The following is a 57,671-nucleotide window of genomic DNA, read 5'->3' as shown; positions in this document are numbered from 1 at the left end:
CAGGATGCCGGCATTGGAGTGGAAGCATTGGCCGAGGATACGGCGATGTGGGACCGCGTCAAGGGCCAGGAGAAAATGCAGACGTTCCTCGCCTCCCATGGCGACAAAATCGAAGCGGTTCTTGCGAACAACGACGATATGGCGCTAGGAGCGATCGAAGCTTTGAAGGCCGCCGGCTATTTCAAGGACGGCAAGTTTGTTCCGGTCGTAGGCGTAGACGCGACGGCTCCGGCGATTCAAGCGCTGCAGGACGGCACGCTGCTCGGCACGGTGCTTAACGATGCCAAGAGCCAAGGCGCCGCTTCCGTAGCGATAGCGACCGCGCTCTCGAAGGGCGAAACGCCGACGAAGGACAATACCGGCTTCGATATTACCGACGGCAAATATGTATGGATCGCGTACAAGAAAATCACCAAGGACAACATTGCCGACGCGCAATAAAGAAAGCTTGAACGTAAGGGGCAGCGGCTTATCGGCAGCGTTGTCCCTTTATTTTGAAAAAATTCTTTCGTTTGAGCTTATCAAGGACTGATATTTCACCGCGAAACGAGCTGTTGCCGCCAGAGGACAGTGACAGCCGTTTACGCTTGGCCAAAGTGGAGGGATTCGAAAATGGCGGAGCAAAACGTGCTGGAAATGAGGGGAATTTCGAAGGCTTTCCCCGGCGTACAGGCGCTTAGCGGCGTTACTCTTAAAGTAAGGCCGGGAACGGTTCATGCCCTCATGGGAGAAAACGGGGCGGGCAAATCGACGTTAATGAAATGTTTGTTCGGCATTTACAAGCCCGACGAGGGCGAGATTTATTTGAACGGCGCCAAGGCGTCCATCAACAGCTCGAAGGATGCGTTAAACAGCGGGATCTCCATGATTCATCAGGAGCTGCATCCGGTCCCGCACCGGAATGTTATGGAGAATATTTGGCTCGGGCGGTTCCCGGTGTCCGGCTACGGACCGTTCAAGCTGGTCGACGAAAAACGAATGTACCGGGATACGCTGGATTTGTTCCGCGATCTGGATCTCGACATCGACCCGCGGGCCCGTACGGGTTCGCTGTCCGTGTCGAAGGTCCAGTCGCTGGAAATCGCCAAGGCCGTCTCGTTCAACTCGAAGGTCATCGTCATGGACGAACCGACGTCCTCGCTGACCGGCAACGAGGTAGAGCAGCTGTTCAGCATCATCAACCGGCTGCGCAAGCGCGGCGTATCCATTATTTATATATCGCACAAAATGGAAGAAATTTTGCGCATATCCGACGATGTGACGATTATGCGCGACGGCAAATACGTCGGCACGTGGCCGGCGGCCGAGCTGACGACCGATCTGATCATTACCCGCATGGTGGGCCGCGACCTGACCGAGCGGTTTCCGGAGCGGACTAACGTGCCCGGAGACACGCTGATGAAAGTCGAGGGCTTAAGCTCGCCTAATCCGAAGTCGTTCCAGAACGTCTCGTTCGAGCTTCGCAAAGGAGAAATTCTCGGCGTCGGCGGACTGGTCGGCGCCCAGCGCACGGAGCTGGTCGAAGCGCTGTTCGGGCTGCGCGCCGTGACCTCCGGTCAAATTTCCATTCACGGCAAGCCGGTTAGAATCAAATCGCCGGCCGACGCGAAGAAGCATAAGATCGCGCTGCTGACGGAGGAGAGGCGGGTCACCGGCATTTTTCCGGTGCTGTCGGTTTACGAGAACACGATTATCGCGAATCTGGGGCGGTACGAGAACCGTGCCGGACTGCTGAACGAGCGGAAGGGCAAGGAGGAAGCGCAGCGGAACGTCGAGAAGCTGAGGACGAAGACGCCGTCGGTGAATACGCAGATCCGCAATCTGTCGGGCGGCAACCAGCAGAAGGTGCTGCTGGCGCGCTGGCTGCTGACGGAGCCTGATATTTTGCTGCTGGATGAGCCTACGCGCGGTATTGACGTCGGCGCCAAATACGAAATTTATACGATTATTACAGAGCTCGCCAAGCAGGGGAAAAGCATTATCATGATTTCCTCCGAAATGCCGGAGCTGCTGGGCATGTCCGACCGGATCATGGTGATGAGCGAGGGCCGCATGACGGGAATCGTAGAGGGCAGCGGGGCAACGGAGCAGGAGATTATGCGGCTGGCCGCGCAGCAAAGGCCGGCACATACAGGAGGGGTAACGAATGAATACGCAAGCCATCGTTAGAGTAAAAGATTATTTGGCGCAGCGGGCCATCTTTGTCGTACTGATTCTGCTGGTCATCGGGATCGCGGTTGCGGATCCGCACTTTCTGGCCTTTTCGACGCTGCGCGACATTATGCAGCAATCTTCCACGAGACTGATCATCGCCCTCGGCGCGGCGTTCATCCTTATCACCGGCGGCGTCGACTTGTCCGCCGGACGCGTCGTCGGGCTGACGGCCGTCATCTCGGCTTCCATGCTTCAGATCGATACGTATGCGAGCCGGTTTTTCCCGGATCTTCCGCATCTGTGGGTAGGCATCCCGATTCTGATCGGCATTGCCGCCGGTCTGCTCGTCGGGCTTGTGAACGGCTTCATTATCGCCAAGTTCCATGTGCCTCCTTTTATCGCGACACTGGGCACGATGGTCGGCATCTACGGCGTCAACTCCATTTATTTCGACATGGAGCCGAACCAGTCGCAGCCGATCGGCGGCCTGCGGGCGGATTTCACCAAATGGGGCTCCGGCTTCATCGATCTGGGCGGCGGGTATTCCATCCCATATATCGTCATTGTCGCGATCGCCGTCGCTTTGATCTGCTGGGTCGTGTTCAATAAAACCCGTCTCGGCAAAAACATGTACGCCATCGGCGGAAACGTTCAGGCGGCGCATGTCTCGGGCATTAACGTAGCACGCAATCTGATCGCCATCTATGCGATTTCCGGCGCGCTGTACGGCCTTGCGGGCGTTCTCGAAGCGGCCAGGACCGGCGGAGCGACGAATAACTACGGCAATATGTACGAGCTTGACGCCATTGCGGCCTGCGTTGTCGGCGGCGTGTCCACGGCGGGCGGCATCGGCACGGTGCCCGGCGTCATGGCGGGCGTCCTGATCTTTGGAGTCATCAACTACGGCTTGACGTTTATCGGCGTGAGCCCTTACTGGCAGCTTATCATTAAAGGCCTCATTATCGTAGCGGCGGTTGCCTTCGATATCCGCAAGTACATGGCGAAAAAATAATCCGCCGCTTACAAAAAAGCCTGGATTTTATTCCGTTTACGCATGTCGAATTCATAAACTTCCAGTTGATTCTTGTCATAATGATGTTAAACTGATAGCAACAATTTAACAAAAAAGATGCCTGTTTGGGCATCTTTTTCGCCGTTTCTTATAAAGGAGACTCTTGCATGAGCATGTTCGTTAAGGCAGCCAGGAATCGGAATAAGGTCTTCTTATATTTGATTGTTGTCGTTTTGCCGCTTTGCTTATTCAGCTATACATACCTGCAGTACCGGATGAATGTCGTTCAGGATGTGCTCGAGGAAGTGTCCAGCCGGAATACGATGATTCATGCATTGAACATTGAAAGCTTTATGAGCTCGACGATCGGCAGGCTGGAAAGTCTGGCCATGATGCTCAGCTATCAGTCGGAAGCGGACCCGGCCGTCGAAGAGCTGCTGCTCGCTACGCACGAGAAGGATCCACGGTTTTCCGGTTTCTATTGGACCGATGTGAGCGGCGAAATTCTCCAAAGCTCCAATCCCCTTCCCCAAAAAATCAACCTAGCGGACCGCGATTATTTTCAGAGGGCGCTGCTAACCGGGAAAACCCAGGTATCGGATGCCCATCGCGGCAGGGTAACGGGCAGGTACGTTTTTTCGATTGCAACCCCCACCATGGATAAGTCCGGAGCCGTCAAAGGCGTGCTCGTCGGCAGTATTCAACTTCATATCATGAAGCAGTCGGTCAACCAGCTGGTCGGCGAGGAAGTGGTGCAGTTGATCGACGACAAGGGGGAAATCATATTCCAGACGCCGGAAAACGCTCCGAACCACCGCTGGGTGGCAACGGACATTCAGCTGGATGCGGTTCCTTGGCGGGTCAATTCGATGATCCGATTGGATACCAGTCAGCAAGTCGTAAAGCCGTTTATTAAAATGCTGATCCTGTTTCTATTGCTGACGCATGCGGTGTTTATGCTGATTCAGTCACGGATGTCCAAACGGAAAATCGCACGGGAGCTGAACCAGATCGAGGCGGACAAGCTGAAGCTGGTCGGCATTATTGCGGCGGGCACCGCACATGAAATCCGCAATCCGCTTACGGGCATCAAGGGCTTCATCACCCTGCTCAGCAAAAAATATAAGGACGAGAAGGATCAGTATTATTTTGAGCTTATCCAGTCCGAGGTCAATCGCATCAATGCGATCGTTAGCGAGCTCCTTATTATAGGAAAGCCCGGCGGAGCGGCGGAGGAAGCGATCTCCGTGGGCGAGGTGTTGTCCGAGATGATCCCGCTCATCGAGTCGGAAGCCAATCTTTATAACGTTGAATTATCCGTTCAGCTGACAAGCGAGCCTGTCCACGCCGTCATCGCCCGCGACCATCTGAAGCAAATCGTTCTGAATTTGGCCAAAAACGCCCTGGAAGCAATGGAGACGCAAGGCAGCCTTTCCATCAGTCTGGGGCGTACCCCGGAGCATGTAAGAATCAGGATCAAGGATACCGGACCGGGAATGTCGCCTGAGGTATTGAGGGGGATCTTTATTCCTTTTTTCACAAGGAAGGAGAACGGAACGGGTCTCGGGCTATCCGTCTGCAAACGGATATTGGACAACTGCGGCGGCGAGCTGCTGGTCGACAGCCGGGAAGGCGCCGGGACCGAGGTGACGATCCAGCTTCCGGCGGCCGGCAGCGATCCGAAACGGCTGGAGCATGCGGAGTTCGGAAAGGGCGAGTAATATCCCCATTTTTGAGGTTGGATACAATAATGGAGATGTGTGTTTGGAGTAACTGGATTTTGTGCTGTTATTTAGGCCAAGCGTCGGATGGGATGCGAACTAACGGGATTATCTACAGTAATATTCCGGTTTTTCGGCGAAATGATGATTAAAGGCAGATTTATATACAAGAAATCCAGTTAAAACGCAGGATTGACCCAAAATGATGAAAACAACTGTAGAAAATCCATCTATGCGAACAATGCTGCAAGGATGGAGCATCAGGTTGAAGCGGAGTACGGTACTGCAAAGGATAGAGTGTCAATTTGAAACGGTGTACGATGCTGCAGTGCTGGAGAATCAGTAAAAGCCGCTTTTCGCACACATTGAACGATAAAAGAGACCCCGGGAGGTCTCTTTTATCGTTTTCGGCAGGGTTCCCGTAGCCCAATCGGCAAGTCACGAAAGCGCGAACTGGCCTCAATCAAGCCTTCAGGTCCGCAATTTTAAGACAGAACAACAAAATCGTTCCGGTACTTCTCGAAATCGGCCGTTTTGCATTCCAGCTTCAGACGGGTGCCCTCCGGCTCGTAGCTCGTTTCCTGTACATGCGCATGCTCGTTAAAGTAGGACACCAGACGCCCCTGCTCGAACGGGATCAAAATTTCGCATTCGATGTAGTCGTTGAAAATATGGCCGCGAATCAGCTCGATCAGCTCATCCAGCCCCTTATTTTCCCTTACGGACAAGTAGACGCGGTCCCCTTCCGTCTGCGGGTAAGGGTGGTCGGTCAAGTCGCATTTGTTGAAGGCGAACACTGTCGGGATGTCCAGCGCCCCCAGCTCCTTCAGCGTATCGTTCGTAACGGAGATCAGCTTTTCGTAATCTTCATGCGAATAGTCGACGACATGCACCAGCAAATCCGCCTCGGTTACTTCCTCCAGCGTGGAGCGGAACGCTTTGACGAGATGGTGGGGAAGCTGGCTGACGAAGCCGACGGTATCGGTAAGCAAAAAAGACTTGTTGTTCGGCATATCGATGCTCCGGACCGACGTTTCCAGCGTTGCGAAAAGCATGTTTTTCACAAACACCTGCTTGTCGGTTTGCGGATTAAATTTCTCGAGCAGCGCGTTCATCATGCTGGATTTGCCTGTGTTCGTATACCCGACGAGACAGACGACGGGCATCTCGTTTTTTTGCCGCTGCTTCCGCTGCACTTGGCGGCGGGCGACGAGCTTCTCCAGCTCGGCCTGAAGCGCCGTAATCCGCTCCTCGATCCGCCTGCGGTCCAGCTCCAGCTTCGTTTCGCCGGCGCCTCTGTTCTTCAGCCCGGTTCCGCCTCCGCCGCCTTGGCGGCCTAGCGACGCTCGCAGCCCGACGAGCCGCGGCAGCGTGTACTGAAGCCGGGCGACCTCCACCTGCAGCTGCGCTTCGCGCGTCTTGGCGCGTTCCGCGAATATATCCAGAATCAGAATCGTCCGGTCAATGACCGTCCGCTCCAGGGAAGCTTCCAGGTTGCGGATTTGGGAGGGCGACAGCTCGTCGTTGAAAATAACCATGTCCGCGTCGTGCCCCTCGGCGAGCGCGCGCAGCTCCTCCAGCTTGCCCGTGCCGATATAATGGGTCGGATTGACCCGGGGAGCCTTCTGGCTCAGCTCGTCAATCACTTCAATCGAGCAGGCGTCGGCCAAATTGCGCAGCTCCTGCATCGAATAAGGGAAGTCAGTCTGATTTTGCAGTTCAACCCCAACTATAATTGCAGTTTGTTTCGTTTGTTCCATACCATCATCATCCTCTACGGGTTATTTGAAATGATAAGAATTTATAAGTTTTACATCTGTAAATTGCCTTATCATTCATCGCGAAACGTATATGCTTAGCCTCCAAAGGACGGCTTCCGCCGTTTACGCTTGTAAAACAAAAAACACGGGCATGTCTGCCCGTGTTGACGGTTGCTCGCGAGAGGATATCAGAAAGCTCCGGAAGGAAGATGCTTCCTCCCGGCAGGCTCCATGCTAAAGGCAAATACGACCGGGGGTAAATTCCGAGCGTCCCGTCGTATGTTCAACAATTTGGGTTACCTTTAAAATGGACAGACCTATCCTGAGTCCTCTGCGCGCAGGCAGAGCTTTGGCGCTATTCAATTAGCCGCGCAAAGACCTAACTCGGATAAAGTCTATCACACGTAACCCTCCGTTCCTGTAAAGTAGCTACAGTGTAGCATAACCGTTTGTCCCAATTCAAGGGCAGTTAGCGCCCCATTGCTGCAGCTCCGTATGTGATCAAATGGATTTTCTCCAGTTATTATCACCTTTTTCGGAGAAACCGGAAATTTAGCTGGATTTCTTGTATTTAAATTTCCCTTAAGTCGTGGTTTCACCGAAAAATCGAAGTATAACTGTGGCAAATCCCGTTATTTTGTCCACACCCCGTCGTTTGGCCTAAATAACAAAATAAAATCCAGTTACTCGAACACGCTGCTCAACATACACTTCTATACGCATCCAAGATATACATCTAATTCTTTGGCGTATAAGCGGACTGAAAGTTAAAACTGCTGTCGCAGCGCGAACAGCTCGTGAAGCGCTTCGGTGGACAGCTCGGTAATCCAGCCCTCGGAGCCGGCAATGACGTTGTCGCTCAGCTGCTGTTTGTTGTCCAGCATTTCATCGATCCGCTCTTCAAGCGTGCCGAGGGCGATGAATTTATGCACTTGAACGTCGCGGGTTTGGCCCATGCGGTAAGCGCGGTCCGTCGCCTGGTTCTCCACGGCAGGGTTCCACCAGCGGTCAAAATGGAAGACGTGGCTCGCCGCCGTCAGATTCAGGCCGACGCCGCCCGCCTTAATCGACAGGATGAACACGCCAGGCTGCTCGCTTGGCGGCAGCGAGGCCGATTGGAACCGCTCGATCATGCGGTCGCGCGCGGACTTCGAAGTGCTGCCGTTCAAATAAAGGACAGGCTCCTGAAGCTCCTGGCCCAGCACCTTCTGCAGCATTTGCCCCATGCCGACGTATTGGGTGAAGATCAGGCACCGGTCGCCCTCTTCCCGCAGCTCCTTCACCATGGCCAGCAGCCTCTCGAGCTTGGAGGAGCGGCTGACGAGCGTCTCCACATCCAGCGCGCCCTCCGGCGCCGCCGCAATTTCCGCGGCCGCTTCCTTCGAGAGCAGCACGGGATGGTCGCATAGCTGCTTGAGCGTGGTGAGGGCGGAGAGGATCGCGCCTTTGCGCTCAATTCCCTCCAGCTTAGACATCCGCTCCATCAGCTCGTTGACCGTCTGGTTATAGAGCGCTCCCTGCTCGGCCGTCAGGTGGATATAGGTTTTCATTTCGTTTTTCTCCGGCAAATCGAGCTGGATCGACGGGTCCTTCTTTTTGCGCCGAAGCATGAACGGCTTGACCAGCCGCTTCAGGTCGGCCGTTCGTTCGGGATCCTGTTCTTTCTCGATCGCGTTTGCGAACCGGTTCGCAAATCCGTTGGCGGTTCCCAAATAACCCGGATTAATAAAATCGTAGATCGACCAAAGCTCGGACAGCCGGTTCTCGATCGGGGTGCCGGTAAGGGCTACGCGGTGCTTGGCTGTCAGGCTCCGGACGGCGGCGGACTGCTTCGTCTGCGCATTCTTGATATTTTGCGCTTCATCCAGGCAGATGGCGGCCCAGACGGTTTCCTGCAGGAGCTCCTGATCCAGCGCCGCCGTCGCGTACGAGGTGAGGACGACGTCCGCCGCTCCGAGCGACTCCAGAAACGCTTGCCCTCCAAGGCGCCGGCTGCCATAGTGCAATGTGACGTTCAGCGATGGCGCAAACCGTCCCAGCTCCTTCTGCCAGTTGCCCAGCACCGATGTCGGGCATACGATCAGGCTCGGAGAAGACGTCCCGCCGGCCGTCTCCTTTATATTCAGGAGGTAGGCGATCAGCTGCACGGTTTTGCCGAGCCCCATATCGTCGGCAAGGCAAGCCCCGAGACCGAACCGCCGCAAAAAAGACAACCAGGCATAGCCGTCCTGCTGATAGGAGCGCAGCTCGGCATCCAGGCCGGCCGGAGCCGCCAGCTTCGGCCATTCGGACTGTCCGCCGAGCTGGCTGACCAGCTTCTTCAAATGCCGGTTTAGCTCCACCTCCATCCGGAAGCGGGCCTCGTCATCCTCCTCGTCCTCCGTTTCCGCCCCGCCGCTGCCGGAATCGCCGCTGCGGTCCAGCAGATGCAGCTGAAGCACGTCCTGAAAGGACAGACCCTGCGAGCTGTCCATCGCGGCCATCGCTTTGCGGATTTGCTGCAGCAAAGCGGGGTCAAGCGTAATCCACTGTCCGCGGAACCGGATCAGCCGCTCGTTACGGGCTGCGAGCTCGGCGAATTCCTCCTCCGTCAGCTCCAGGTCGCCGATGGCGACGCGCCAATCGAAGTCGACGATCGAGTCGAGCCCGAACAGAGAGCCCGATTTGCCGCTGCCCGCATCGGGACTGAGCTTGGCGCGCAACCGGGGTTTCTTCCGGCGGGCCGCCTCCCACCAGGCCGGGAGCAGCACCTGCCAGCCGGCCTCCAGCAGCCGCTGGCTGTCCGTCTTCAAAAAGCGCCATGCCGCCTCGTTATTTAGCAGGCCGTGCAGCGCATCGTCGTTTGGTCCGCCATAATAAACGGCGGGCAGAAGCGCGCGCAGACTATCGAGCCAGCCGCTCGAACGGCTGGCGACAAAGGCCGTCCATCCGGCCGGCCACGAGCCGAATGCCTCGCCGCGCGAAGAAATCCGGACGGGAGCAAGCATGGATTCGTCGTGCTTATCCTGCAGCACGAGCTTAAGCTCCCAGCTGCCGTCCGCATCTTCGGGCTCAATCAGCTGCAGAACAGGGCGGAACGGGGCGGCGTCGGCCGTCCAGCCGACCGCGACCAGCCAGGCCTGCTCATCGATGCCGGCAGGTGGGGTGTGCCGGGCGAACAGCCGCGGATATTCCCTCCGCAGATCGGCATCCGCCGCTTCCGAGCCGTAATGCCGCTCGAATACGGCGGCCGAGAAAGCGGCGCGCAGCGCTTCCGCAAAGCCGGCCTCCTCCTGCTCCAGCGCCTTGCCAAGCGCCGACGCGGCATTCCAGCTCCACTGCAGCTTGCCGGCCCGGAACGCGTCGAAGCTGGGGACGTATTGCCGTTCCTCAATGGCGGCGGCCAGCTGCGGCGCAAGCCGGAGAAGCGGCTCCGCCTGTCCTTCCCAATTCCAGGCCACGTGCTCAAGCAGCTTTAGTTCGGCGAAGAACGGAAGGACCTGCTCGGCGGGCAGCAGAACGAGATCGATTTCGTCCGTCTGCCGGATTTCCAGCTCCGTTCCATAGAAAGATGCTTCATGCCAGGCAAACAAGCGCTGCTTCAACACAAGGCCGCTTAACGTTTCACCGTCCCCCGTGTGCCCGTAAAGGAGCGCATCGCCGTAGGAAGTTAAATTCAGCCGAATGTGACAGGCTCTCATAGATATGGTCATTCGATCAGTTTTCCTTTTCTCATTTCTTCATGAAGCGCGCGAAGCCGGCTGTGACGGTTCAGGAAGGAATCGAGAAACCGTTCCCAGTCCGCGTCCCTTTTCATTTTTTTGTACAGCTTCGCCAGACGCTTGAGCAGCTTGACCGCCAATTTATAGCCGTCGCGGCTTTTGGCGGCCACATGGCGCTCGACAGCCTGATGATAGTAGGGGAGCAGCAGCTCCGGTTCGTATTTCTCAATCGGCTTATACGTATCGGCGCGGAAATCGAGCGGCTCGCTGCCGGTGCTAAGCTGAATATCCATCCACTTCCGCCATTTTCCAAGCTCGTACAGCTTGTTCATATATAGAGTTTTGGAGGCGGGGTACAGGCTTTCCAGCGTGCGCCACATCGCTTCCTCCGTGTCGGGCAGCTGGCGGATCACTTCATCCCAGTAAGCAAAAAAAGGAGTCAACGCCCGCAGGCTCCGCCCGGCAAAGAGATGAGCCGTGTCCGTCAGCCATTGCGCAAGCCTTCGCCACTGCTGCGTCCGGGACAGCTCGTTTAAGTATTGAAACAGGCGGGCCTCGTCGACGGGGTGCTTCTCCGCCAGCCGTTCCAGCAGGGAAATCGCTTCGCTGTCACGAGACAGGCCGAACAGCATACTGCTCTGGGCCGACAGCAGGTTGTATTGGTTTATGCCGGACGGCTTATTCCCGGCGGCTTTCAGCAGCCGGTCGAGCTCCTCGGCGCAGGAGCCGGCGTCTCCCGTCAGCGGGGCGATCCAGCCCTCCCACAGCCGGATATAGGTCTGGAAGAAAAAATGGTCCGGATCGGGCGCATCCGCCAGCATCTCCGTACGCATGACGGCCAGCGTATCCATGAGGAGCGGCAGGCATCCTTTGAGCTCAGCGGAGTTATGCCCTTCCTTTAGAATTTCTCCCATATCCCGGACAAGGCCGCTTGCCGCCTCGCGGGTATGATAGCCCACGAATTGACGGCCGCCGGCAATCTCCCCTTGCGTATCGGGCAGCGGCTCGCGGAGCAGCTTTTTCAGCAGATAATGGTAAGCGTTCAGCTTGACTGCAGCGAGTACGGCGGCAGGGAGCTCCGGCACGGCGGGCGCAAGCGTGTTAAGCACATCGCTCACATAACCCGAATTGCGGGTCTGTCCGTCAAACGGCTTCGAGCAGAGGGCGAAAAATGCCCGCCAATCGGATACGCTCATCCGATTCAGAAGGCCCGCGCGCTCCCGCAGCCGCAAATCGTGATCGTCATACTTGGATTCTATAGTAGACATGGCAAGCCATTCTCCCATGATGGTATAGTCGTGCAAATTGCAGCCTAATTATATCATGATTCATGCCGCATTTTTTAGGATCGGAATTCGGCTCAGGTTTAGTCAGTTTTACCGCCAGCCGTTTATGCTTGGCCGATTATGGGGGTTTTTGTCGAATTTGACGACCTTCCCGCACTCGGTCTAATATAAAAGATATTATAGGCGGATAGGGAAATTAATAGAATGCTGCAAGCGTAAACGGCTGACGCTACGCACGAACCGTTAGCTGCATCTTTGCGCAGCTCGGTTCTGTGCCGTCCTTTGGCAGCAAAGCTCGTTTCGCGATGAAGTATAAGTCAAGTATAAATTGAAATTTATACTTTCTTATAGCAGCCTAACAGGTACGCCGCAGGAGGATTAGCTCATGTCTGAACGAGATCAGAGGATGCCATTGTGTACGGTAGGGGTAGACCTATCTGCAGGCGGCTCGGAAGCCTTGCAACAATTTTTTAATCACATGCCTTCCGATTCCGGAATTGCATTTATAATCGTTCACCAGGGAGTGTATGACAATCATAGCCTTATGGCGCAGCTTCCCGGCGAAGAGGGGAGAATGGCCGCTTCGGTGGCGGAGCACGGAACCGAGGCGGAGCCCAACCGGATTTATTTCATTCCGTCCCGGAAAAATATTACGGTCAGCGGAGGACGTCTCCTGCTATCCGACTCCAATCCGGCGCCGGGTCATCCTTCGCCGGCCGATCTGCTGTTCCGCTCGCTCGCGGCGGATTGCGGAGCCAGAGCGGCCGGCATCGCCCTGCCGGGAGCGTCCGTCTGCTGCAAACGCGGCTTGCAGGCGATCGAAGAGGCCGGAGGGCTGGCGATCGGGCCGGAAATGGCCGACGGCTTGCCGGTAAGCCTGGCTTTGACCGAAGGCGGCCATTTTGCGGCGGCTTCGCGTCAGTTCGCCGAGCGGCTGCTCGAGCATGCCGGCAAGTTTTTGTGTACCCGGACGACGGACCAGCTCATCCAGATCGTTCTGGACAAAATCAAGCAGGACAGCGGAATCGATTTCACCTATTACAAACGCAACAGCATGATCAGACGGATTGAGCGCCGCATGGGGATCAACAAGCAAGCGGGGCTTTCGGAATATATCGGGTATCTGGACGAGCATCCGGAGGAGCTTCAATCGCTGCGCAAAGATTTGCTGATCGGCGTCACCAATTTTTTTCGCGATGCGGAAGCTTTTGAAACCTTGTATGATAAAGCGCTGCCAATTTTGTTCGCCCAAAAGCCGCCCGAAAGCGAGATCCGGGTATGGGTGGCGGGCTGCTCCACCGGCGAAGAGGCTTACTCTATCGCTATTTTGCTGCGCAAGTACGCCGAGGAGTCCGGCTCCGCCCATTCCTTCAAAATATTCGCAACCGACCTCGATAAAGAATCGGTTGAATATGCGAGCCAGGGCATCTACTCGGACAGCATGGCTAACCATTTGACCGAGGAGGACATCGCCCGGTTTTTCGTGAAGGAAGACGGCATTTACCGGGTCAGCAAGGAAATCCGCAAAATGGTTGTGTTCGCGTCCCACAATATTATTAAAGATCCGCCGTTCAGCTGCCTTGATTTGATCACTTGCCGGAATATGCTGATTTATTTGCAAGCCGAGACACAGCAAAAGGTGCTGTCGATGTTCCGCTTCGCGCTGAACCCGGACGGATTCCTGTTCCTCGGGCCGAGCGAAACGCTGGGGCGTTCGACGGATCTGTTCGAGCCGTTCGACCGGCGCTGGAACATCTTTTGCCGCAAGGACGCCCGGCAGCTGCCGAAGACGCTGAGCTACGAGCGGAACGGACGCGCGGTGCGGCTCCCGGCCAGGCGCAAGGCGGATATGGCGGAGCCGTCGACTCCTGCGGGCCACGGCTTTAAGCGGCTGGAGGATTTGCATGCGACGATTGCCGAAGAGCATTTGCCGCCCGGCATGATCGTCGACACCAATAATGATGTTATCCACCTGAACGGCGACATCAACCCGTTTCTCATGCTGGCCAAGGGCAGGCCGAGCCTCAATTTATACAAGATGCTCGATTGCAGCCTGGCCGTCGCCGTCGCAGCCGCCATTCAGAAGGTCCGCAAGGAGAAGCGGGAGGTTGTCTACCGTTCCTTGAAGGTAAAAACGAATAGTGGCGAACAAATTATCGATCTGAAGATCAGACCGTTCTCCGCTAAAAACGCTGCCTTCGACAAATATGTGTTCGTCCTGTTCGAAGAGCCGGTGAAGCTGGCCGACGAGGCGGATGCGTCCCTGCAGTCCTTCGCGATCGAAAGCGATCTCCAGCATCGGATTTTCGAGCTGGAGCAGGAGCTTCGGCGCCTGGAGGAGACGCTGCAGGCGACGGTCGAAGAGCTGGAAACGTCGAATGAGGAGCTGCAGGCCGCGAACGAGGAGCTGGTCGTCTCGAACGAGGAGCTGCAAAGCACAAACGAAGAGCTGCAATCCGTCAACGAAGAGCTTGTTACGGTCAATGCGGAGTTTCAATATAAAATTCAAGAGCTGACCGACGTGAACAACGATATGTCGAACTTTCTGGTCAGCACGCGGATCGGCACGATCTTCCTGGACAAGCGGCTCTGCATCCGCAGGTTCACGCCGGCGGTCACCAGGGAATTTAATTTGCTTGAAGTAGATTACGGCCGGCCGATCGGCCATATTTCGCATAATTTTAAATATTACGATTTGATTAAGGATGCTCAGCAGGTGCTTTCCACGCTCGAGCCGCTCGAGAAGGAAATCCAGAACCTGGAGGGCAGCTGGTACCGGATGCGAATCCTTCCTTACCGGACGGAGGATCAGTTCATTAACGGAATCGTGCTGACCTTCGTCGATATTAACGATCTGAAGACCGGGAACGAAGAGCTGGTGAAGCTGTCTTATGCGATCGAGCAGAGCCCGAGCATGGTGGTCATGACGAATCTGGACGGCGACATCGAATATGTGAATCCGAGATTTACGGAAGTGACGGGCTGCAGCCTGGAGGATGTAAGCGGAATCAGGCTGAAAAGGCTCATTCTGTGGGATTCGATCGACGAGCCTTTCGAGTCCGTATCCAGGCGTATCCATGCCGGCGAGGTGTGGAAGGGCGAGCTGCAGTGCGTGAAGAAAAACGGCGACCTGTACTGGGAGTCGGTGAAATTCGTGCCGATCAAGAACAAGAAGGACGAGATCATCCATTTCCTGAAGCTGTCCGAGGATATCAGCAAGCGTAAGCATGCTGAGGAGCTGCTGCGCAAAACGGAGATGCTGTCCGCGGTCGGCCAGCTGGCGGCCGGTATCGCCCATGAGATCCGCAATCCGTTAACCTCGCTGAAGGGCTTTACGAAGCTGATCTCCGCGGGCGCGGGAAGTAAGGATTCCTATATTGAAATCATGCTCGACGAGCTTAACCGGATCGAGGAGATCGTAAGCGAGCTCCTCGTACTCGCGAAGCCGCAGGCGATCGATCTGGTCGCCAAACCGATCGAGCCGATTTTGCAGGACGTCATCCTGCTGCTCGATACGCAAGCCATTCTGAACAACGTGGAAATCGCTTCCGAGATCGAGGCCGGGCTGCCTCAGGTGATGTGCGTTGAAAATCAGCTGAAGCAGGTGTTCATTAACCTGCTTAAGAACGCGATTGAAGCGATGCCGGGCGGCGGTCAAATCGAGGTACAGGCGTTCCTCGACGACGAACGGAATCTCGTTATCCGGTTTTTGGACAACGGACCGGGCATTCCCGCGCATAAGCTGGCAAAGCTTGGCGAACCTTTCTATTCCACGAAGGAGAAGGGAACGGGACTCGGCCTTACGGTCAGCTACAAAATCATTGAAAACCACGACGGAACGATTCAGTTCGAAAGCGAGGAGGGGGCGGGCACAAGCGTCACCATTACGCTTCCTCCCGCGGGATAAAGACAAATCGCCTTTGGGCCCAGTAGCTGAACAGGAACAGCGAAGCTTCGGTGAGCAGCTTGGACAGAAGCAAAGGAAGATGGGCCAGCACATGGAACATGAGCATCAGCCCGTAATTCAGCGATAGGACGAGGGCGACCAGCGCGAAATATTTGGGCATCGACCTCTCGTGCCGGGATTGGCTTCCGCTGCCGAACACGTATTGCCGGTTCATGGCGTAGTTGAAGACGGAGCTCGCCGCCCGGGCGCCCCAGACCGCAAGCAGCAGGCTGGCGCTGAAGGAATGGATGAGCAGGACGAGCAGAAAATCGACCGCCGCAGACAGAACGGAGGAAGCGCTGAATTTCAGGAAGGGCAAATAGACTCTTGCCGAATCCGCGATCGGCCGGAAGTGAGACGATTCGTTGCGGTCCAGATAGACCGTATCGATCGGCACCTCATGAAAGCCATAACCGGCCTCCAGCGCCTCCAGCAGCAGATTCATCTCGTACTCGAATCGCTCCCCGGGTACCTGCAGCAGCCAGCCAAGCATTTCCGGCGAGTAGCCGCGCAGACCTGTCTGCGTGTCGTAAATCCGGTTGCCGGTGGCGGCCGCAAAGATGATCCGGGTGACGGCATTGCCGAAGCGGCTGCGCAGCGGGATGGAGCCCGTAAATCGGCGGCCGCCCAAAACGATATGCTGCGGATGCTCGCTGAGAGAGCGCGCAATGCGGATAATATCCTTCGGCAGATGCTGCCCGTCGCTGTCGGCGCAGACGATGCCTTCCGCCGTTTCTTTCTCCAGGAAGTAGCGGAAGCCCGTCTTGAGCGCGCAGCCCTTTCCCTTGTTCGCCGAATGTGTAATAAGGGTGCAGCCGAGCTCGCGGGCCTCCCGGAACAGATCGCGATAAGCGGCGCCGCTGCCGTCGTCGACGACAACGATGCTGAAGCTGCCGCTTGCCTGCAGCTGCTTGATCAGCCCGATCAGCCGTTCGTCTGGCTCGTAGGAGGGAATAAGTACGTTCATGGCTGTCAGCCTCCTTTGTTATGTTGGTTCCGCCAGGTAGAGAATATCGCTGACGCCGCGTTCCTTTTGCTTGCCTAGAGGATTGTTCACGACCCGGCCCATGAAATACATGGTGGACGAGCCGCCTCCGTCGAGGTTGTAGGCTTCCGTGGCGCCAAGTTCGGCAAACAGCTGAGCGAATTCGGTCAACGTCATTCCTTTGCTGTAATTTTCCATCCGGCCGTCGACGACGACGAAGACGAAGTGATTCGGGGCGATCATGCCGATACCCGTTCTGGGATTCGAGCTCTGGATCGACCGGTTGCCGAAATTGGTATCGATGCTGACCTGATCCAGATCGTCCGAGACCGCTCCGTCATCGACGAGGACGGGACCGAACGAATACGTATGCGAGACCTGCTGCGCGAGCAGCTCCGCCGAGGATACCTCCTCTTCGTTATAGGCCTGCATCGTGCCGTCCTGGAAGATCGCCAGGGCGTCGCGCGCCGGCTCGTCCCGGTACAATATGCCGTCCCGGATAATGACGCCGTTGCTGCGGAAGCCGTAGTAATCGCCGTTTATGGCGAAGATGGCATTGTTAGCGGCCGCGATGACGGACGTATTCTCGATAATATTGCGTCCGAAGGAATTTTTGGCGAATGCGGCTTTCAGGCTGGAGCTGTCCTTCAGCTGAACGTCAGCGACAAAATAAGTGATTTTATCCGAGCCGGAGCCGGTTTCGGCCTTTTCGACCGCTATGATGATGTCGCCGCTGTTGTAATTCCAATCATCTTGACTGACAGGAGCGCTTTCCGAAGCGCTCTTTTCTTTGTCATCGGCGTCGGCAGCGGTGCCGGCGGATTGCGTTGCGGGAACGGTAGCTTCGACATGCTCGATCAGGTAGCGGTCGGCCAGCTTATAGAGAATCAAGCCGACCGCCAGAAGCGTCGATGCGAGGATGAGCAGTGTTTTTTTCTTTCTGTTTAGCGGGGCGATTGTGATCAACTCCTTATGCAGTACGTGGTCCGACTTGCGTAAGGATATTGTCATACCGGAAGGTTAAGCTCATATGAAGGCGGTCTGAAGGTTTGCTGAATGCTATTCGGACGGCAGGCCGACCGTCACCTTCACCGTGTCCGATTCGGACGGCTGCAGCAGCGGCGACGGCTGATACTTTAAAGCCTGGTTAAAAAAAGCTAACGTATAATCGTTGATGATGCGATGGGCGAGCTTCGTCTTGATTTTGTCTTTGAGCATGAACGGAACCAGCGGGGAATACAGCGGGACATCGGTAAACGTATAGTGGGAAGCGCCCTTTAGCCATACGTAATAGCCCCCGCCGGCGAAAGCATGGCTTTGATTGAGGCCGAATATAGATAAGAAATCCGCATGCCGGTCGATTTCCGCTTGCGATACGCCGAGCTGCGCTCCGAATCCGGAGTCAGGCTCGAGCGGCTTCAGCTGCGAGTCCTCAAAAGGCTGAGCGGCCAGCTGCATAAACGGCTTGGAGAAGCCGGCAGCGGGAATTTCGGCGGTTCCCGTCAGTGTCCCGTCCAAATTGAGCGCCGCCATCATTCTCGGCTCGAGCAGCAGGGCCTGCGCGGCTGCCGCGCCTCCGATCGAATGCCCGAGCATGCCGACGCGCGACAGATCGGCCCGGCCGGCAAAGCTGTCGTCCCCTTCCGACAAGCGGATCCGCTCCAAGTAATCGAGTGCGGAGCCCCCGTCCTTCACCATCACCTCGGTTACAATCTTGTTCATGAAATGGAACTGGCCGAAGCTGGCGAGCTCGAACGGATAAGCGGCAATTTCGCGGCCGTCGGGAAAGACGGTTAGCAGAGACTGGTAAGGGTGCTGAATGGACACGACGATGTAGCCGTGCGAAGCAAGTTCTTCCATTTGGAACGTATTTTGAAAGCCGTACAGGCCAAGCCCGTGGGAGAAGAGCAGGACCGGATAGGACGCCTCCTTCCCGGCCGGCTCCGCGTTGTAGGAAGAATACGTTTTGACGGAGGTCAAATGCCGGAGCAGCAAGGAGGGAAGGTCCATGCTTTCCGCCATTTGCCGGATCAACTGAGGCATGTACGTGCCGTAGTTAGCGCGCGGCAAGTCATTGTCCGCCGCCGGATACCAGATTTGCAGGAACAGCTCTCTGCGGTCGCCGGGATCTGCGGTGAACGTCTCTCTTCGCGTTGAATCCTCGAGGTAGCGCGTAACGGTGCCGACTTCATACGGGCCGGTCGGCTTCTCGAACAATTTTGTCGGCAGGAAGTAATACAGCGCAGAGACGGCTAGCAGAAGGAGGAGGAGAAGAACGGAAATGGCAAGCCGGATAACACGTTTTCCGAGTTTCATGATACACACCCTTTGGACTATAATAGAGGTTGATTGGCAGGAAAAGTGTACAATAATTTCCAGAACAGGAATATGGCTAAAAGTCCAAATCGGGGCTGGACTTAAGTCGGGATGCAACTAAGTAAGCGCTTCATGCGTTTAGTAGTCAAGAAGATTGGAGAGGGGGCTTATGGGATGCGTTGGATTCCAGCCGCTAGAAGCGGCAGATGGTGGGTCTATGCGGGAGTCTCGTCGCTTGTTGTCACGGTTCTCATTTGGATCATCCGGTTTATGGTACTAGGTCAGCCGTTTACCGGCACGCTTGCGTTTCGTTTTTTGCTGCTCGCGGTTATTTTATCTTTTTTGTTCAGCTTTATGGGGTGGCTCGGGGCTTGCAGGCTATGGCTGCTTTCGAATATCGGCCTGGCGGCGGGCCTGATTCTGATGGCGGTTTATTCCCGCGATATGACCGGCTGGGAGGACTTGATCAGCTTCCTCGTTTTCCTTCAAGCGACAGCGGCGGGCTTTGTGCTGGGGCTGGTGGTCGAGGTGATTATGCTTATCGTTCGTGCTTCCAAAAAATAAGGGGGAATAGGGAAGAGCGCCGGGTTGGCGCTCTTTTTTTGAAAGGAGAGCATGATATGCACACGATCTATGAAAACGAACCGCTTGCGGCAGCCATGGTGCAAGCGATCCGCTGCGGGGATATCCCGTTATTGAAGCGGCTTTTATCCGAAAATCGGGAATTGGCTGCGGGCAGAGTGCTCAGCCGGACTAAGGGCCATGAATGCGGCGGAGCGTCCCGGTCTTGGCTGCACGTCGCAACCGACTGGCCCGGCCACTTTCCGAATGTCGCGGAGGCCGTGGCCGTATTGGTCGAAGCCGGTGCGGAAGTGAATGCCCGGTTCGAAGGCCCGCATGCCGAGACTCCGCTTCACTGGGCTGCCAGCTGCGATGACCTCGAGGCGCTGGACGCGCTTCTGGATGCCGGAGCCGGCATCGAAGCGCCGGGCGCCGTCATTGCCGGCGGTACGCCTCTGGACGACGCCGTCGCGTTCGGTCAGTGGAGGGCGGCGCACAGGCTCGTTGAACGCGGGGCCCGGTTTGCGCTTTGGCATGCAGCTGCGCTGGGGAAAATGGATGCCATAGAGGCTTATTTCGCCGGCGTTCCCCTTTCAGAGCGGTATCCGTGGGGGGCGAGCAGCACGCAGCCTCCGGACAAGGTCACTGCAGCCTTGTGGTGCGCCTGCCACGGCGGCCAGCGGAGCTCTGCCGAATATTTGCTCGCACGCGGCGCCGAATTGAACTGGATTTCCGTTTGGGACGGCTTAACTCCATTGGATGCGGCGAAGCGAAGCTCCGCCCTTGAGCTTGTGCAATGGCTGCGCGGTCAGGGCGCTAAATTTGCCGGCGAAATAAGATAAAGGCGGCGGATCAGGGCTCAGAAAATCGTGTTTTTCATCCGCAGCGAAATGAGCGGCGGCTCCTTCAGGGGCATCAGCCGTTTTTGCTCGCATTCCGAAGTTGACGTTGACGTTAACTGTAATGAGGATTATGTAATATAACGACGGAGGTGCGGTTATTTTGAATTTGTTGAAGATAGAAGAAGTAGCGAGACGTACGGGCTTGACGAAAAGGACGATCCGGTATTACGAGGAAATCGGTCTGATTGCCGCCCCGGAGCGCACGCAGGGAAACATCCGCCTGTACACGGAGGAGGATGTGGAGCGGATTCAGAGCATTTTGCTTATTAAGGAGGTGCTCGGCTTCTCGCTGCAAGAGCTGCAGCAGTATTTGTCTTATCAGGAGCTGCTCGATCAGCAGAAGCTGGAGTACCGGTCCTTGGAGGACCGCGAGGAGCGGAAGCACAAGCTGAACGAAATTTTGGCGGTTATCCGCAAGGAACAGGCGATGATCGAAGCCAAGCTTGCCCGTATGGAGCAGTTCAGACGAGAATTAAACGGTTATGAGACCCGAGTATTAAACGGGTTAAAACAACTGGAAGAATAGGAGCATACTTGTGGAAACCATGCATCAACAACGAGACGGCTCAGCTTTCCGGCTGATTATGCTTGCCGTGTTCTTCGGCAATTTTATGGCTTCGCTCAGCACGACCTCCATTAATGTGGCTTTGCCTGTTTTTATGGACGATTTTCAGGCGGACTTGAGTACGGTGCAGTGGATGCTGTCCGGGTTCATGATGGCCACCGGCGTTATCGCGCCGATCATCGGCTTTATGGGCGACAGATGGAGCTATAAGCGCGTTTATGTCATGGCTTTGACAGGCTTTACGCTTACGTCGCTGCTGTGCGTATTTGCCTGGAGCATAGAATCGCTCATTTCCTTTCGTATTTTGCAAGGGCTGTGCAGCGGTATTATTATGCCTACAACGATGACGATTATATATCAGACGATTGCAAAAGAAAAACAAGCCGCAGCGGTCAGCTTCTGGAGCATGTCCGCGATGCTCGCGCCTGCTCTCGGCCCGACGATCGGCGGATGGCTGACGGAGCTGTACGGCTGGAAAGCCCTTTTCCTCATGAATATTCCCGTAGGCGTAACGGCGGTGGCCGTCGCTGCGCGCTGCATCCCGAGCTACCGGCTAAGCCGCGGCATTTCGCTGGACTGGATCGGCTTCGGAGCGGTGCTGGCCGGAACAAGCTCGCTGCTGGTTGCGTTCAGCGAAGCGCATGAGTGGGGCTGGGCCGGATGGCAGACGCTTGCGTTAATTGCTGCGGGCGTCCTTATCTTGGCATACTTCGTGATCAGGACGCTGAAGGTCAGCAATCCGCTTTTGAATTTGAGGGTGCTGCAAATACCGGGATTCACGTACGGCCTTATCCTGAACTGCGCGATCACCGTTTCGCTTTATGCCGGGGCGCTGCTCGTCCCGATCTATATGCAAAACATTAAAGGGGCTACCAGCTTTGCAACCGGCATGGTTATGCTGCCCGGAACGCTTGCGATGGCGCTCGTCTCGATTCTTGCAGGGCGTTTATACGGCAAGCTGGGCCCGTCGAAGCTGATCCTGATCGGCCTTCTGCTAATGGCGGTTGCGACGTGGGAGCTCAGCTATGCGGGAACGGCAACCGGCGTCCTGTTCGTGACGATGTGGGTCGCCATCCGCTATATCGGCATCGGGTTCAGCAACATGCCCGTCACCAACGCCGCCATGTCGGCCGTGCCGAGCGTCAATTCCGGACATGCTTCAGCGGTTATGAACTGGATCAGGCAGGGGACCTCCGCCTTGTCGATCAGCTTGTTCAGCTCGATCCTGTCCGCGCGGACGATCGTTCACTTGAATGATTCCGGCGTCACGGAAACAATGGCGCTGACGCTGAGCGTGCAGGATGTTTTTCACTTGGGCACCGCGATCATTGTCGTCTCCGTGCCGCTTATCCTGCTGCTCAGAAAACCTAAGGCACAAGCGGTTGGCTCATCGTAAGTTTAGCAGGGGCTTGTGTTCTGCTCCGCTGCAATTTTGTACAGTAGAATGGGGCAATGATGAAGGCGTGTGTTATTCTGCTGCAGTTATTGCAGCGGATTAGTACAAAAACGGCTGTATGGAGCAGCGTGAGAGGGCTTCTGCTGCAGAAGTGCATTCCAGAGCGGAAAGATCGTCGTCATGTAAGGTATCTGCTGCACTTTTTACATCAGACGGCGATAGGAGTAGAGGTTCAACTAAAAAAACTGCCTGTCCGCACCGGATTACGGATCGCCCGCATCACGCGGGTTGATCGTCGAATCAGGTTGAAGGAAGGCAGTTTTTTTGCGAAACGGCTGACGTTCACAGGAAGGCGTCAGCCTATATTTTGTATCATTAACATTTTGTCATTAAAAAACTGGCGCGCTTTCCAGAGCGACTTTGATTTTGCCGTCCACCTCGAGCACCCTGACCCGAACCTTGCGTCCCGGCTGGTACTGGGGATAATTAACCATATAAATCAAAGTTCGGATGATGGTACGGTGCGGCTCGTCCTGGCCGCGTGGAATCGTCAAGCCGATAAATACTTCGGGGTGGCCGTTAATCTCGTTATTGGTTTGCGTGATGGAGCTGACGATCGCTTCGGCAGGCGTACCTTTCTTCCGGATGCGCTTGACTTCACGGTTTGTTTCGAACGACTGCCTGATCACAAAAAACGCAAGGAGCAACAGCGGCAGCGAAATAAGCATGCTGACGACCAAAATAACCATATCCAAGTTGTGCAAGAGCCTACCAACTTTCTTGTCGGGAAATACCTGGGAGCAGGTTTGATGTGATGTGTAAAACGCGTAAACTTGTACGCTTGTACATAAAGCGTAACACATGCCCTATTTGATGAAAATATTTCCAAAGTCTTAATATAAACTAGGACCATTCGTCTTTTTCCTGTACGGGCACGGATCGGCAAGCACGCGAAAAAGACGGACAGAGGCGCTTTCGCCCCCGTCCGTCTTCTCATCTGAACCAGGAAAAACTTCTTACAAGTAGGTAGTTTTCTTTACAAAACTTCTGGCCAGGCTGTCCCCCGCAAAATCCTTCGATGCAGGTTTATAGTCCTCCAGCACATCGATCAGGTAATCGTCGCCTGGCGTGCCGGAGCGGAAAATAAATCGGCGTTCGTCTTCGACCTGCACATCGTGCCCGCATTGCTTCAGGCATTCCGCGAAGTCCCGGAGCGTAGGCTCCGTATTCTCCTCCAAATAGATCAGTCCGGTCAACAGTTTGGCTTCGCTGCCGCGGATCACTTTGAAATACACGGTATGTTCTTTTTTCACCGTGGCACCTCCCTTGGATAGCTGGTCAAGATCCTTCTTTCTTCATAGGATCTTCAATCGCCGCAGAAGCATGCATTTAGCCGCGGAGCTAGACCTGTGCTACTTTAATCAGGTTCGTCGCGCCGGCTTGGCCGATCGGCACGCCCGCCGACAGGACGATCGTATCGCCGGAGCCGATCAGGCCGGTGGCAGCGGCATTGCGGGTGGCCGATTCGAACATTTCGTCCGTCGACGCAACGGCATCGCCCTTAACCGGAAATACGCCGGAAAGAAGGCAAATTTTCGGGATGACGTGGTCATGCTGGGTTACGGCGATAATCGGTGCCTCGGGACGGTACTTGGACACCATACGCGCGGTGAAGCCGCTCTCCGTTGAAGTAAGGATCGCCTTCGCATTCAGCTCCAGCGAGGAGCTGACGACGCCCTGGCTGATTACTTCCGTTGTATTCGTGCTGTGCTGCGATCTTTTCTTGGCGAACTGCTCCTTGTAGTCGATCATCGATTCCGCTTTTTGCGCGATGGAGGCCATCGTCCTCACGGATTGCACCGGATATTTGCCGGCAGCCGTTTCCCCGGACAGCATGACGACGTCAGCACCCTGCAGCACGGCGTTCGCTACGTCGCTGACCTCGGCTCTCGTCGGGCGAGGGTTAACCTGCATCGACTCAAGCATGTGGGTGGCGACGATGACCGGCTTGCCGACCAGGTTGCATTTGGTAATCATTTCGCGCTGCATCATCGGCACCTCTTCGATCGGCACCTCTACGCCCAAATCGCCGCGCGCGACCATAATGCCGTCCGACGCTTCGATAATCGCATCAAGATTGGACATGCCTTCTTCATTCTCGATTTTGGAGATGATCTGCACATGACCGGCTCCGGCTTCCTCGAGAATATGGCGGATTTCCAAAATATCCTCCGCTTTCCGCACGAATGATGCGGCGATAATCTCGACTCCGTGCTCCAGGCCGAAGTGAATATGCATGACGTCGCGCTCCGTTACGCCGGGCAGCGTCGTTTTGATGCCCGGCAGGTTGACGCCTTTTCTCGGTTTTAAGGTGCCGCCGCTGATGATTTCACAGACAATGTCGCTGTCATTTACCGCTTTAACCGTCAGATCCACGAGACCGTCGTCGATCAGAATCCGGTCGCCCGGCTTTACGACGAGCGGCAGCTCGGCATAGTTGACGGGCAGGCGAGTCGCATCGCCCAGCACGTCGTCGGTCGTCAGCACGAGCTCCTCGCCGATGACCAGCTCGCAAGAAGCTTCCTTCAGCTTGCCGATCCGCACCTCGGGACCTTTAATGTCCATCATAATCGGCACGTAAGCGTTCAGCTCACGCGCGGCTTGCCGTATATTTTGCATCCGTTTGATGTGATCTTCCAATTCGCCGTGAGCCATATTCAGTCTACCGACGGTCATGCCGGCCCGGATCATTTCCTTGAGGGTAGGAACGGAGTCGCAGGCGGGCCCCATCGTGCAAATGATTTTTGTTTTGAGCATGTGGTTGGCCTCCTCGTTTTTTTTATTGTAGCCCGGATGCTCCAAAGAGAATGAGAACTATAGTACAATGGATGAACTATAGTACAAAGATTAGGGGGGGTTACTATGCTGACCATTGCGGATGCGCATCAGGACAACGGTGCCGATTGGTACGAGGAGGGAACGGGGGCGGAAAGCAGCTTTCATCTTGCTCTCGTCACCTACGGAAAATGCGTCTATTGGGTGAAGCAGGAGAAGGTCATACTCGAGAAGGGCGATCTCCTGCTCATTCCCGGCGGCGTCCCGTATTACGGCAAAAGCATTCCGACCGTTCTCCATACCAAATATGTCGTCAACTTTCGCCGCACGGATGCGGAGGTCGCTCTTCCGGTGCTGCGGCTGACGGAGCCGGTCAATCGGCGCCTCGGCTGCTACGAGGTGGTTCTCGAGCGGCTGCGTTCGGTATTGCGCGGGTGGAACGAGAAGCCGCCTTACTACGAGCTGATGTCGCAGGCTTTGCTGACGGAAGCTTTGATCATGCTTAATCAGGAGCTGGACCGGGGAGCGATTCCTTCCGAGAAGCACCGCCGGGTGGAGAGCATGAAGCAGTATATTTCGACGCATTACCGGGGCAGGGTGACGAAGGAAGAGCTTGGCGACGTGATCAAGACGACTCCCAATTATGCGGCAACCTTGTTCAAAACCGTCACCAATCAGACGATCAGCGAATATGTGCACAACCAGCGCATCAAAACGGCGGTCTACATGCTGACGGAATCCCAGCTGACGATCGGGGAGATCGCCGATTATTTGGGCTATAACGACGTCTCTTATTTTCACCGGATCTTCAAGCGCAGCACGGGAAAATCGCCCTCCGACTACCAATAGAAACGCGGTTTTTCCAGAACTCTTTTTGCTGTCCATCATATGCTGTAGAAATACTAGCATAATTCCATATCCATAGTAGGATTTATTCCTTTGAAAGGATGGACGAGGGCGATGGGAAGAGAGTTTATCGAGCTGTTCGACCATTGGGCGGATCATTACGATGTTACGGTTCTGGGGCATGACGAGGAATATAGGGAAGTATTTGAAAATTACGATGCGATTCTCGAGGAGGTAGCGGAGCTGGCGAGCGGCACCGTCCTGGAGTTTGGTCCGGGAACGGGCAATTTGACGGAGAAGCTGCTTCGCCGGGGCGGCAGCGTGTATGCGGTGGAGCCGTCGCCGGGGATGCGGGCGCAGTTCGCGAGAAGGAGCCTGCAAGCGCAGCTGCTTGAGGGGGATTTTCTGCAGTTTCCGGACATTCCGGAGCAGGTGGACTCGATCGTGAGCACCTATGCCTTCCATCATCTGACCGATGAGGAGAAGGAGCAGGCCGTTGCTCATTACGCCGCAATGCTTGGGGTGGGCGGACAGATTGTATTCGCGGACGGGACGTTCCGGGACGAGGAGGCGAAGCGTCAGCTCGAGGAGGCGGCGCGGCATGCCGGCCATTTGAATCTGGTGAACGATATGCGCAGCGAGTATTTTACGACGACCGGTGTATTGGAGCGTATTTGCACGAACCATGGCTTTCATGTCACGTTTAAGCAGCTTAACCGCTATGTCTGGCTGATGCACGCCGTCAAAAAAACGGACTGAGGGGGAACGGGGATGGCGCTTTTCGGAAAGGTTCATGACAGAATTGGGGAGACGCCGCTCGTCGAGCTTACGGCGTTTCCGCTTCCGGCGGGAGTCCGGCTGTTCGCGAAGCTGGAGTTGGCGAATCCGGGAGGAAGCGTGAAGGACCGGCTGGGCATGGAGCTGCTTCGCGTGGCGCTCGAAAGCGGCGAGCTGAAGCCTGGAGGCACTTTGATCGAAGCGACGGCCGGCAACACCGGCATCGGCCTTGCTTTGGCTGCGGTCGGAAGCGGGATCAAAGCGATCTTTGTTGTGCCGGACAAATTCAGCATCGAGAAGCAGCAGCTGATGCGGGCGCTGGGAGCCACAATCGTGAATACGCCGGCGGCCGACGGCATTACGGGAGCAATCCGCAAGGCGGAGGAGCTGGTACTCTCGATACCGGGCGCTTACTCGCCCCGCCAATTTTCCAACCCGGCTAACCCGCAGACCTACTACAAAACGCTGGGACCTGAGCTGTGGCGGGATCTCGGCGGCAAAGTCGACGTGTTCGTTGCCGGAGCCGGATCGGGCGGCACATTTATGGGAACGGCGCTCTACTTGAAGGAGAAAAATCCGGCGGTCAAAACGGTCATCGTCGAGCCCGAGGGCTCGATCCTGAACGGAGGCGCCTCGGGGCCGCACCGGACGGAAGGCATCGGGGTCGAAAAGCTGGCGCCTTTCATGGATCCGAGCTACTTTGACGCCATTCATACCGTCACGGACGACGACGCGTTCCGGCGCGTCGCGGAGCTGGCCCGGCTCGAAGGGCTGCTGGCGGGCAGCTCGTCGGGAGCGGCGCTTCATGCAGCATTGTTTGAAGCCGGGCAGGCTGCACCCGGCAGCCATATCGTGACGATTCTTCCGGACGGAAGCGAGCGTTATTTGAGCAAGCAGATTTACGGAGGCGGGGGAGGTGCCCCGGCATGAAGCGGAAGACGAAGCTGATACACGGCGGACGGCCGTTCGACCCGCATACGGGAGCGGTCAGCGTGCCGATCTACCAGGTCAGCACTTATAAGCAGGATGATGTCGGCGTGCATAAGGGCTACGAATATTCGCGGACCGGCAATCCGACGCGCGACGCTCTGGAGGCGTATATCGCCGATTTGGAGGAAGGAGAGCGCGGCTTCGCCTTCAGCTCCGGAATGGCCGCGACGCATGCCGTGCTGTCCTTGCTGAATGCGGGCGACCACCTTATCGTAACCGACGACGTATACGGCGGCACTTACCGGATCGTCACGAAGGTGCTCTCCCGTCTCGGGTTGGAGGCCGACTTCGTGGATACGACGGATACCGATGAAATCGAAAATGCGCTGCGTCCGAATACGAAGGCTATTTTTGTGGAAACGCCTACAAATCCGCTGCTGAAAGTAACCGACTTGGCGGCGGTATCGCAGCTTGCGAAAGCGAAAGGGCTGCTGCTGATCGTGGACAACACGTTCGGCACCCCGTATTGGCAGACGCCGCTCACTCTCGGGGCGGACATCGTGCTTCATTCGGCGACGAAGTATCTCGGCGGCCACAGCGATGTCGTGGCGGGGCTGGCGGTCGTGGCTGACGGGCAGGTCGGGGAAAAGCTGCATTTCGTGCAAAATGCCGTCGGCGCCGTGCTCGGGCCGCAGGATTCCTGGCTGGTCATGCGCGGCTTAAAAACGCTCGGCCTCCGCATGGAGGCCCACGAGGAAAACGCGCGGGCCATCGTCGCAAGCTTGGCCGTGAATCCCGCGGTAGGCCGCATTTATTATCCCGGGCTGGCGGACCATCCCCAGCATGAGCTGGCAAAGCGCCAGGCGCGCGGGTTCGGCGGCATGATTTCCTTCGATGTCGGCAGTGCGGAGAAGGCGGCTGAGGTCATACGCAGGCTGAACTATTTTACGCTGGCTGAAAGTCTGGGGGCGGTGGAGAGCCTGATTTCCGTGCCTGCGCGCATGACGCATGCCTCCATTCCGAAGGAGCGGCGCGAGCAGCTTGGCATTACGGACGGCTTATTGCGCATCTCCGTCGGCATCGAAGACGCCGAGGACCTTGTGGCGGATTTGGAGCAGGCTTTGCGGTAAGATGGCGGCGCGGCGGCCGGTGCGGACATACGATCCGTTATTTCGATAAAGTGACGGGATTCCGCTACAAAATTGGACCACAGCTCCGCTATTCCGCACAAATGCCGCCCAACAGAGCTCAAAAGTGCGCATTAGCGAAACTGCAGTCCGTTACCCCGTCAAAACATGCTTTTTTCACGAAATAACGGAACCACGGTCCGTTTGAGTATGGCTGGGGATTACTGCGAGCGGAGAAAAATTTCTGCTATCGAATAACGGAACGACGGTCCGTTGGAGGAAGGCTAGGCAATCGGAGTGATTGCCTAGCCTTTTCTTGCGCGTGTAGAGCAGCCCGGCACTAGGCCGGCCGCGAGGCAGATTGCTGCGCGCTTTAGGATTCCCGTTCCAGAAGCATAGCGAGCGCGGTTTGCATTTTATCGATATAGGCAGGCTCGCCGCCCGTACACATGAAACGGACTTGGCCGCTGCCGCCGCGGCCCGTAATGCCGAAGCGGCTCACGAGCGCGGACAGCCGTTTGACGGTGCCGACGTTGCCGTCGACGATTTCGATATGGGCCGGCAAAATCGAGCGCAGGATGTCTTTATAAAAAGGATAATGCGTACACCCGAGCACGATAATGCCGTATTCGTTCAGGTCGTAGCCGGACAGCTTCCGCAGAAAATAGTCGGCCATCACGTCCCGGTCGAACTGAAGCGCTTCGCAATAATGGACGAGCTCCGGCAGCGGAAGCGAATCGACAATCCCCTTCTCGTCCACCCTCGATACGAGCGCATAATATTTAGGCAGCTGAAGTGTTAACGGCGTAGCGAATACAAGCACCCTCTTGCCGGTTGCTAGATTCATTTCCACCGCAGGCTTGACGGCCGGCTCCATTCCGACGATCGGCAGGGAATAACGATCCCTCAGGTCTGCGATCGCGATGCTTGTCGCAGTGTTGCAGGCGACGACGAGCGCATCAATGCCTTGCTCCATCATTTTGCCGACGCTTTTAAAAATATATTGCTTGACGTCCTCCTTCGGCTTCGTGCCGTAAGGGACATGCAGCGTATCCGCCATATATAGAAAATCCTTGTCGGGAAGTCTCCGAATCGCTTCCGCGAGCACCGTAAGCCCCCCGATCCCCGAATCAAAAAAACCGATTTGCATGTCGTATCTCCCGTAGTGTTCTGTAATCGATGCTCTATTAACGATAAAGCAGATTGCCCAGGCGAGCAATACTACTATCATACCTGTTTTTGAGCCGACTGGCACCCTTAAACTTATTCGATAGGAGCGGACAAGCCGGCAAATGACGGCGCAACTTAATCCGCGGCTTCCACGTCTTACTATTGCTGGGTGATATCATCCAATTAATTGGAGGGAAACGATGGCACGATTTTTTCAACTATTTAATAAAAAGAAAACAGCTCCCGCCGCCAAAAGCTCTCTTGCCTTCCTGCTCGCCGCTGTTCTCTTCCTGGTGGCGCCATCCGCCGCTCTGGCTGCGGAGACGGCCGTAAGCGCATCGTCTCAAGCCGAAATCCGGACCAAAGAGCAAGCTGCCGCGCTGGCCCGGGAGTTCAGCCTCATGCCGGAGGGAGCCGTCATCGAGGAGGTCAAAAGGCAGGCCGTGCCGTACGATTGCTGGCGCGTAGCGTTCGTAGGGCCGGATCGGGACCGGGAAGGACGGGTTATTAACTTCGGAGAAATTCTCCTGCAGGCGAAGGACGGCGCTTTAGCCGGCTTTTCCGCCCACTATTGGACGAAAGACCGTGACATAACCTGGATTTACGGGCCCGAATTCGACCTGTCCAAACAAAAGGTAGACAAAGTCCAGGCGGCAGCTATTGCCGAAGCCTTTATTAAAGGCCTTCCATGGGAGCTCGACGCAGAGTGGATGCCGAACCCCTATCCGGAATCGGAATACCGTACACGCGCTGACGACAAATCTCTGCACAAAATCAATTTCGACCGCAGCGTGAACGGAATCAGGGTTCACTCGCAAAGGTTCAGCGTATTTGTCGACCGGATTACCGGCGAAGTCGCTTCCTATGAAGTCTATTGGGGCAAAATGGACTTCCCGGCGCCTAATCATCTGTTAAGCAGGGAAGAAGCCGCGCTGACGTTAGTCCGGCAAGTCAATCCTTACTTGCAAATGACCGAATTCGGCGATCAGCACGAGCCTGCGTACGCGCTGCAGCCATTGTATTCGCTTGATGCCGTAACGGGCGAGCTGCCGGCAGACCGCAATCCGCCTGCGCCGGAATCCGGTTATAAGGGGAAACCGGCTTTGCGGATTTCAAAGGAATATGCAAAGCTTCTGCTCCTGTCGCAGTACGATCTGGAGCTTCAATATCAGTATTTGAGCGCCACGAAGGCGGGATTGTACTACCGGCTGGTCGTTAAGCCGGATGTACCGCTGTTTTACACGGGAGCCCCGCCAGCGCTCAATGCCGTCACCGGGAAATGGACGTTCATTTATCAGGATTCGGCACCCGAATCCCTTCCGGGGCCGGGCGATTGGCTGGCGGATGCCGTCTCATCGCCAGAAAGCATCGATTACCCGGCGGCCGTCGTGCTGAACGACCGGCTGCTTCCGCTTCAATCCGATCCGGTCATCTTGAAGGGAACGGTACTCGTGCCGTTCCGGGAGCTTCTGCAGAAGGAGCTGAATGCTTCAATTACGTGGGACGCCGCGGCCAAAAAAGTGACCGCAAAGTCGAAGGATACGCGGCTGGAGCTTACGGCAGGCAGCAGAACGGCCTATGTAAACGGCAAGCCGTATGCGCTCGGCGTTCCTGTGCAGCTTATCAACGGCAGGGTCTATATTCCGGTTCGATTCGCCGCTCAGGCTTTGGGAGCCAAGGTGGAATGGATCTCTTCCTCCAGACTCGTCCTCATCCGCACCGGACCGGAAACGGCAGAGCAGCCGTCCGAAGCACGGCTGAAGCAGCTCCGCTGGGAAGCACAGCTGAATTGGACGGCCAGACGTTATGGCGTCCAGAAATAAAGGCTGTCTGCATCAGGGGATTGTGAAATGGCGCTGCGCCGTTTTGCAGTCTCCTTTTTTTCAATTTGCTTGGAAAATTTTATTAAAATGCACTAATAAATAATTTTTAATAAAATTGGGAAGGATTGTGAACGCTTATGGTAGAATTAAGGGAATGCACCCGGATGACAGCTTTGCGGAAAGGTTTGTTGGTAAACATTCATGAAGGATAACCAAATCATAAACGAATCGAACGAACGCTGCAGAAGCATGGGGCTCGATCCCGACTCGCTTCCCGTATACCATAAGCGATATACAGCCGAGGAGCTCCAAATCCGGCTTAATCAATATAAGGAAATATTGGAGGTTACCCATTACTTTATCGAGAAGTTCCTGGCATCGGTAGCGGGCTTTCCGTTCTGTATCCTTATATCGGATAACGAGGGCTACCTGCTGGAATTCAAGGGCGACCCGTCGATTATCGACACGATCCGGAAATTGGGCATCGTGGAGGGCGCTCATTTCGGCGAAGAGCTCGGGACAAGCTCCGTCCATTTATCCCTCAGACACAAGAAGCCGGTACAGCTCGTCGGAGAGGACCATTACCATACCGTCCTGCACGGTGCGGCATGCGCAACGGCGCCTTTCTATGACCGCGACACGGGACAAATCGCCGGCACGATTTCGTTCATGACGGATACGGCGCACTCCTCCCCCTATTTGCTCGCCTTGTTATGCACGATTGCGGATTCCATCGAACGGGAGCTGCTGCTCCGCAGGCAAAATACACAGCTGCAAATTTTGAATCAGGTTTTGCTGGATACGAATTATCTTGGCGTCGTCATTACGGATGGCGAAGGCATCGTGATGGAGATGAACGAGAGAAGCCTCTCCTTGCTGGAGCATGGAAGAGGCGGCCGGACCGGCATCATCGGCACCAGCGTCTATGGGCTGGAGGGCGTCGGCGCTTATTTCGAGAAGGTCATCCGTCATCAAGAATCGTGTATCGGAGCGGAGCTGTCCGTGCCGTACGGCCATTCGGAGCGCTCTTATTTGCTTGACGTCGTGCCGGTATACGACCGGAAGCGCCGCCTCATTCGCGCGGTCGGCAGCCTGCGGGACATCACGAAGATGAAGACGACCGAGGAGATGCTCCGCAACACCGAGAAGCTTGTGTTCGCCGGCCAGCTGGCCGTCAATATCGCCCACGAAATCCGCAACCCCATGACGACCGTAAAGGGAATGCTTCAGCTTTCGAGCAAAGCGCTTAATCCCGACTTTTACAGCCTGATGATGACTGAAATTGAAAGGATCGACTCCATTCTGAGCGAATTTTTGATTTTGGGGAAACCGCAGCCCGAGAAATTCCGCGAAGAATCGGTCCGCGTTATTTTGCAGGAGGTTATCGGCGTTATCGAGCTTCAATTCGCGACAAACGGCATTGCGATCAACGTCATGCACGGGCAGGAAAAGCCGATCCTTTGCGACCGGGCCCAGATCAGACAGGCGTTTATGAATATTTTGAAAAATGCACTGGAAGCCCTGCCGTTCGGAGGGAAAATCGACATTGAGACGGATGCCCGGGAGGGCTATCAGCGAATCCGCTTCACCGACAACGGCGCAGGCATGACGGAGAAGGTGCTGAAGCGGATCGGCGAGCCGTTCCATACGACCAGGCGCGATGCGAACGGCCTCGGACTGATGATGGTGAACCGGATTATGAAAGCTCATAACGGACGAATGCTGATTGAGAGCGAAGTGGACGCCGGCACGATGGTAGAGCTGCTTATTCCGTCCATATAATGTGGTGAACGATGACCGGCACCGGCTGAGAAGCCAGTGACCGGCCGCCGTTTTTTTGTTGATAAATATAAGAAAGTATAAATTTTAACCTTATACGATCCTTATATTTCACCGCGAAACGAGCTTATGCCGCAATGATTGCGTCAGCCGTTTACGTTTGCTTTACTTCATGCCCGGCTGCGAATTCACCTTGGCGATGATGCCCGCAATTTGCTGCTCATAGCCGTAAATCTTCTGTCTTTCCCCGTTGATTTGCTTCATATAGCCAAGCATTCTTGCAAAAGAGCTAAGCGAGGCTGTGGAGTCGCCTTTGCGGACGACCCGGTTCAAAATGCTTGCTTCCGTCTGAAACTGCTTCTTCACATTACCGGCAGCGCTCTTCGCCGCCTTAATCTTAATCTTCAGCGGATCCGCGCCGGCCAGCATGTCCCGCAGCTTCTTCATCGTCTTGGCGGCGTCCGCTTTCGCCTTTTTCAGCGCGGCCTCCTTGCTGCGGATATCCAGCTTGGCCAGCTGAACAGCCGCCTTGGCCGTGTCGACCTGTGGGCTCAGCACGCCGGCGAGCCACTTGTCTTTCATCGATTTGGCCAAGCTGAGCTGCTGCCGGAGCGAATCGTAAAGCGCGAACAGCGGCTCGTATTTCTTTTTTGTCTGAGCGAGCTCATCTTGCAGCCTTTGCAGCTTGGCGGCGTCGACTTCCCTGATGCGCTGCCGGGCGGCCAGGGCCTCCTCCTCATTGCGGTAATGCAGCTGGTCGATCTTGGCATCCCATTCGATGGACAGCTTCTGCGCACGCTGCAGCTCGGCATACTGGGATGTCAGCTTTGCCGCCGTCGCTTTGCTTGCCGCGGCCGTCATCTTGTCGAACGCCGCTTTCGCGGTCGGCGTGAACTCGAACGGCGCGGCGCTGGCGGACGCGGGGGACAGCAGCGCAAACAGCAGCAGCAGGGCAGCCATCATTTTGAATACGATTCGCATATAGCGGAAAACCTCCTTTGCGGACGGACTGATTGAACAAAAAAAGCACCCGCAAGATAGGCGTTGATCGCCTTCTCTTACGGGTGCTTCCATCGTAAGCCGTCCAAATTGAATTGATTTCCACTACTATACAGGAACAGACGTTCCTGCGTCAAGATACTTTTCGGATTAATTAAGGCAGAGGGGAGGCATATTCGTCCGGCGTTTTTCCGATAATCGATTTGAAATCCTTAATGAAATGGGACTGATCGTAGTAGCCGAGCTCCACCGACAGCTTCGCCAAGTCGTGCTGCAGGCCGCCTTCGAGCGCTTCCGCGGCATTTTGGAGCCGGTACAGCCGGATTACCCATTTGGGGGTTACGCCTACGTAACGGCTGAACAGCCTCTGCAGCCTCCGTTTGTTCATGCCGAACCTCTCGCACAGCTGCTCCACCCTCGTCAGTCCGGGATCCTCTGTAATGTAATCAATAATCCGGTTGATTTCCGAAATGTTATCGTCGTTTGCCGGCAGCCGCTCCAGCAGCAGCGCTTCGGTCAGCGCAATTCGCGCAGCCGCCTCCGGCGACTGAGAGATCGCCTGTCCGTAGGGGGCCGCGCCGGCGCCGAATACCGCTTCCAGCGGCAGGGCTCCCCCCTTGAGACCGGACAGCTCCGATCCCAGGAAGGGATAGAAGCCGCCGGGCCGGAATTTAATGCCGAACACCTGCCCCTTGCCTTCGAGCCGCTGTGTATATTTGCTGCAGGCCGCGCCGTAAATGCCGCTTTTCCCCTCCTCCATGACCAAATTCACGCAAGGATTCGGAACGACATCCTGGCAATAGGGGGGCTGACCCTCCAAATTCCAGCTGACGATCCAATAATGCTTGACGAAAGGCGACAGCGGGCCGGACGGCGCATGCCTCGTCAGCTGAAATTTCTTCTCGCCTTCGTGCAGCTGTAAAATTCCCATGCTCGGCATATGACCGGTAATGCTCATTTCCATGACCTCCCTGCACGACCGATGTCGCGTTTTTACAATACCGTTCCAGGCTATGCGGCTATACTAGGAATATATTTCTAGTTATTACTAACGAATAGGAGTGAGCTCAATGGAATTAAAATATGAGTTTTATATCGGGGCCTCCCCGGAGAAGGTATGGCAGGCGCTTGTTTCGCCGGAAGGAACGCGGGCGATTTTCTTCGGCTGCGTGCTCGAATCCACCTTTGAGACCGGAGCCCCTTATTCGTACATCGGCCCTGGCGCCGACGGGGACCGGACCGTTCACGTGTACGGTACTATTCTAGCATACGAGGAAAACAAAAAGATGAGCGTTTTGGAGCATCCCGGCCCAAGCTACCATGAGAACCATCAGGAGCTGGAATCGACGATTACCTTTACGCTGGAAGAGGTCGGGGCGACGACGAAGCTGACGCTGGTCAACGACCGGTTTTCGGACAATCATCCGAGCGCCGCGAAGGCGGGGGACACCTGGTGGGTTATTCTGAGCAACCTGAAAACGTACATCGAGACGGGCAAAACGCTCGATTTTGGATGGTAGTGGTAATAAAGGGGAAAAGCGCCGGCATATGCCGGTGTTTTTTTGTGTCCGGGTGCCTCTGAAAGGTTCCCTTTCCGGCGCCGTTTCTTTATACTTAGAAAAAAAGGACAGGCGGCAGACGTCTGCGACCATGGAGGAGAGAGGACCATGAGCTACAAAGTTGTGTTTTTCGATATTGACGGAACGCTGATCAACGAACAAAAGGAAATACCGGCGGACACGGTCAAAGCGATCGCCGAGCTGAAGGAACGCGGAGTCGAGCCGGTTATCGCGACGGGCCGCGCCCCGTATTTCATTAAGCCGCTCGCGGAGAAGCTGGGCATCGAATCGTTTGTCTGCATGAACGGCGCTTACGTCGTCTACAAAGGCGAGCCGCTCTACAGGCGCGAGATTGAGAAGCACAGACTGGAGGCGCTCGTGAAAAAGGCGGCCGAGCACAATCATGGCCTCGTTTTCGAAGGGGAGCATACGTTTTTTGCCGACAGAGAGGATCATCCGTTCATTATCGATTCGGTGAACTCACTGAAGGTTGACCTTCCCGGCTTTAACCCCGATTTTTGGAAAACGGACGGCATTTACCAGGTGTTCCTCCACTGCGAAAGCCATGAGGAGCACTTATATGATGAGCTGAGCACGGAGCTGAAGCTGATCCGCTGGCATCCGCAGGCGATGGACGTGCTTCCGGCAGGAGGCTCGAAGGCGCAGGGCATTTTGGCGCTGCTGAACGTGCTTGGACTTACGGCGGCTGACGCAGCGGCGTTCGGCGACGGCTTGAACGATAAGGAAATGCTGGAGGCGGTCGGCTTCGGCGTCGCCATGGGCAATTCGCATCCCGAGCTGCTTCCTTACGCGGACTTCGTTACGACGCATGTGGACGAGCAGGGCATCCGCAACGGGCTGATCGAAGCGGGCCTTCTGGAAGCCGAGCAGGTGGAGGTTATTTAACCGGCGCAGGATCGGGCGGATCCAGCCGGTGCGCAGCGCATAACTGTAATCTATGTCCTTAATTTTATGTTAAAGCCCCTGCCATTTGATTTAAGTGGATTCGATGTAGTTAAATGGGCGATAACATCTAAAAATAAGCTATTATTCGGATTTAGATACGTTTTTTCCAGTTATTTTTGTTATATGAAGTAAAACGACGGAAATAGATGGATCAAATCCAGTTACTGTTTTAAAGCCGGTCGAGCACGAACCCGCCCGTTCCGGAGCCACCCGTTATAAGACCCCCTCATATCCGCGGAGGAAGCATCAGACTCCTGCGGAACATGAGGGGGTGTTTGCTTTTTGGACAAAACCGCGGCACAGCGGCGTGGAGAGCCTATAAATTCGACAAAAAAGCTTTTAAAACTTCATACTTTTTTAAAGGAGATTGACGGATCGCATCGAATAGACAAGGTATCTTAATTTGGACTTAATCGATTACTTGTTTCTATTGCAGCGAGTGAGGTGCTAGGAAGGATGGCTAAATCGGTACAGCTCACGGAGCATGTCATGATTACAAACGGAGCCCATATCTTATATACGTACGACGAGCTTGATCCCTATATCGAAAATGCAGCTTCGTTTATTATTACAGGGCTGCAGCAAGGTCAGCATATTTTGTATATCGACAGCAGGCCGAGGTATGAGCTTGTGATGGAGAAGCTGCGGGAGAGGGGCTTCGAGTATGAGCCGGAGTGGCTGCTGTATGTGGACAACCAGTTTTTTTACCGTACATTTGAAGCTTTCTCGGCCAAAGAGGTGCACCGGCAATTTACGGAATTGCTGCAGCCTCTCCTTGACGGTGGAATACCGGTGCGGACATGGGGACATGTGGAATGGAACAGATACCTTCCGAACGAGGAGGAGCTGATCCGATACGAGCGCAAAAGCGATGAAACGGTCGGGCAGGTCGGGGTGCTGACGGTCTGCGCTTATTCGGGCCGGCAGCTGAGCGCGAGCCTGCAAACCCAGCTGATGGAAACGCATGAGTACGTCATGACGGACCGCAAGCTGACCCGATCGAGCTTGTATGAAAAAACGGGCAGCGAGGTTATTTTTCCTTCTTTGTCCGAGCATGCGAAGATGCAGAGCGAAGTGGATTTGTATAAGAAAAAGCTCGATTTCGTCCAGGTGATTTCACATGAGGTGCGGAATCCGCTGACGGTCATCAAGGCTTATGCCTCCATGCTGCTGAATGACGCGAAAAAATCGCTGCAGCCCGGCAGCAGTGCGGTCAACAAGCTTTCGGGCATCGTCGATTACGTTGCCGTCATTGATAATGAGATCGCCCATATTCTGAACACGGAGCAAATGCTGTCCTCAGAAGCGCTTTGGAAGACGAGCGCGGTGTCGCCGCTGCCCGTTTTGCAGGAAGTCGTTACGATGATGGAGATCAAAGCGCGCACGCAAAATATGAAGCTGGTCAGCAGCATCATGCTGGACGGCTCCGAGATGATGTGCAGCAATGTCATCGGGCTTCGCCTTGTCGTGTCCAATCTGCTGTCGAATGCAGTGAAATACAGCTTCGAAGGCAGCGAGATTCTGTTCTGCGCGCATGCCGCGGAGGGGATGCTGCATATCGGGATTAAAGACTATGGCGCAGGGATGAGCCGCGATCAGCTGGCCAACCTGTACCGCAAATACGAAAAAATGAACGTGAACAAAAGCGGCCAAGGCATCGGCTTGTTTATGGTTAAGAAGCTGGTGGACCATTTCGGCGGCGATATTCAGATGATGAGCGAGGTTAATCAAGGCACAACCGTGCGGATCTGGCTGCCTTTGACACGAACCGCACCCCAATAAGAAAGCAGTGGCCCTGCGTTTTCGCGGAACCGGGACTTCTGCTTATTTTAGCATGTTCAGGAACGGAAAGTTGCGCTTGCTTCAGAAGATGCGCTCCCGGGTAATTAAGGGTATTCGGAGCGTGCATGAACCGCTCTTTGGGAGGTGCAAGCGCAGTGGAGATGGAAACGGATAGAGATTTGTACGGCGATCATCATGAGGAGCTCGTGGCGCAGAAGCAGGGAAACGGCTATTTGCTGACTTCGGCGAAAGGCATAATCGGCGAGATCACGTACAGCCTGGTTGACGTAGACACCTGGGTCATCGACCATACCTTCGTAGACCCTGCTTACCGGGGCCGCCATTTGGGACGGCAGCTGCTCGGCTTCGTTGTGGAAGAGGCGAGGGAGAAGGGGCGGAAAATCATCCCCTCCTGCTCGTACGCCCTCGCCGAATTCAAGCGGAATCCGGACGCCTACGCGGACGTGTGGGAGAAAAGCAGCGGCGCGGGCTACGCGGATCCGTACAGCTCAAGCGGACTCAGAGGCCGCATGCCTTAATTCGGCATTATCGCGTCAAAAGAGACAGCCGGTCCCGAGCGGGCAAGGCTGTCTCTTTTGCATGAGACGTAAGATTGGAATCGACTGCTCAAGACTCACCAATAAAAGGCTTCCCACGTACAATAACCCATCTGATCCTGATGATGTGGAGGAGATTGTGTGTGATTGTTGTTGCGGGAAGCCCGGATATTCAGCTGCATCCGCTGACGCTGACGGATCTGGAGAGGAAAATCATACGAGACAAGCAGAGAAGCCCCGTCGTATACCGGTATTCTTCGCCGGATGCGCTGCAATTCGAGCTGAAGATGCGGCTCCATATTACCGAAGCGGCAAAGGCTATGTATGCTAGCGGTGTGAACTTCGCCACCTTTGACACTTCGAGAGCCAATGAGCGATACTGGATCCGGACGGGCAACGGAGGCTTCCAGCTGAGGCCGGGCGTGCCGCCGTCGGTCGGCATAAACGATATTTTCGAGAACGGGGCGCTGTACGGCTTCGAGTGCGCGGGGGCCATCATCATCGTCATGTACAAGGCGGTGCTGGAAACGGTAGGCACGGCTGTGTTTAACCGGTATTTTCAAAACCTGTTTTTGAGGGATTGGCAGTATGACCGCGATCTGCAGCTGATTACGGGCACAAACCCGTATGAAGCTTATCCGGGGGACGTGCTTTATTTCAAAAATCCCGACCATGCCCCGGAAACGCCGGAGTGGCAGGGGGAGAACGTCATTATGCTCAATGATAATCTGTATTTCGGCCACGGCATCGGCATCGAATCGGGGCAGGATATTATCGCGGCTCTCAACCGCATGCGCCGGCCCTTCAGCCGCAGGTCCGCGTTTCTTGACAATTTGGTGGTATTTCCGGATTTTGAAGCACTGCGGAGGCTGGGGTAGTATGGCAGGATGGCAGGACCTGAAACAGAGAAAGCGCTCCTGAAGCAAGCAGCGGCGATGCCGCAGCGCGCGGGGGCGCTTTTTTTCAAATATAAGAAAGTATAAATTTCACTCTATACTGGACTTATATTTTATCGCGAAACGAGCTTTTGCCGCCAAAGGACGTCGTCAGCCGTTTACGCTTGGGCCGCCCGTGACGAGGAATATAATGCTATAATAGTCAGCAGCGGGCAATCGACCTGCCAAAAACGTTCGAGCGGGAGGATATGGACATGTCTACGGGGAGCTACTCGCAAAACAATATCGACCGGTTTTCCGGTTTTGAAGACGATTACGACCAGCATCGTCCAAAGGCGCCTGACACCGTTGTGGAAATTTTGAAGCAATATTTGGGGGGAACTCCGGATGTCGTAGCGGATATAGGCTGCGGCACGGGGCTGTCGACCTTCGTCTGGAAAGAGCATGCCCGGCGGATCGTCGGTGTCGAGCCGAACGACGACATGAGAGGCAAGGCGGCCGAGCATTTGACGGAGCTTGCCGATGCGGGCCATATAACCTTCGCCAAAGGTTATTCCGACAGGCTGGAGCTCGAATCGTCGAGTGTCGATATCGTGACGTGCTCGCAGTCCTTTCACTGGATGGAGCCGGTCAGCACGCTTCGCGAATTTGCCCGGGTGCTGAAGCCGGGAGGCGTATTCGCCGCTTACGATTGCGATTGGCCGCCCACGCTCCATTGGACGGTGGAGTCGGCATACCGGGAGCTGATCGAACGCTCAGAAGCGATTATCGCAAAACATGTGCCTGTGAAGGACCGTGCGAGCAAAAGAGATAAAGAGCAGCATTTGAATCAGATTGAAAACAGCGGGCATTTCCGTTTTGCGAAGGAAATCGTATTTCATAACATCGAGAGCTGCGACGCGCAGCGTTACGTAGGTTTGGCCGTCAGCCAAGGCGGCATCCAGACGGTATGGAAGCTGGGCTCCTCCGAATTGGACGGGCAGCTGGCGCAGTACCGCAGCTTGACCGAGCAGTTTTTTGCAGGCAGGACGCTGGATGTCATGTTCAGCTACCGGATGCGCCTGGGCGTTAAATAGATAGTATTGTAGATGCTACAAAAATAACAGCAAACAGCCAATGCCGACCCGGCATTGGCTGTTTGCTGTTTGCGGGAAGCGAAATGGAAAAATGATGCGACTATATGTAAATTCTATGTCAATTTTAATAACATTTAACTACTTTAAAATAGTAAGAAACTTAAATTAAAATTAAGGAAATATTCAGATAAATAGAGATGTATACGCTTAAATCGCTGAAAATCCGTTTGTTAATATATCTGACATGAAATAGAATATGTTCGTGATAGAGAGAAGTACATACATACTGGAGGAGTGAAAACATGACAGAAGGTGCTAGAAATGTGTTAACGAAAAAGGTTCTTATTCCGCTGCTGGTCCTATCTCTGGTAACGGCAATGGCAGGAGTGCTGGTCAAAAGGAATCTGGTAGGAGCAGCGGAAGCCGTTCCGCTTCCGACCTTCAATATTCCGGCCGTTTCCGAAGCCCATCAGACCTCACCTCTCCCTAATGTGATTGTGGTGGCGACAGGCGGTACGTTAGCGGGAGCCGCCAGAAACGGCGATAAAACAAACTTTCAAAACTATGCGGCCGGAACTTATCCGATGGCGGATCTGGTAGCGCAGCTGCCGACGCATAAAACGGCGGACGTTTCCACCTTCCAATTCGGCAACAAAGGCTCAGGCGGCTATACCGTCAAAGAGCTGTACGATCTTTCCCTCGCGGTAGACGCGGCCCTTGAAATTTATGACAGTGCCGTCGTAACGACAGGGACGGACACGATGGAGGAAATCGCTTATTTCCTCGATCTGACGGTCCGCAGCGAGAAGCCGGTCGTCGTCACGGGCGCTATGCGGCCATGGGACGTCATCGGCACGGACGGTCCGGCGAACCTTTATCAGGCGATTAAAGTGGCGAGCAGCAACAAAACGAAATGGTTCGGTACGGTTGTGATGCTGAATGACGTTATTTTTGCCGCACGCGAGGTGACGAAAACAAATTCTCACCGATTGGACACGTTTGACGCTCCGATGTTCGGCGCGCTTGGCTACGTGGACGACCCGGCCGTACGCATTTACCGCGCTCCCGCACGGGCGGCTAAAGCGGGTACGCCGGAATGGAATTCTCCATTTGACCTTAAGACAATTTCCAAGGACAGCTTGCCGGTCGTAGAGATCGCGTACAACTATCAGGAAGCGGGCGGCGGAGCGATCCGGGGCTTTGTCGAAGACGGCGCGAAAGGCATTGTAACGGCAGGCACCGGCGCGGGAGGCATCTCCTCGAAAATGAGCGCGGCCCGCACCGCGGCTATACGGGATCATGGCGTTGTGTTCGTCTCGACGACAAGAACGGGTTCGGGCTCGATCTACGACGGCGGCAGCGGCAATACGATCGGCGGAGATAACCTGAACGCCGCTCATGCGCGTATGCTTTTGCTTCTGTCCTTGGCCTTCACGAACGACGTAAATGCGATCCGCGGCTGGTTTACGACCTTCGGAACGCAGGATGTTGAAATTTCCGTGGACGAGCATACGGTGCTGTCGACCTCCATTGAAGAGCCGGCAGCAGAAGAGCCAGCAGTCACGGAGCCGGCTCCTGAAACAACCGAGCCTGAACCGACCGAGCCTGCAGTGGCGGAACCGGCAGGTGAAGAAGCGGTAGTATCGCCATAAATACGGGGAGGTAAGCGAACATGACGATTCAAGGACATCAAAAGGATGTGCGGAAGCTTCTGGCGCCGCTCTTGATCCTTGCGCTCCTTGGCACGCTGTTGTCCGGCTATGCCGGTACGGCTCGTGCCGAGGAGGCGCCTCCCCGGCTCCCGACATTTGATATTCCGGCCCTATCGGAAGCCCATGCGGCTTCCCCGCTGCCGAATGTCATTGTCGTCGCGACCGGGGGAACGCTGGCGGGAGCGGCAAGAGACGGCGATAAAACCAATTTTCAAAACTATGCGGCCGGAACTTATCCGATGGCGGATTTGGTGGCGCAGCTGCCGACTCATAAGACGGCCGACGTCTCCACCTTCCAATTCGGCAACAAAGGCTCCGGCGGCTATACCATGAAAGAGCTGTACGATCTTTCCCTTGCGGTAGACGCGGCCCTTGAAATCTATGACAGTGCCGTCGTAACGACAGGCACGGATACGATGGAGGAAATCGCCTATTTCCTCGATCTGACGGTCCGCAGCGAGAAGCCGGTCGTCGTCACGGGCGCGATGAGGCCGTGGGACGTGATCGGCACGGACGGTCCGGCGAATCTTTATCAGGCAATTAAGGTGGCAAGCAGCAATAAAACCAAATGGTTCGGCACCGTCGTCATGCTGAACGACGTCATCCATGCGGCCCGTGAAGTGACGAAATCGAATGCGCACCGTATGGATACCTTTGAGACGCCGATGTTCGGCGCGCTCGGCTATGTCGACGATCCGGCCGTACGCATTTACCGTTTAAACGCGAGAGCCTTGAAAGCGGGCCAGCCGGATTGGGCAACGCCGTTCGATCTGAGAACGATATCGAAGGACGAGCTTCCCCTCGTCGAAATCGTTTATAACTATCAGGAGGCGGGCGGAGGAGCGATTCGCGCTCTGGTCGAGGATGGAGCGAAAGGCATTGTAACGGCAGGTACGGGTGCGGGGGGCATCTCCTCGAAAATGAGTGCCGCCCGTACGGAAGCCATCAAGCAGGGGGTAACGTTCGTTTCGACGACAAGAACGGGCTCCGGCACCATCTCTGGCGGGGGGAGCGGGATCGTTGCCGGCGATAATCTGAATCCGCAGCATGCCCGTATTATGCTGATGCTGGCGCTGGCGTTTTCCGACGATTTCAATACGGTGAAGGGCTGGTTTGAAACGGTGGGGACGCAGGACATTTCCGTCGAAGAATCGGAGCCGCCGACCTGGGACGAAGGAAGCGTCCTGAGCGCGGAAAATCGGACGCAATCGGGCATTACGCTGAAGTGGCCGAAGGCGAAGGACAACGTTAGAGTTGAAGGCTACGCCATTTATAAAGCGGGCCAGGAGTCTCCTGTCGCGAACGTGCCGTCGACAAGCACAGGTTATACGGTGACTGGCCTCTCTGCGGGTACTGGCTACACCTTTACCGTTAAAGCGATTGACGGTGCGGGGCTCGAAAGCGGGGGACTGACGGGACAATTCTCCACACTCAGCTCTGCGGGAACAGGCGGCGGTACCGGCGGTACGGAGCAGCCTTTGGCAGGAGAGGTTACGATTCAGCCGGGAAGTGCCGGCGAGCTTGGATTGAACGATGATATTACAGTCAGCGTTCCTGCAGGCGCGACGAGCGAGCTGATGAAGCTGACGATCGAGAAGCTTCTGGACGCAGGCGGTTTGGTCGATTCCTCCGACCAACTTGCATCGCCGATTTTCGAGGTGTTAAAGAGCATCTCAGGCAACTTCCTGATTCCGGTATCGCTGTCCTTTAAGTTTGACACTTCACTCGTGAAGGATGGGCAGACGGCATCCGTGTTCTACTACGACGAGGCGGAAAAGGAATGGATCGAGATGGGGGGTACGGTGAAGGACGATGTCATCACGGTCCAATCCGATCATTTTACGAAATTTGCCGTATTTATCGTCGATCAGGATGAAGATGGCGCGGTTTCCTTCTCCGACATTGCGAAGCACTGGGCGGAAGCGGCCATCAAAGAGGCGGCTGCCGCGGGATTCGTGAAAGGTTATCCGGACGGCACCTTTAAGCCTGAAAATACCGTCACCAGAGCGGAATTCGCCGTCATGCTGATGGGGGCTTTGAAGACCGGAGGAGCCGGCGCCGAGCTTGCCTTCACGGACAATGCTTCGATTGGGGCCTGGGCCAAAGAAGCGGTAGCCCGGGCGCTAAAGGAAGGTATTATCAGCGGTTATCCGGACGGGACCTTCCGGCCGGATGCGAGCATCACGCGCTCGGAAATGGTCGTCATGATCGCAGGAGCGATGGGGCTGGAGACGATGCCGAACGCGCCGACCGGCTTTGCCGATCACAAGGATATCCCGGCATGGGCGAAGGGGGCGGTCAAGGCGGTTGCCGATAAAGGTATCGTAAAGGGCCGCTCAAGCAACACATTTGCACCAAAAGAAACCGCGACGAGAGCGGAAGCGATAACGGTCATCATGAATATGCTTAAGGCCGATAAATAAACCGGCATGAGAAAGAGCCGTTTCCCGGGTGAGTCACCCTGCGGAAACGGCTCTTTCGGTTGTCCGTGTCAATAAACTCCCTGCGGCTCCTCCCACCAGCCGAAAGAAATGACTGCCGGAGCGGGGTGGTTGAGTGCGCTGGTCAGCGTGAAGAGAACCGCTTTGCCGGGGCCGATAATCCAGTGGCCGCTCTTCTCGCTGGAGACGCTGGAGTACGCGGGAACGACGCGTGTCGATACGGGCACCGCCTCGAATGCGTCGGTATCCAGATAGCTGCCGAACTGGATTTGGCCGTGCGGCACCGTTTTCGGATGCAGGGCCAAATTGGCCGAAGACACTTCATGCGATTGCATGCCGTTTGCCGGCAGGCTGGAGCAGAAGCAGATTTGGGACAGCAGCTTGTCGTCGGACAGGTTGCTGATCACGTAGATGTCCACATACAGATTGACGCCGGAGCCGGGAGGGTTGACGAGCGCTCCCCAGGTCCGATTCGAATCGGTCGGATTCAGCTGGTCGGTCTCCCCGAGAAAATACTTCCCCTGCATAGACTTGACGAACGGGGTGGTTAAATTAACGACGTTAACCGGGCCTTGCGGATACAATGGCTTCACCGTCCTTTGATAACATGTCTATACACCATATGACGGGAATCCCGGAACATGCCAGCTTACAACGCGCAAAAAAAAGAGAAGGGTGCGGCCCTTCTCCTTCTTCATATTATTCCGCCTTTTTCGGTTCCTCGAACGTCATGCCCCGCGTGTCTACCGTCAATTTCTTCATCGTGATCGGCGCTACGGAGTTGCCGTTCTCGTCGGTCGTCGGCAACGGTTTATCGTTGGCGTCGCGAGTCTGGTTCACGATCTCGTCGACCGCTTCCATGCCTTCCATCACTTTGCCGAACGAGGCGTACTTGTTATCCAGCGACGGGTAGTCCTCTACCATAATAAAAAACTGCGAGCCTGCAGAATCGGGATCCTGCGCTCGAGCCATCGACAGGACGCCCCGCGTATGCTTCAGTTTGTTCTCGAAGCCGTTCTCTGTGAATTCGCCGGCGATGCCGTAGCCGGGACCGCCCATGCCGGTGCCTTCCGGATCGCCGCCCTGCACCATGAAGCCCGGAATGACGCGGTGGAACGTCAGGCCGTCGTAGAAGCCCTTTTGGACGAGAGAAACAAAGTTATTGACGGTATTCGGAGCAACCTCCGGGTAAAGCTCAAGCTTTACGGTTTTGCCGTTGCTCAGCTCGACGGTGACGACCGGATGCTTGTCCGGACCGAGCAGTGCAGGCCCTTCCTCCTCCGGCGTCTCCGTTGGGGCCTCGGTTGGCGTATTCGCGCCGCCTGAGCCGAGGCTGTCGCCGCCCGAATTGCTCTTGCCGGCGCCGCAGCCCGAAGCGACGACCAGCAGAACGAGCATGAGGAGCAGCATAACGCCGAGGCGTTTTTTCGTTTGCATCTTCATATCCTCCTATTTCGCTACAATATCCACCTTGTATTTTAGCATAATGCCTGATTTGAATGCGAATGGGGGATATAAAGCGTGTCCCGGCGAATATACTCATAGAAACGGGCTATCGATAAGAAGGTTGAAACAAAAAGGGGAGATGCAATGCTTTTCCTATTTCCGATAATGGGATTTCTGATTTTGGATTTGTATTTTAATCTCCTCCCGAATCTGATTCCGCCAGGGACGGCCTCCTGGCTGCTGTACGCCGCTTTCTTCTTCGTGCTGGCACGGCATGTGGCGAGGCTGACGGGGCTTGAGGGTCTGGAGGATTTAGGGCTTAGAGCGCATTACGGCTGGAAAAGAAATCTGAAAATCGGCTTTGCGTTCGGAGCGGCCGTCTGGGGTTCGATGTATGTGCTGCTGGGAGTGCTCGGCGATTTTCGGGTGACGGGATTCAAGCAGCCGCAGGAGGCGGCCGTATTTGTGGCCGAAATGCTTGTCGTTCTGTTTCTGGGTTCACTGATCAACGACCTGATTGTGAGAGGATATTTGTTCGCGCAGCTTCGGGACAAGCTCCCCGGGGCCGCTTTAATTATGCTTTCTTCTTTTATTTATGCGCTGGACGATGTGTGGCTGGCGGGCTTCGACATTCGGAGTGCGTATGTTTCGGTCCTGCTGGGCTTATCGCTTGGTTACACGCTGTATAGAACCGGCTCGATCTGGATGAATACGGGCCTCCATGGGGGGCTGAATATGATAACGGCGCTTGTCTATGGCATACCGGGAAGGGAGGAGGCGGGCGGCCTTCTGCTGATCGAAAAAGGGAGCGCTGCCACGGCCCTTCTGCCCGGACATGTTCAGGCGATAGCTGCGCTTGTGCTGTTTGTACTGGTGTTCGCGATGTACGGCAGCCTTCGGATCAACACCGTGCAAGAAGGCGCGGGCTTCCGCTGAGCTTTGGGTTGCGGCGGCGTTACGCGGCGGTCGGGCGTTTCTTCTTCCAGAGGCGGTAGAGCAGCAGCGACAGGGCCAGAAAAATGCCGTACACCGCTACGGTGGTCACGATACCGGCGGGATCGGTCATGACGTCGTCGCCGAGTGCGGCGAACAACAGTGTGGCCGGGATTTTGCCAAGCGACGATGCGACCACGTACGAGACGAAGGACATGCGGCTTAACGCGGCGAACAGATTGACCGCAAAGGACGGGATGAACGGGATCAGCCTGGCGAACAAAATCGTCAAAAAAGCGTTGCGCTCGAACAAAGCCGTCAGCTTTCGGGTATGCTTGTAGCGCTCCAGCGCCCGGCGCCCCCAGTCCTGGTAGCCGTACCGGATGAACAGGAACATAAGAATCGAGGCCGCCGCAGAGCCGGTCCAGGTGACGGCTGCGCCCAGGACGGGGCCGAGCGCCGCACCGATTACACCGCCGACGACCGGATACGGGATGACGGGGAACAGCGCCATTAAAGTGGCGGCAGCGATGACGGACGGGATGTTGTCCGTTTGCTGGAGCCAGGTCAGAACCGCGTCGCCGTAGCGGTAGATGACGAAAGCGATAGCCGCGTAAGAGGCGGCAAGGGCGATTTTTTTGAGCATGCGGATTCTCCCGAAAAGTAGTTGTTCCTATCATAGCACAGGCGGCGGTTCGGTTGAAAAAAGGGGCTGGAACTTTTTGCGGCGGGCAGGCGTCTGGAGGGTATGGGAGGAGGAGCTATATGTACAAATTGGTATTGGTTCGTGGAATGGCCATTATCTTGTTGTTGTTGGTCACAGGGTGCTCGTTATCCGGGAATGAGACGGAGCCAAAGCGGCAGCCTGATTTAGCGCAAAATGGGGCGGAGCCATTGAAACAGACGGGCGACGAGGTGGATAAACAGGGCGTCAGCGTGGAGTATGCGCCGGAGGGGAGCGTTGACTTTTCGAAAGAGGAGCTGCTCCGCATCAAAGAGGAGCTGTCCGCTAACCGGCGGAGTATTCAAGTGTCGCAGTCTATATTGTTGTCGGGGGTCGGAATCGGACGCGACCAGATTCATGTGATGGCTCGGAGCTACGGCGACTTTGAACGTACGCTGACGGAAGCCGATGCCGAGAGGCTGAAGCAGGCGTTGTACGAGCTGATAGGCAAGCCGTTTCCGGTGAAGCTTGAGCTGGGCAACTGCTGCAGTGAAAGCGGGAGCACGAAAGGGAAGATCATGCAGGTGGAAGGGAACCGCGTTCTTGTCATTGACGACGAGCGCAAGAATGGAAATACCGAGGATCCCGTAGCGACGTGGATTTCTATGACCGATGACGGCAAGGTCGTAGAACGGCGAAAGGGGAAGGACGCAGGTAAGGATGTCCCGTTCGGGCAGCTTAAGGTCGGCATGACGGTGGAGGCTTGGTTCACGGGCATAATGCTTCATTCTTATCCCGGGCAAGCAACGGCCTTGAAGATTGAAGTGCTGGAGTAAGGTTGTTGTTGCGGGATCATCGGTCTCCGGCTTTATTTACATAAAAATCATCGAATCCGGAAAAAATCAACAAAGTAGAGCCGAGTTAGTTCAATTGGAAATCCTAATGACAAGGGGGTCCATTCAAACGTGGTCGTCGTCTTGTTCGTACTGTTTGCGTGGTTTTGTATCCATGTATGGATCAGTCTTCCCCATAAGCTTCCGCTAGCTGTCAACTTTCTATTGTTTATGGCGATAGAGATCATGCTCACGAACAAGCTGACTGTCATCGGGTACGATCTTCAGTTATTTATTATGAATCAAAGCATACCCCATTTCTTATCGTTGATCATTCACAATGATCTTACTGTACCGTTCATCCTGCTTGCCTTCGCCAACACCTTTCTCACAACCCGGAATGCGCGCGTACGCTGGGGAATATCGGTTTACGCGGTCGTTCTGCAATTCGCAACCGGCTACGCGCTTCGATGGAACGATGTCATTACCGATAACGGATGGAATTTCCTCTGTGAGACCTTGATGATTATTTTGCTTATGGCCTACACCTTGCTTGCAGGAAGAATTCTCCAGATAATGGCAGCAAAAGAAGGATGGATGAGATGAATGGCAATATCGTTTACGACAATCAATTTAATATGAACGAATGGTACGCCATCGTGCTGACGGTCATCGGACTCGCGGCCATTCGTTTTTTCCCCCGCAGCTTTTCTCCTTTGCAAACCACATTTAATCTGTTCATCGGCGTTACCTTAGGTCTAGTCTTCGATCACACGATCGCTATACCGCCGTTTGATCTTTATGATTTCGGAGACCAGTCCAAATACCAGCTCTTTGATATTATTTCTTACGCGATGTATATGCCGTTCGGGTATTGGTTTATTTACTGGCACGAGCGGATGCGAGTAGGCGGATTGCTGACGATCGTTTATATCTTCGTATGGGCATGGATAGGGATCGCCGCCGAAACGGCGGGCGTCTATGTCGGAATGTTCCATTACAAAGAGGGTTACCGGCTTGCTTATTCGTTTCCGATTTACTTGTTGCTGCAAAGCGCACATTTGGGACTGTACCGAATGGCTTTCTCAAGGACGCGTCTGAAAGAAAGCACCCTCTAAATTCCTTGCCGGGCCGATCGAGAGAGGGGCAGTTCAACAATCACGCCTTTGCAGGCTGATCGAGCAGCTTTTGAATATGGCTCTCTATACGCTCGGGCGTGTCGGCGGAGCCGAAGCGCTTCAGGACGCGGCCGTCCCGGTCGACGAGAAACTTGGTAAAGTTCCACTTAATCGCTTTGGAGCCCAATACGCCGCGCGCTTCATTCGTCAGGTGCTTGAAGAGCGGATGAATTTGGCTGCCGATCACATCCACCTTTTCGAATAGGGGAAAGGTGACTCCGAAATTGATTTTGCAAGCCTCGGCGACTTCGCTGTTGCTGCCGGGCTCCTGGTTAGCAAACTGGCCGTTAGGAAATCCCAGCACGGAGAATCCTTGCTCTCGGTATTTGTCATGAAGCTTCTGCAAGCCTTCAAATTGACCGGCAAAACCGCATTTGGTCGCCGTATTCACGATGAGCAGCACTTGCCCTTTGTAAGGCGCCAGCGTGCCGGTCTCGCCTTTAATCGTATTGACTTCGATATCGTATAAGGACATAGGAGAATCCCCTTTCGACTGAATGATTTTAATTAATTAAATTGTATACAATTAAAAAAGGCGTGTCAAACCGTTAAATCTCCCTTGGATGGAGAAATTTAATCGGCTTAAGGAAGTGATTGTCGTAATAAATGGATTGCATGTCTATATTTTTCGTCGAGGGGGCTTGTTTCGAAAAATAACTGTATCCATTGTATTTAATTCGCACGAAAATCACTAATTGGCTGAATGTCCCGATATTAACTGCATCTATTCCAGTAATTTTATTCAACCTGGAACATGCTTGCCCATTAGATGCATGAAATCCAGTTATTTTCGGATACCTTGTTCATTTGGAATCTAACATCGTTAATAGTTAAATGTGTGAATCGTGCTAATTCATATTATCCGTGCTTTAAAGTTAGGTCGCGAAGGCAGGTCCGTGAGGCGCAGGTTGATGCGGCATTAGCACAGGCGGCAGTAGCGACTATGGCCCGGGCAGAGAGGCGCCCCCTAACGATAGGAGTCCTCTCACACTCCACGCCCGGCCGACTCCGTTATTCCTTAGCGTTGCACGACTGCAAGCGGCGGAGAAACTCATGCATTTGTCGCAGCAGGATGCCCGCCTCTTCCGGCGTTCCTTCCACCTTGCAGGCCAGCTCGGCGGGGATGCCGGCGGCTTTTTCTTTTAACGCTCTGCCCTGCTCCGTCAGCTCGACGATGACGCTCCTTTCGTCGTTGCGGTCCCTGGTGCGCGTAATGAGACCGGCGGCCTCCAGCTTCTTGAGCAGCGGCGTCAGGGTACCGGAGTCCAGATACAGCTTGTTGCCAAGGGCGGTCACCGTCACCTGGTCCTGCTCCCACAAAGCGAGCATCGTCACATATTGCGTATAAGTAAGCTCGAGCCGATCCAGCATCGGGCGGTACAGCTTCGTGATTTCGCGCGAGCACGCGTAAAAGGCGAAGCAGATTTGATTTTCCAGCTTTAATGCTTCATGATTATCCATATCGTCAGCCTCCGTGGACAAGGCGTATGCCCATTCGATTTTCCTAGTATATTATTATAGGCCAATTGTTCTGAATTTATCAAAATCTAATTGCAATAAATATAACTCGCAAAGGGAGTGGGCGCATTGACATACACCGCCGATCAGGTAGCGGAGTGGATGCTTAACGAGGTGAAGGAAAAGGGGATTCTCCATCAAGCGGCTGCGGTCGAGCATATCAGGAGCCATTTTGGCGAATCGTTTATTTATGTGAATGAGCACGGCAATCAATCGATCGACAAGGAAGTGAAAAAAGCGTTCCGTAAGCTGCACCGGGGCAAAGCGGCCTGGGAGCGGGACGGCTTCTTTTGGGGCTGGAGCTAGAAGAGGGAACGGAAAAGGCGGTCCACAAAGCCGGCGGAACAAACTACGGTCGCTTCAAGCGCGCATTCACCGCCGGCTGCGGCCGGCTACCGTTACTGCATACAGCCGATGATGAGGCCGGCTGCTGCGTACGATACGATATGATAGCCGATCGTGATGAAGTACAAGCCAAGCTTCTGGCCTTCGAACAAGTAATTCATGCCGATTTTGAGCGCGATGCTGATCCCGACCAGAAGTCCGACGAGAAGACCGCCTCCCATCGTAGCTCCGTCTCCCAGCGTCAGCAGCAAGGCGAGCAGGAAGGATCCGCCGAGCGCGGTCAATGCGGTCAGGATGTAGGTGGCGGATCCTCCGCCGGAGATGTCTTCTTTTTTCAAGCCGCGCTGTTTCATCCAAGCATTGCCTAGTAATACCGGGGAATACCACAAGAAGCCCAGAAGCATGGTCGATACGGTTGCCAACAAAACTGCCCAGTAATTAACCTCTGTAAAATCCATCGCTCACAATTTCCCCCTTTAGATATGTACAAGCAATTTCTATATTACCAAACAGCCGCTCTCCGCGTTAGTATGGTGCCCAAATCTTTTGCGTATCTTGACAATTTTAACTGTAACTATTATACTTACAGTATGAAACACGGCAAGACGTTTCAGATTCGATTGAAGCGTGTATAATAAGTGTATCGAGAATTGTTACAGTTACAAGGGACGAAATTTACGGACAGGTGGTGCAGAAGGATGAATATGAACATTAGCGATTGGGTGCAAGGCAGAACGACGGACGGCGAGCTGATTCACGGCTTTATCGAGACGATTGATATGCTGCAAGGGATTGTAACCGTACATGTTGTAAAGTCGGACAATGAGGAAAGAGTCGGAAATACCGTAGCCGTACGGGCGTCGTGGATCAAAAGAGTGCCGGATACTACGCTGGAGGATCCGCAGCTTGTCCAGAATATGATCGATATGGCGCTTGCTACCTGGGACGAAGCTTGGTTCATGGAGCTTACGGAGTCGTTGAAATCCGCAGATAAAGCCGCATCCGGAGCAGACAGCCAAGCGAAGCTCTTCACCACTGTCGTTAACCGGCTGGGCAAATCGGCTTGATCGCAATCGGGTACAGGTCGTTGGTTGTTATAGATGGATATTAAATAAACCGGCCGGAAGAATTCCGTGCCGGTTTATTTGTTTAATAAAGAGTCTTTACGCTTAAGGAAGCCTGATTCCGATTCCAAGAGCTTCCGCACGCATAACCATGTGATGAGCGACGGCAATGTCGAAGACGGCCATCCCCATCGGGCAGAATAGAACGGGCTCCTCCTGCGGAAAATCGGCCAATGCGCCGCGGCATACGACATCCGCGATCGAGCGGGTGCCGGCTTGCTCCAGGCCGTGCTCCTTGTGAAGCAGCTCGATATCGGTATTTTCGCGGCATACCTCGAGCCAATCGTCGACGATCACCGCTTTGACGCCGCTGATGGCGGACGCCTTGAAATCCCGGAGCGAAACGTCCAGCAGCAGAGTGCCGGAGGCGGGAGGCCTGTCGATATACCGTTCGCTGCTGACCGTGCAGGTGATGACGAGATCGGATTCGTCATAGAGCTCCTGCCAGCTGCCAGCATGCATTGTCAGCTTTCGAAGCTCCGGGGCGGTGCCTGCCAGCTCGGGACTGTCCATTCCCGGTCTGGAGCCGCGAATGTCATAGACCGACACCCGGTCAAGACGGTCGCCGTACAGCCGGCAGCACATATCATAGTGAAGGCGGCCGACGGGGCCGAAGCCGATAATGCCCAGCCGGAGAAGATGTCCGGCGCCGCGGGCTTTCAAATAGTGGCGGATCATAAGGCCGCTAACCGCTGCGGTCCTGGCCGCGCTGGGAAGCGGCGTATTCAGCATCGCGTAAGGGACGCCGGTGTCCGCCTTGTTCAGCAGCGTGACGCTGTGTGCGCGCGGCAGACCCGCATCGAGATTGCCGGGGAAGCTGGCGATCCATTTGATGCCCGCCGCCTGCATCGGGCCGCCGGCATAGGCAGGCATGGCGATGATGCGGTTCCGCGGATTCCGGTAGCGAAGGTAAGGCTTAAGCGGCTGAGCGTAATCTCCCGAATCCATAATCCGTACCGCCGTTTCCATGCTGTCGACCAGCTCGCCCCAGTCCAGACCGATGGCCCTGATATGTTCATCGTTGAGATATAACAATCGCATAACCCTTTCGCTTATAAAATATTTTTCCCGAACCGCGCTTCGACCCATTCGTCGTTATAGACCGTATCCATGTAGCGTTCGCCGCGGTCGTGCAAAATGATGGCGCATACCGCGCCGTCCGGCAGCTCATCCTCGAGCAGTTTCAAAGCGGAGACGACCGCTCCCGAAGATGGACCGGCCAGAATCGACTCTTTCTTCACGAGCTCCCGGCATCCGATCACCATATCCCGGTCGGTTACGTTAAAGGCGTAATCCATAAAAGGCGTTTGTCCGAACGGGGGCACGATGCCGGCTCCGAGACCGGGAAACAGACGCATCCCCTTTTCCTTTCCGAAAATTACGCTCCCCGCCGCATCGACGGCTGCGATCTTCGTTGCCAGCGCATGCTCCTTCACGTAGCTGGCACAGCCCAGCATGGTGCCGCAGGTGCTGACGCCGCCGACGACGAGATGGACTTGGCCGAGCTCCTCCACAATTTCGCGCATCGTCCCTTCACTGTGGGAAAGGTAGTTGTTTTCGTTGGCGTACTGGTTCGGCCAGAAGCTTTTCGGAATTGTCCCGAGCAGCTGCTGGACGCGGTTCAGCCTTGCCGGCAAAAACTCGCCCGTCTTCTCGTCCGGCTCCGATACGAGCTCGATTTCAGCCCCGTAAGCCTTCATGATCCGGATGTTCTGCTCGGTTGTTTTGGGGTCGATGACGCTGATGAAGCGCATGCCCAAATACGAGCATATCGCGGCCAGGCTGATCGCCATATTGCCGGAGCTTGATTCCACGATGACGGAGCCGGGTCCGATCAGGCCGTCCTTCCAGGCCGTTTCGATGATTCTGCTGGCGGAACGGTCCTTCGCGCTGCCGTTCGGATTCAGCAGCTCCAGCTTTCCATATACCTTGATGCCGCGGTCCCCCGCGAACAGCCTTGACAGCCGGATGAGCGGGGTATGGCCGATGATCGATAGAAAATCATTTTCCACAGGCATCCGCACCCCTTTCAAAAATACAATTTTTTAGATTTCACAGCTCCGCGTTCCAGCTGTTCCTCCTCGGCCGCAAGCGTGACGGATATGCCGGACAGCATGCGGTTTTGGATCATTTGGCCGATTTCCGGTATTTTATGCTCCAGGGCGTGCCCGATGTGTTCAAGCGTGTCCTCGCTCAGGGTGCGGCTGCGGATATGGACGGACAGCTTGTTGTCCTTCAGCCTGACCCGAAGCTCCGCATCGGCAGCAAACCGGTGAACGACGCTTTCGATATCGTAGATGCTGATTTTCTCGCCGTGCTTCAGGTCGGGGCCGACGCGCTTGGAGATGCAGCTGAAGCACTGCCTCCGCCGGCCGCCGATTTCGATCATCCGGAAATCCCGCACGACGTCGTAGGTGACGTAACGGATGGCGGGAAACATCGAACGTACGAAGGAGGTCAGCACGAGCACAGCTTCACCCGGCGCCAGCTCGCCGAGCCGGGGGTCGATTTGCGCGGGGGGCAGAGCTTCCGCGTGAAGCGATTCATCCAACACGTACAATCCAAGCTCATGAGAGTAAGAAGCGATCGCTCCGATCTCGATGGATCCGTACGTGTCCATAATATCTCCGGCACCGATGCCGAACCGGGCCGCCATGTTTTCCTGCCAGAGAGGCGTGGCGATTTCACCGACGAGGATGATTTTGCGGATGCCGAAGGCGCGCGGCTCCGGAGCGGCAGCCGCGATCGAGTCGAGGATCGACGGCATCGTATATAGCAGCTCCGGCCGGAACGACGTTAACCGGCGGATGTGCTCCTGAACGGGGAGGGCGAAGGATAGCGAATCCGCCTGCAGGCCGAGCCGGCCGAAAATCGTCATCGCCGTGCTGGCGGCGTGGCCCGTCCCCATGTCCGCCAGCGCTGTGCGCACGGGCAATGCGTCCTGCTCCAGCCATTGGCGGAAGCAGGCTGTTTTGGCGGCTATATAGCTTTCGTCATCTTCCTGCGAGTAATAGATCGCTTTGCGGATGCCTGACGACGTGCCCGACGTCCGGTACACCGAAAGACCGGCTTCCGTCCGCGGCTCAGGCGTGTAATAATTCGCGTCCAGAACGTCGGCGGTCATGAGCGGCAGGTCGGACAGCTCCGCCTCGAGCGGATCGACCCCTTTTTCCTCCAGCAGCTTGCCGTACCAGGGGTGCAGGCGGGAGATGCGCCCGATTTGCCGCCGGAGCGGATTTATGCTTGTCATGCGTGTTTTGCCTCCTCGTGCCAGAACTCCCGAAGGAATGGATTACTTAAGCTTATGTCGCGGCGGCGTTCAGGTTCGGGTTATGACGACAGCGGCCTAAATCCATTTTTGCAAATGCGCCGTATGCTGATAGAGATGGTAAACAGGCTTGGAGCGGAGGGATAGCTTGAGTAGGAAAAGAAGAATCGCGAAGGCCGGGAAGGCCGGAAAGGCGGGAGCCGACAAAACGAGGAAAGCCGGACGGGCCGGGATAACAGGCAGGCGCAGGAAAAGCGGGAAATTCAAAAAAGCAAAAAGCAGGTATTCAGGAAAAACGATTAAAGCCAAAAAAGTTCGCAGGACAGGGGAAAACGGAAGCTCGAAAAAAACGAAGGCGGCCGATAAAGGCGAATATGCCAAAAAGAGCGGAAATGCCTTAAAAAGCAGGGATGTGAAAAAGTCCGCGAATGCTGCTCCGCACGGGAGGTTCGGTGCTGCCGATCAAGTCGGCGCTAATGGCAAAGCCGGCGCTGCGAAAAAAAGCGGAGCGGCGAGTAAGCTCATTGCGCTGAAACAAGGCGGAGCAGCCAATCAAGCTGGCACGGTCAAAAAATTCGGAGCTGCCGCTAACGCCGTTGCGACTGGGAAAATCGGAAAACCGGCGGCACAAGCGGCCGGAAAGCGGAGAATTGCGGACAAATGGTCCAAGACGCTTGTGCTGCTTAGGGACGAGAAGGTGCGCGGTTACGTGCCGCTGACCAAAATGCTGACTAAGGACAGCCTAAGCAGCATGCTGCAGCTATACGGAATGGTGTATGTGA

The 57,671-nt window shown here is 55.4% G+C and carries 51 protein-coding genes (2 of these 51 only partly in view); 30 read left to right on the top strand and 21 right to left on the bottom strand.

Annotated features, from left to right (window positions below; genetic code table 11):
- The 4 genes from KP806_RS16230 to KP806_RS16215 form a co-directional block, all read left to right on the top strand.
- Positions 1–441 carry the end of a galactose ABC transporter substrate-binding protein gene (locus tag KP806_RS16230; protein WP_224724754.1) on the top strand. It extends 618 nt beyond the left edge of the window, so only the last 441 of its 1,059 coding nucleotides appear in the window; the start codon falls outside the window, past its left edge; its stop codon occupies positions 439–441.
- Between the two features lie 171 nt (positions 442–612).
- Positions 613–2,169, top strand: a complete 1,557-nt coding sequence (locus KP806_RS16225) for a sugar ABC transporter ATP-binding protein (protein ID WP_224724753.1) — start codon at positions 613–615, stop codon at positions 2,167–2,169.
- Positions 2,147–3,166, top strand: a complete 1,020-nt coding sequence (mglC, locus tag KP806_RS16220) for a galactose/methyl galactoside ABC transporter permease MglC (RefSeq protein ID WP_224724752.1) — start codon at positions 2,147–2,149, stop codon at positions 3,164–3,166. The genes KP806_RS16225 and mglC overlap by 23 nt, the downstream gene beginning before the upstream one ends.
- A 167-nt stretch (positions 3,167–3,333) precedes the next feature.
- Complete coding sequence (locus tag KP806_RS16215) at positions 3,334–4,887, top strand: ATP-binding protein (RefSeq protein ID WP_224724751.1); 1,554 nt, start codon at positions 3,334–3,336, stop codon at positions 4,885–4,887.
- A gap of 485 nt (positions 4,888–5,372) precedes the next feature.
- On the opposite strand, the gene hflX is transcribed toward KP806_RS16215, so the two are convergent.
- From hflX to KP806_RS16200, 3 genes are all read right to left on the bottom strand, one after another.
- Positions 5,373–6,647 (bottom strand): GTPase HflX, encoded by a 1,275-nt coding sequence (gene hflX, locus KP806_RS16210; protein WP_224724750.1) that lies wholly within the window; start codon positions 6,645–6,647, stop codon positions 5,373–5,375.
- A gap of 767 nt (positions 6,648–7,414) precedes the next feature.
- Complete coding sequence (locus tag KP806_RS16205) at positions 7,415–10,339, bottom strand: DEAD/DEAH box helicase (protein ID WP_224724749.1); 2,925 nt, start codon at positions 10,337–10,339, stop codon at positions 7,415–7,417.
- On the bottom strand, positions 10,336–11,616 hold the full coding sequence (locus KP806_RS16200) for a hypothetical protein (RefSeq protein ID WP_224724748.1): 1,281 nt from the start codon (positions 11,614–11,616) through the stop codon (positions 10,336–10,338). Before KP806_RS16200 ends, KP806_RS16205 begins: the two co-directional genes overlap by 4 nt.
- A 403-nt stretch (positions 11,617–12,019) precedes the next feature.
- On the opposite strand from KP806_RS16200, the gene KP806_RS16195 reads away from it, so the two are divergent.
- Positions 12,020–15,541 carry a CheR family methyltransferase gene (locus KP806_RS16195; protein ID WP_224724747.1) on the top strand — a complete coding sequence of 1,174 codons (3,522 nt, stop codon included), beginning with the start codon at positions 12,020–12,022 and terminating at the stop codon, positions 15,539–15,541.
- Here the strand turns inward: KP806_RS16195 and KP806_RS16190 are convergent.
- From KP806_RS16190 to KP806_RS16180, 3 genes are read right to left on the bottom strand one after another with little or no spacing between them, the layout of a single operon-like run.
- The gene (locus tag KP806_RS16190) at positions 15,519–16,547 is read right to left on the bottom strand and encodes a bifunctional glycosyltransferase family 2/GtrA family protein (protein WP_224724746.1); all 1,029 of its coding nucleotides are present in this window, start codon (positions 16,545–16,547) and stop codon (positions 15,519–15,521) included. The two genes, KP806_RS16195 and KP806_RS16190, sit on opposite strands and share 23 nt — an antisense overlap.
- A gap of 18 nt (positions 16,548–16,565) precedes the next feature.
- Positions 16,566–17,576 (bottom strand): phosphodiester glycosidase family protein, encoded by a 1,011-nt coding sequence (locus tag KP806_RS16185; protein ID WP_224724745.1) that lies wholly within the window; start codon positions 17,574–17,576, stop codon positions 16,566–16,568.
- 48 nt (positions 17,577–17,624) lie between these two features.
- A complete protein-coding gene (locus tag KP806_RS16180) occupies positions 17,625–18,881 on the bottom strand; it encodes an alpha/beta hydrolase family protein (RefSeq protein WP_224724744.1) in 1,257 nt (418 codons plus the stop codon).
- 174 nt (positions 18,882–19,055) lie between these two features.
- Between KP806_RS16180 and KP806_RS16175 the strand changes: the two genes are divergently transcribed.
- The 4 genes from KP806_RS16175 to KP806_RS16160 all read left to right on the top strand — a co-directional run bounded on the left by KP806_RS16175 (position 19,056) and on the right by KP806_RS16160 (position 22,305).
- Positions 19,056–19,445: a hypothetical protein gene (locus KP806_RS16175; protein ID WP_224724743.1), complete on the top strand. Its 390-nt coding sequence runs from the start codon at positions 19,056–19,058 to the stop codon at positions 19,443–19,445.
- A gap of 56 nt (positions 19,446–19,501) precedes the next feature.
- Positions 19,502–20,284 carry an ankyrin repeat domain-containing protein gene (locus KP806_RS16170; RefSeq protein WP_224724742.1) on the top strand — a complete coding sequence of 261 codons (783 nt, stop codon included), beginning with the start codon at positions 19,502–19,504 and terminating at the stop codon, positions 20,282–20,284.
- A gap of 160 nt (positions 20,285–20,444) precedes the next feature.
- Positions 20,445–20,870, top strand: coding sequence for a MerR family transcriptional regulator (locus KP806_RS16165; RefSeq protein ID WP_224724741.1), 426 nt, complete (start codon positions 20,445–20,447; stop codon positions 20,868–20,870).
- Between the two features lie 19 nt (positions 20,871–20,889).
- The gene (locus tag KP806_RS16160; RefSeq protein WP_224724776.1) at positions 20,890–22,305 is read left to right on the top strand and encodes a DHA2 family efflux MFS transporter permease subunit; all 1,416 of its coding nucleotides are present in this window, start codon (positions 20,890–20,892) and stop codon (positions 22,303–22,305) included.
- Positions 22,306–22,694: 389 nt separating this feature from the next.
- Here KP806_RS16160 and KP806_RS16155 read toward each other — a convergent pair whose 3' ends face one another.
- From KP806_RS16155 to pyk, 3 genes are all read right to left on the bottom strand, one after another.
- The gene (locus KP806_RS16155; RefSeq protein ID WP_224724740.1) at positions 22,695–23,069 is read right to left on the bottom strand and encodes a hypothetical protein; all 375 of its coding nucleotides are present in this window, start codon (positions 23,067–23,069) and stop codon (positions 22,695–22,697) included.
- A gap of 252 nt (positions 23,070–23,321) precedes the next feature.
- On the bottom strand, positions 23,322–23,618 hold the full coding sequence (locus KP806_RS16150; RefSeq protein ID WP_224724739.1) for a hypothetical protein: 297 nt from the start codon (positions 23,616–23,618) through the stop codon (positions 23,322–23,324).
- Between the two features lie 88 nt (positions 23,619–23,706).
- Positions 23,707–25,122, bottom strand: coding sequence for a pyruvate kinase (gene pyk / locus KP806_RS16145; RefSeq protein WP_224724738.1), 1,416 nt, complete (start codon positions 25,120–25,122; stop codon positions 23,707–23,709).
- A 105-nt stretch (positions 25,123–25,227) separates the two neighbouring features.
- Between pyk and KP806_RS16140 the strand changes: the two genes are divergently transcribed.
- From KP806_RS16140 to KP806_RS16125, 4 genes are all read left to right on the top strand, one after another.
- Complete coding sequence (locus tag KP806_RS16140; RefSeq protein WP_224724737.1) at positions 25,228–25,989, top strand: helix-turn-helix domain-containing protein; 762 nt, start codon at positions 25,228–25,230, stop codon at positions 25,987–25,989.
- A 111-nt stretch (positions 25,990–26,100) separates the two neighbouring features.
- Positions 26,101–26,745: a class I SAM-dependent DNA methyltransferase gene (locus KP806_RS16135; RefSeq protein WP_224724736.1), complete on the top strand. Its 645-nt coding sequence runs from the start codon at positions 26,101–26,103 to the stop codon at positions 26,743–26,745.
- 12 nt (positions 26,746–26,757) lie between these two features.
- Positions 26,758–27,693 (top strand): PLP-dependent cysteine synthase family protein, encoded by a 936-nt coding sequence (locus tag KP806_RS16130; RefSeq protein WP_224724735.1) that lies wholly within the window; start codon positions 26,758–26,760, stop codon positions 27,691–27,693.
- Entirely contained in the window at positions 27,690–28,823 is a 1,134-nt protein-coding gene (locus tag KP806_RS16125; protein WP_224724734.1) for a bifunctional cystathionine gamma-lyase/homocysteine desulfhydrase, read from the top strand. Before KP806_RS16130 ends, KP806_RS16125 begins: the two co-directional genes overlap by 4 nt.
- Positions 28,824–29,193: 370 nt before the next feature.
- On the opposite strand, the gene murI is transcribed toward KP806_RS16125, so the two are convergent.
- Positions 29,194–29,970, bottom strand: coding sequence for a glutamate racemase (gene murI, locus KP806_RS16120; RefSeq protein ID WP_224724733.1), 777 nt, complete (start codon positions 29,968–29,970; stop codon positions 29,194–29,196).
- A 220-nt stretch (positions 29,971–30,190) separates the two neighbouring features.
- On the opposite strand from murI, the gene KP806_RS16115 reads away from it, so the two are divergent.
- Positions 30,191–31,813 carry a copper amine oxidase N-terminal domain-containing protein gene (locus KP806_RS16115; RefSeq protein ID WP_224724732.1) on the top strand — a complete coding sequence of 541 codons (1,623 nt, stop codon included), beginning with the start codon at positions 30,191–30,193 and terminating at the stop codon, positions 31,811–31,813.
- 201 nt (positions 31,814–32,014) lie between these two features.
- A complete protein-coding gene (locus tag KP806_RS16110; protein ID WP_224724731.1) occupies positions 32,015–33,595 on the top strand; it encodes an ATP-binding protein in 1,581 nt (526 codons plus the stop codon).
- A 162-nt stretch (positions 33,596–33,757) separates the two neighbouring features.
- On the opposite strand, the gene KP806_RS16105 is transcribed toward KP806_RS16110, so the two are convergent.
- Both KP806_RS16105 and KP806_RS16100 read right to left on the bottom strand, forming a co-directional pair.
- Positions 33,758–34,573, bottom strand: coding sequence for a hypothetical protein (locus KP806_RS16105; protein WP_224724730.1), 816 nt, complete (start codon positions 34,571–34,573; stop codon positions 33,758–33,760).
- A gap of 172 nt (positions 34,574–34,745) precedes the next feature.
- The gene (locus tag KP806_RS16100; RefSeq protein ID WP_224724729.1) at positions 34,746–35,549 is read right to left on the bottom strand and encodes a helix-turn-helix domain-containing protein; all 804 of its coding nucleotides are present in this window, start codon (positions 35,547–35,549) and stop codon (positions 34,746–34,748) included.
- Between the two features lie 112 nt (positions 35,550–35,661).
- On the opposite strand from KP806_RS16100, the gene KP806_RS16095 reads away from it, so the two are divergent.
- The 8 genes from KP806_RS16095 (at position 35,662) to KP806_RS16060 (ending at position 45,562) form a co-directional block, all read left to right on the top strand.
- The gene (locus tag KP806_RS16095; RefSeq protein WP_224724728.1) at positions 35,662–36,111 is read left to right on the top strand and encodes an SRPBCC domain-containing protein; all 450 of its coding nucleotides are present in this window, start codon (positions 35,662–35,664) and stop codon (positions 36,109–36,111) included.
- Positions 36,112–36,258: 147 nt separating this feature from the next.
- A complete protein-coding gene (locus KP806_RS16090; RefSeq protein WP_224724727.1) occupies positions 36,259–37,056 on the top strand; it encodes a Cof-type HAD-IIB family hydrolase in 798 nt (265 codons plus the stop codon).
- Between the two features lie 516 nt (positions 37,057–37,572).
- Positions 37,573–38,898 carry an MEDS domain-containing protein gene (locus KP806_RS16085; protein ID WP_224724726.1) on the top strand — a complete coding sequence of 442 codons (1,326 nt, stop codon included), beginning with the start codon at positions 37,573–37,575 and terminating at the stop codon, positions 38,896–38,898.
- Between the two features lie 161 nt (positions 38,899–39,059).
- Positions 39,060–39,437, top strand: coding sequence for a GNAT family N-acetyltransferase (locus tag KP806_RS16080; RefSeq protein ID WP_224724775.1), 378 nt, complete (start codon positions 39,060–39,062; stop codon positions 39,435–39,437).
- A gap of 161 nt (positions 39,438–39,598) precedes the next feature.
- Positions 39,599–40,333: a protein-glutamine gamma-glutamyltransferase gene (locus KP806_RS16075; RefSeq protein WP_224724725.1), complete on the top strand. Its 735-nt coding sequence runs from the start codon at positions 39,599–39,601 to the stop codon at positions 40,331–40,333.
- 272 nt (positions 40,334–40,605) lie between these two features.
- Positions 40,606–41,427 (top strand): class I SAM-dependent methyltransferase, encoded by an 822-nt coding sequence (locus tag KP806_RS16070; protein ID WP_224724724.1) that lies wholly within the window; start codon positions 40,606–40,608, stop codon positions 41,425–41,427.
- Between the two features lie 302 nt (positions 41,428–41,729).
- Entirely contained in the window at positions 41,730–43,079 is a 1,350-nt protein-coding gene (locus KP806_RS16065; RefSeq protein ID WP_224724723.1) for an asparaginase, read from the top strand.
- A gap of 20 nt (positions 43,080–43,099) precedes the next feature.
- Complete coding sequence (locus tag KP806_RS16060; RefSeq protein WP_224724722.1) at positions 43,100–45,562, top strand: asparaginase domain-containing protein; 2,463 nt, start codon at positions 43,100–43,102, stop codon at positions 45,560–45,562.
- Between the two features lie 68 nt (positions 45,563–45,630).
- Here KP806_RS16060 and KP806_RS16055 read toward each other — a convergent pair whose 3' ends face one another.
- Together KP806_RS16055 and KP806_RS16050 are read right to left on the bottom strand one after the other, a co-directional pair.
- Positions 45,631–46,164, bottom strand: coding sequence for a DUF6143 family protein (locus KP806_RS16055; RefSeq protein WP_224724721.1), 534 nt, complete (start codon positions 46,162–46,164; stop codon positions 45,631–45,633).
- A 115-nt stretch (positions 46,165–46,279) separates the two neighbouring features.
- Positions 46,280–47,017, bottom strand: coding sequence for a peptidylprolyl isomerase (locus KP806_RS16050; RefSeq protein ID WP_224724720.1), 738 nt, complete (start codon positions 47,015–47,017; stop codon positions 46,280–46,282).
- 153 nt (positions 47,018–47,170) lie between these two features.
- Here KP806_RS16050 and KP806_RS16045 point away from each other — a divergent pair, with 153 nt between their 5' ends.
- Positions 47,171–47,962 carry a CPBP family intramembrane glutamic endopeptidase gene (locus tag KP806_RS16045; RefSeq protein WP_224724719.1) on the top strand — a complete coding sequence of 264 codons (792 nt, stop codon included), beginning with the start codon at positions 47,171–47,173 and terminating at the stop codon, positions 47,960–47,962.
- 19 nt (positions 47,963–47,981) lie between these two features.
- Here the strand turns inward: KP806_RS16045 and KP806_RS16040 are convergent, their stop codons facing one another.
- A complete protein-coding gene (locus tag KP806_RS16040; protein WP_224724718.1) occupies positions 47,982–48,605 on the bottom strand; it encodes a TVP38/TMEM64 family protein in 624 nt (207 codons plus the stop codon).
- A 119-nt stretch (positions 48,606–48,724) separates the two neighbouring features.
- On the opposite strand from KP806_RS16040, the gene KP806_RS16035 reads away from it, so the two are divergent.
- From KP806_RS16035 to KP806_RS16025, 3 genes are all read left to right on the top strand, one after another.
- Complete coding sequence (locus tag KP806_RS16035) at positions 48,725–49,459, top strand: DUF3221 domain-containing protein (RefSeq protein ID WP_224724717.1); 735 nt, start codon at positions 48,725–48,727, stop codon at positions 49,457–49,459.
- A gap of 129 nt (positions 49,460–49,588) precedes the next feature.
- A complete protein-coding gene (locus tag KP806_RS16030) occupies positions 49,589–50,062 on the top strand; it encodes a hypothetical protein (RefSeq protein ID WP_224724716.1) in 474 nt (157 codons plus the stop codon).
- Positions 50,050–50,574: a hypothetical protein gene (locus tag KP806_RS16025; protein WP_224724715.1), complete on the top strand. Its 525-nt coding sequence runs from the start codon at positions 50,050–50,052 to the stop codon at positions 50,572–50,574. The genes KP806_RS16030 and KP806_RS16025 overlap by 13 nt, the downstream gene beginning before the upstream one ends.
- A 40-nt stretch (positions 50,575–50,614) precedes the next feature.
- Here the strand turns inward: KP806_RS16025 and KP806_RS16020 are convergent, their stop codons facing one another.
- A complete protein-coding gene (locus KP806_RS16020) occupies positions 50,615–51,109 on the bottom strand; it encodes a glutathione peroxidase (protein WP_224724714.1) in 495 nt (164 codons plus the stop codon).
- A 536-nt stretch (positions 51,110–51,645) separates the two neighbouring features.
- The gene (locus KP806_RS16015; RefSeq protein ID WP_224724713.1) at positions 51,646–52,095 is read right to left on the bottom strand and encodes a MarR family winged helix-turn-helix transcriptional regulator; all 450 of its coding nucleotides are present in this window, start codon (positions 52,093–52,095) and stop codon (positions 51,646–51,648) included.
- Between the two features lie 126 nt (positions 52,096–52,221).
- Between KP806_RS16015 and KP806_RS16010 the strand changes: the two genes are divergently transcribed.
- Positions 52,222–52,458 (top strand): DUF6953 family protein, encoded by a 237-nt coding sequence (locus KP806_RS16010; protein WP_224724712.1) that lies wholly within the window; start codon positions 52,222–52,224, stop codon positions 52,456–52,458.
- Positions 52,459–52,550: 92 nt separating this feature from the next.
- On the opposite strand, the gene KP806_RS16005 is transcribed toward KP806_RS16010, so the two are convergent.
- Entirely contained in the window at positions 52,551–52,955 is a 405-nt protein-coding gene (locus tag KP806_RS16005; RefSeq protein ID WP_224724711.1) for a DUF1761 domain-containing protein, read from the bottom strand.
- Positions 52,956–53,195: 240 nt separating this feature from the next.
- Here KP806_RS16005 and KP806_RS16000 point away from each other — a divergent pair, with 240 nt between their 5' ends.
- Positions 53,196–53,564, top strand: coding sequence for a hypothetical protein (locus KP806_RS16000; RefSeq protein WP_224724710.1), 369 nt, complete (start codon positions 53,196–53,198; stop codon positions 53,562–53,564).
- Positions 53,565–53,666: 102 nt separating this feature from the next.
- Here the strand turns inward: KP806_RS16000 and KP806_RS15995 are convergent, their stop codons facing one another.
- The 3 genes from KP806_RS15995 to KP806_RS15985 are packed head-to-tail and all read right to left on the bottom strand — an operon-like array spanning position 53,667 to position 56,871.
- Complete coding sequence (locus KP806_RS15995) at positions 53,667–54,662, bottom strand: 2,3-diaminopropionate biosynthesis protein SbnB (protein WP_397376408.1); 996 nt, start codon at positions 54,660–54,662, stop codon at positions 53,667–53,669.
- 11 nt (positions 54,663–54,673) lie between these two features.
- The gene (sbnA, locus tag KP806_RS15990; RefSeq protein ID WP_263575726.1) at positions 54,674–55,639 is read right to left on the bottom strand and encodes a 2,3-diaminopropionate biosynthesis protein SbnA; all 966 of its coding nucleotides are present in this window, start codon (positions 55,637–55,639) and stop codon (positions 54,674–54,676) included.
- 11 nt (positions 55,640–55,650) lie between these two features.
- A complete protein-coding gene (locus KP806_RS15985; protein ID WP_224724708.1) occupies positions 55,651–56,871 on the bottom strand; it encodes a phenylacetate--CoA ligase family protein in 1,221 nt (406 codons plus the stop codon).
- A 166-nt stretch (positions 56,872–57,037) separates the two neighbouring features.
- On the opposite strand from KP806_RS15985, the gene KP806_RS15980 reads away from it, so the two are divergent.
- On the top strand, positions 57,038–57,671 hold the 5' end (the start) of the coding sequence (locus KP806_RS15980; RefSeq protein WP_224724707.1) for a YheC/YheD family protein. It continues 662 nt past the right edge of the window; 634 of the gene's 1,296 nt are visible here — the first part of the coding sequence; it begins with the start codon at positions 57,038–57,040; its stop codon lies off the right edge, out of view.

This window comes from Paenibacillus vietnamensis (genome assembly GCF_020169515.1).
Lineage (GTDB): Bacteria > Bacillota > Bacilli > Paenibacillales > Paenibacillaceae > Pristimantibacillus > Pristimantibacillus vietnamensis.
The sequence above is the reverse complement of the archived record's forward strand: the minus strand, read 5'-3'. Positions and strand labels throughout refer to the sequence as shown.

What these genes read in the sequence shown, in the direction of transcription:
- KP806_RS16225 (WP_224724753.1), top strand. Translation starts at nt 613, where the DNA reads ATGGCGGAGCAAAACGTGCTGGAAATGAGGGGAATTTCGAAGGCTTTC.
- KP806_RS16205 (WP_224724749.1), bottom strand. Translation starts at nt 10,339, where the DNA reads ATGACCATATCTATGAGAGCCTGTCACATTCGGCTGAATTTAACTTCC.
- KP806_RS16070 (WP_224724724.1), top strand. Translation starts at nt 40,606, where the DNA reads ATGTCTACGGGGAGCTACTCGCAAAACAATATCGACCGGTTTTCCGGT.
- KP806_RS16000 (WP_224724710.1), top strand. Translation starts at nt 53,196, where the DNA reads ATGAATATGAACATTAGCGATTGGGTGCAAGGCAGAACGACGGACGGC.
- KP806_RS16025 (WP_224724715.1), top strand. Translation starts at nt 50,050, where the DNA reads ATGGATGAGATGAATGGCAATATCGTTTACGACAATCAATTTAATATG.
- KP806_RS16110 (WP_224724731.1), top strand. Translation starts at nt 32,015, where the DNA reads ATGAAGGATAACCAAATCATAAACGAATCGAACGAACGCTGCAGAAGC.
- KP806_RS16015 (WP_224724713.1), bottom strand. Translation starts at nt 52,095, where the DNA reads ATGGATAATCATGAAGCATTAAAGCTGGAAAATCAAATCTGCTTCGCC.
- KP806_RS16125 (WP_224724734.1), top strand. Translation starts at nt 27,690, where the DNA reads ATGAAGCGGAAGACGAAGCTGATACACGGCGGACGGCCGTTCGACCCG.
- KP806_RS16100 (WP_224724729.1), bottom strand. Translation starts at nt 35,549, where the DNA reads ATGAGCATTACCGGTCATATGCCGAGCATGGGAATTTTACAGCTGCAC.
- KP806_RS16115 (WP_224724732.1), top strand. Translation starts at nt 30,191, where the DNA reads ATGGCACGATTTTTTCAACTATTTAATAAAAAGAAAACAGCTCCCGCC.
- KP806_RS16185 (WP_224724745.1), bottom strand. Translation starts at nt 17,576, where the DNA reads ATGACAATATCCTTACGCAAGTCGGACCACGTACTGCATAAGGAGTTG.
- KP806_RS16065 (WP_224724723.1), top strand. Translation starts at nt 41,730, where the DNA reads ATGACAGAAGGTGCTAGAAATGTGTTAACGAAAAAGGTTCTTATTCCG.
- KP806_RS16020 (WP_224724714.1), bottom strand. Translation starts at nt 51,109, where the DNA reads ATGTCCTTATACGATATCGAAGTCAATACGATTAAAGGCGAGACCGGC.
- KP806_RS16135 (WP_224724736.1), top strand. Translation starts at nt 26,101, where the DNA reads ATGGGAAGAGAGTTTATCGAGCTGTTCGACCATTGGGCGGATCATTAC.
- mglC (WP_224724752.1), top strand. Translation starts at nt 2,147, where the DNA reads ATGAATACGCAAGCCATCGTTAGAGTAAAAGATTATTTGGCGCAGCGG.
- sbnA (WP_263575726.1), bottom strand. Translation starts at nt 55,639, where the DNA reads ATGCCTGTGGAAAATGATTTTCTATCGATCATCGGCCATACCCCGCTC.
- KP806_RS16035 (WP_224724717.1), top strand. Translation starts at nt 48,725, where the DNA reads ATGTACAAATTGGTATTGGTTCGTGGAATGGCCATTATCTTGTTGTTG.
- KP806_RS16200 (WP_224724748.1), bottom strand. Translation starts at nt 11,616, where the DNA reads ATGTCTACTATAGAATCCAAGTATGACGATCACGATTTGCGGCTGCGG.
- KP806_RS16040 (WP_224724718.1), bottom strand. Translation starts at nt 48,605, where the DNA reads ATGCTCAAAAAAATCGCCCTTGCCGCCTCTTACGCGGCTATCGCTTTC.
- KP806_RS16005 (WP_224724711.1), bottom strand. Translation starts at nt 52,955, where the DNA reads ATGGATTTTACAGAGGTTAATTACTGGGCAGTTTTGTTGGCAACCGTA.
- KP806_RS16195 (WP_224724747.1), top strand. Translation starts at nt 12,020, where the DNA reads ATGTCTGAACGAGATCAGAGGATGCCATTGTGTACGGTAGGGGTAGAC.
- KP806_RS16180 (WP_224724744.1), bottom strand. Translation starts at nt 18,881, where the DNA reads ATGAAACTCGGAAAACGTGTTATCCGGCTTGCCATTTCCGTTCTTCTC.
- KP806_RS16175 (WP_224724743.1), top strand. Translation starts at nt 19,056, where the DNA reads ATGCGTTGGATTCCAGCCGCTAGAAGCGGCAGATGGTGGGTCTATGCG.
- KP806_RS16090 (WP_224724727.1), top strand. Translation starts at nt 36,259, where the DNA reads ATGAGCTACAAAGTTGTGTTTTTCGATATTGACGGAACGCTGATCAAC.
- KP806_RS16140 (WP_224724737.1), top strand. Translation starts at nt 25,228, where the DNA reads ATGCTGACCATTGCGGATGCGCATCAGGACAACGGTGCCGATTGGTAC.
- KP806_RS16050 (WP_224724720.1), bottom strand. Translation starts at nt 47,017, where the DNA reads ATGCAAACGAAAAAACGCCTCGGCGTTATGCTGCTCCTCATGCTCGTT.
- KP806_RS16215 (WP_224724751.1), top strand. Translation starts at nt 3,334, where the DNA reads ATGAGCATGTTCGTTAAGGCAGCCAGGAATCGGAATAAGGTCTTCTTA.
- KP806_RS16060 (WP_224724722.1), top strand. Translation starts at nt 43,100, where the DNA reads ATGACGATTCAAGGACATCAAAAGGATGTGCGGAAGCTTCTGGCGCCG.
- KP806_RS15985 (WP_224724708.1), bottom strand. Translation starts at nt 56,871, where the DNA reads ATGACAAGCATAAATCCGCTCCGGCGGCAAATCGGGCGCATCTCCCGC.
- murI (WP_224724733.1), bottom strand. Translation starts at nt 29,970, where the DNA reads ATGCAAATCGGTTTTTTTGATTCGGGGATCGGGGGGCTTACGGTGCTC.
- KP806_RS16095 (WP_224724728.1), top strand. Translation starts at nt 35,662, where the DNA reads ATGGAATTAAAATATGAGTTTTATATCGGGGCCTCCCCGGAGAAGGTA.
- KP806_RS16085 (WP_224724726.1), top strand. Translation starts at nt 37,573, where the DNA reads ATGGCTAAATCGGTACAGCTCACGGAGCATGTCATGATTACAAACGGA.
- KP806_RS16080 (WP_224724775.1), top strand. Translation starts at nt 39,060, where the DNA reads ATGGAAACGGATAGAGATTTGTACGGCGATCATCATGAGGAGCTCGTG.
- hflX (WP_224724750.1), bottom strand. Translation starts at nt 6,647, where the DNA reads ATGGAACAAACGAAACAAACTGCAATTATAGTTGGGGTTGAACTGCAA.
- KP806_RS16170 (WP_224724742.1), top strand. Translation starts at nt 19,502, where the DNA reads ATGCACACGATCTATGAAAACGAACCGCTTGCGGCAGCCATGGTGCAA.
- KP806_RS15995 (WP_397376408.1), bottom strand. Translation starts at nt 54,662, where the DNA reads ATGCGATTGTTATATCTCAACGATGAACATATCAGGGCCATCGGTCTG.
- pyk (WP_224724738.1), bottom strand. Translation starts at nt 25,122, where the DNA reads ATGCTCAAAACAAAAATCATTTGCACGATGGGGCCCGCCTGCGACTCC.
- KP806_RS16130 (WP_224724735.1), top strand. Translation starts at nt 26,758, where the DNA reads ATGGCGCTTTTCGGAAAGGTTCATGACAGAATTGGGGAGACGCCGCTC.
- KP806_RS16045 (WP_224724719.1), top strand. Translation starts at nt 47,171, where the DNA reads ATGCTTTTCCTATTTCCGATAATGGGATTTCTGATTTTGGATTTGTAT.
- KP806_RS16190 (WP_224724746.1), bottom strand. Translation starts at nt 16,547, where the DNA reads ATGAACGTACTTATTCCCTCCTACGAGCCAGACGAACGGCTGATCGGG.
- KP806_RS16105 (WP_224724730.1), bottom strand. Translation starts at nt 34,573, where the DNA reads ATGCGAATCGTATTCAAAATGATGGCTGCCCTGCTGCTGCTGTTTGCG.
- KP806_RS16160 (WP_224724776.1), top strand. Translation starts at nt 20,890, where the DNA reads ATGCATCAACAACGAGACGGCTCAGCTTTCCGGCTGATTATGCTTGCC.